We start from the raw sequence: 56,724 nt of genomic DNA on the forward strand, positions 1-56,724 counted from the left end.
TGATCGTCGCGGGCGCGAACCCTGTAGAAGCGGTGCGCTATCAAATTTTGATCATGCTCGCATTCAGCGCATCCGCGGCCATTACAAGCATTTTGCTGAGCATGCTTACGTACCGTTTGTGGTTTTCAAAAGAAATGGCGCTGATCGCCGACCGGAAATGAACTGACCGCCGCGCCGCCGCGCTAAAAAACTTCCGGCTTTGTTAAAGCGATCGGCCGGATTATCAGAGTGGAGGCATCTGTCATGAAAGTGTTGGAAACAGAGCGGCTGATTCTTCGTCACCAAACTATTGAAGATGCTGCTTTTATTTTTGAGCTTGTGAACGATCCTTCCTGGATCCGGAACATAGGCGATAGAGGCGTGAAAACTATCGATGACGCGCGGGATTATATTTTAAGAGCGGCTCTGGACATGTATGCCCGTCTGGGCTTCGGATTTTATTTGACGGAGCTGAAGGATGGAGGCATCCCGATCGGCATCTGCGGATTGGCGAAAAGGGATTTTATGGAAGACGCGGACATTGGATTTGCGTTTCTTCCCAGGTTCTGGGGGAATGGATATGCCTTTGAGGCTGCTTCCGCAGTAATGGGTTATGCACAAGACGAATTAGGCCTAAACCGCATTGTGGCAATTACGTCCGAAGATAATCATGCGTCGGCCAAACTATTGGAAAAGCTGGGGTTGCATTTTGAAGCCGTGATCCCCTATGCAGGTACAGGTGAAAAAGTCTGCTTATTTGCGATTCATGTCTAAAACGGACAGCGGACATCGTACAGCTAAAAAAACGACAAGCCGATTTTGTTAAAAGGGGCTTGTCGTTTTTCATGTTTATAAGAACCTCCGAACGGATTAAATCAGCTTCAATCCGCTGATCAGCACGAGACTGGCGATAATTGTGCGAAGCGCGGTCGTCGGCGCTTTGGCGGAAAGCATGCTGCCGACAATAACTCCCGGAATCGAACCGGCGAGCAGATTAAACACAAGCAAGTAATTGACGTTGCCCATGCTGGCGTGAAGCAGACCGGCAGTCGTCGCCAAAAAAAACGCGTGCGCGATGTCCGTGCCGACCAGAAGGGAAGTGTTCATACGGAAAAAATACAGCATTGCAATAGCATAAAGCGAGCCGGAGCCAATCGAAGTCAGCCCGACGATGAACCCGAACACGGCTCCAAGGGTGATGGTCAGTCCGCGTTTTTCTTCCAGCGGCTTTAGCTGCCAGCGGTTTTCTTTGATTTTATGGCCGAAAAATACTTTGAACAGCGTAGCTACGGCAACGAGAATAAGTACATATCCAAGCGCGTGCTTGATGATGACTTCCTGATTGTGGTAGTAAGACTGAAATACGTGCAAAGACGCTACTGCTACAATGACGCCGGGAATGCTGCCGTAAGCCAAATATTTGACGAGCCGAAAATCGATCGTTTTCTGCCGCCAGTGCTGGATCGTTCCGAAAAGCTTGGTGATGGAATTATAAAGCAGGTCCGTCCCTACCGCAATGGCAGGATTGACGTTGAACATGATCAAAATCGGGGTAAGCAGCGAAGCTCCTCCGACGCCGGTCAAACCAACCAAAAAACCAACCAATAATCCCATCAGTAAGATGCCTATAGTCATGTTATCATGTCCCCATTCGATATCCCACTAATCGCATTGGATTTATTTTATCTATCCACGCGCCGTTTGTAAAGAAAAATTTTATAACTAGTTACAGTATATTGATTATGTTATTATGGGTGAATGTCCATCTTTTGTAGTTATTTTTACAAATTTAAACATGCCGGAGGCTGCACCCAATGAAAAACCGGGTTATGGTTATGGTAAGCATCGTGCTTGCTATGCTCGTATCTTCGATGGATACGACCATTGCCAATACGACGATGCCGATTATCGTCAAAGAAATAGGCGGGGATGAATGGTTTGCATGGGCGTTTACTTCCTATATGATTTTTTCCACGGTGCTGGCCCCTGTCGCAGGCCGTTTGTCGGATTTGTTCGGGCGTAAAAAGATTTTAGCCGTAGGGATCGTCATCTTTTTGGCGGGCTCGGTATTATGCGGTTTCTCGCAGTCGATGCTGCAGCTTGTGCTGTTTCGGGCGATCCAGGGCGTTGGCGCCGGCATTATGACGCCGTTCCCCATGATTATCGCCGGGGATTTGTACACGGTTGAGCAGCGCGGCAAAGTTCAGGCGCTATTTACCGGGATGTGGGGATTGTCGGCCGTGCTTGCGCCGTTATTGGGCACTTTTTTCGTCACCTATATGAGCTGGCGCTGGATATTTTACATCAATGTTCCTATTTGTATCGTCGCTCTGCTCACTCTGCTGCCCTATAAGGAAGTGTACCAGGCCAAACGTTCGCCGGTTGACTACGCCGGAGCGGTTCTGTTTGCGGCCGGCATCAGTCTGCTGCTGCTCACTACCGCCGTTCAGCATTTTGCCATTGTGTACGGCATCACGGGGCTCATTGTCATGGCTGTTTTTTATACATATGAGAAAAGGCAACAATCTCCGATCGTCCCGCTTCACTTGTTTCGCAACCGTCCCGTGGCGGTTATGATCGTCAGTTCGTTTATTTCCTGCGCGGCGTTGTTCGGAACTTCCAGCTACATTCCGCTGTTTTTGCAGAGGGAAGGCTATTCGCTGTTCGTCAGCGGAATCGCGCTGCTGGGCACTTCGATCGGATGGATGGTCATGGCCGTGCCCGCTGGAAAATGGGTGCTGCGCTTCGGTTACAAACGGCTGCTTGTCATCGGCAATTTGCTGCTCGTGGCAACGGGAGCGATGCTGTTTTTGATGAAAGAAGGAACTTCTTTCTACTATGTATTTGCAGCGATGACCTTACTTGGCGCGGGGTACGGCATGTTATTCACGGTATCGACGATCGGCTCCCAGCAGTTGGTCGCCGCGCATGAGAAAGGGATTTCCACCTCTTTGCAGCTTTTTGCGCGAAATATCGGGACGGCGGTCAGCGTTACGATCATGGGCGCGATTCTTGCCAAAGCGGCGGGATTTTACAGCGGCATCCACGGGATGTTCCTTTTCGGCTTTATAGCCATCGTCGTCTCGCTGGCAATTCCTTTCGCCATGCGGACGACGGAGGTCGAAAGCGGCGGCTGATTCCGCGGCTTTTCCGACGCGTGCGCTGCCTCGCTGTACGGCGGCCTGCGCGCATCCCCGGCGAGCGGGAAATGACCGCATCGCTCCATCCGGCCTTGGAGACCATCAGTCGCCAGATGCTTGCTCTCTGGCCATGCGCCTAAAACTGCGGGACCTAGAAGTCCGGCGGACAGACTCCCAGACTGTTGCAAACCCGCATACCGGGAAGCGGCACATCCGCTTGGTTGGGTGGAGATGGGCTGCAGAAGTCAGGCTGCCCAGAGCCCCCACACACCAGAGCCGCTCGCACAATCTGCTTGGTTGGGTGGAGGTGTGGGCTGCAGAAGTCAGGCTGTCCAGAGCCCCCACACGCCAGAGCCGCTCGCACAATCTGCTTGGTTGGGTGGAGATGTGGGCTGCAGAAGTCAGGCTGTCTAGAGCCCCCGCACGCCAGAGCCGTTCGCACAATCTGCCTGGTTGGGTGGAGGTGGGCTGCAGAAGTCAGGCTGCCCAGAGCCCCACACGCCAGAGCTGGTCGCACAATCTGCTTGTTTGCGTGGAGAAAAGTTGCAGAAGTCAGGCTGTCTAGAGCCCCCGCACGCCAGAGCCGTTCGCACAATCTGCCTGGTTGGGTGGAGGTGGGCTGCAGAAGTCAGGCTGCCCAGAGCCCCACACGCCAGAGCTGGTCGCACAATCTGCTTGTTTGCGTGGAGAAAAGTTGCAAAAGTCAGGCTGTCTAGAGCCTCCGCACGCCAGAGCCGTTCGCACAATCTGTCGGTTACGTGATGAAAACCTGCAAAAGTGCAGTTTTTGCTCAATGGATGCGCTGGCCACGACAAATTCCTGCAATTGTACAGGCTTTTCGCCACGAACATGGGCTCAGATGCATTTTCATCGAAAATTCCTGCACAATCGCAGGCTTTTCGCCCAAATGAGCCATTTTCAAAGAAAAAGCCTGCACTTTTGCAGGCTTTTTCTTTGCCACGCCGCCGTGTCCCCCTTCCCACTTGATTTCCGCAACCCATGCAGGAGCGAAGGGGGTTGAGGAAGAGCGGCTGAGCCCTGCTTACGCATGTTTTTCCTCTGCCACGCCGCCGTATCCCCCTTCCCACTTGATTTCCGCAACCCATGCAGGAGCGAAGGGGGCTGAGGAAGCACTGCTGAGCCCCGACTTTCGCAGGTTTTTCGGCTGCCAAGCCGTTTCGCGAGTGGCTCTACCCGTGCATTCCACTGGCTTCCTTTTCGCATCCAAATAATGGTGGATTAAGGGGGCAAAGCTGGCTTGTCTGGACCGGCGATTTTGCAAAAGGACGAGGGGTTCCTGCAAATAAGCGATAGCGGACAAAGCAATTTGTGCCGCTGAAGGGTTTGCGACGGTTTCTTTGGCGCGTTAGCAGGAGTCGCGGAGCAAGCAAAATCCCCCAGTGGCAGCCTCGTCCGCAGGGGGCAGAATAGGCTAAGCGCAAGGAAGGGGGACTATGCCCCCTTTCTTTGCGCTTATTTGGCTGCGCCGGTTAACCGCAGCACGAAATCTTTGACGTTGGCGAGGGCCTCCTTGCGGCTGGCCGGGTGCAGCCATGCATCGCCCTGCCGCTCAATCGCGTCGACGATGGCGCTGCCGACAATGACGCCGTCCGCATAACGGGAGACGGCTTCATACTGCTCGGGGCGGGAAATGCCGAACCCGACGGCGGCGGGCAAGCCGCCGGTCTGCTTGACGAGCTGCACGAACGACTCCAGCTCGGCGTGCAGCTCGGAACGCATTCCGGTGACGCCGATGGATGAGACGCAGTATATGAAACCTTTTGCACGCTCGGCGATTTGCTGCACTCGTTCTTTGGAGGTCAGCGCCGCCAAAGGAATGAGATGAATGCCGTATGATTCCGACACCGCCTGCGCCTGGCCGCTTTCTTCAAAAGGGAGATCGGGTATGATGATCCCGCTGATCCCGTGGTCGCGCATCATTCCAAATGCGGCGTCCAAACCCGTTTGCAGAACCGGGTTATAGTAGGTAAACAGCAAAAGCGGAACGGTCAGCCCCCGTTCCTTGGCCAATGCAGCACAAGCCGCAGCGTCGGCCAGCGTCACGTTGCCTGCGAGTGCCCTCTGCGAAGAGCGCTGAATGACCGGGCCGTCGGCCAACGGATCGGAGTACGGGATGCCGAGCTCGATCATACTGGCTCCGCCATCCTGCAGCGCCAGCAAAATGTCGACCGTTGCGTCCAGACTCGGATCGCCGACCGTGACGAATGGAATAAAAGCGGTGCGCCGTTCCTGGCGCAGCCGGGCAAAAGTCAAATCAATGGGATTCATTCCGGGTGTCCTCCTTGGTACTCAGCTATCGTTTCCACGTCTTTATCGCCTCGGCCGGACAAGCAGACGACCATGATATGGTCCCGGGGCAGCCCGGGCGCCAATTTCACCGCTTGCGCCACGGCGTGCGCGCTCTCCAGGGCGGGAATAATGCCCTCGGTGCGGCAAAGCAGCAACAGCGCCTCCAAAGCCTCCTGATCCGTAATGGAGCAGTACTGCACCCGGCCGCTTTCCTTCAAAAAAGCATGCTCGGGCCCTACTCCCGGGTAATCCAGCCCGGCGCTGATCGAATGCGCCTCTTTTACCTGACCGTGGCGGTCCTGGAGCACGTAGCTGTAAGACCCCTGGAACACGCCGGGAGTTCCTTTGGATAAAGTCGCGGCATGCGCCTCCGTTTCGAGGCCAAGGCCGCCGGCTTCCACACCGACAAGCGCGACGCCCGCATCATTGCGAAAAGGGTGGAACATGCCGATCGCATTGCTGCCGCCGCCGACGCAGGCAATGACGGTGTCCGGGAGCCGGCCCGCTTTTGCGGCAATTTGCGATTTCGTTTCTTCCCCGATGATTTTTTGAAATTCCCGCACCATCAGCGGATACGGATGCGGTCCCGCCGCAGTGCCGAAAAGCATGAACGTGTCCTCCACATTAGCGACCCAGTAACGCATCGTCTCATTGCCTGCATCCTTCAAAGTGCGGGAGCCGGATGTGACGGGCACAACTTCGGCGCCCAGCATTCGCATGCGGTGCACGTTCAGCTTTTGCCGCTTGATGTCCTCTTCCCCCATGAAAATTTTGCATTCGAGGCCGAGCAGCGCGCAGACGGTGGCAGTAGCGACGCCATGCTGGCCGGCACCTGTTTCCGCGACGATTTTTTTCTTGCCCATTTTTTTGGCGAGCAGCCCCTGACCGATCGTGTTGTTGATTTTGTGGGCTCCGGTGTGATTGAGATCCTCCCTTTTCAGGAAAATACGCGCACCTCCAAGCTGCTTGCCAAGGCGCTCAGCCTCATAAAGAGGCGTAGGCCTGCCCGAGTAATCGTGCAGCAAATGCTGCATTTCCCGCACAAAATCCGGCTGCTCCGCGTAACGGTTGAAAGCCTGCTCCAGCTCGGTCAGCGCATGCATCAAAGTTTCCGGAACGTATTTGCCGCCGTATTCCCCGAATTTGCCGGGTGCCGCGATATTGCTTGTAATCGCCATTTTGATTCATCCTTTCTATTGGTTGGGGTGGATTTGTGTTGAGTATAAAACGAACTGAACATTAATTCAATTATGAACATTTGTTCAAGATAGAAAACGGAACCAGCAATGTGATAGCATGGGCGTATACCCTAAATTGCCACAATCGGAAGGAACGGTTCGGACATGGCGGACGAAAAAATGCGGCTTTGGGTCAAAGTCAGCACCTTGTATTACATAGACGGTCTGAATCAGCAGGACATAGCGGAAAGACTGGGCATTTCCCGGCCGCAGATCAGCCGGATGTTGAGCGCTGCGAAGGCGGAAGGAATCGTACAGATTACGATTAAAAACCCTTTTTCCGAAGAACAGCAAGTTGAAAAAGAACTGATCGAAGCTTTCGGCATCCACGATGCGCTTGTCGTTCACGTTCCGGGCGCGGACCGGCAGTTATTGGAGCTTCAATTGGCCAGATCCGGCGCAGTGCTGCTGGAAAACGGGCTGAAGGACGGGGACGTCGTAGGTGTGATGGCAGGCAAAACCATAGCCGCTGTTGCCGCTGAAATGCATTACTCGACGCAAAAGCACCTGCAGTTCGTGCCGATCATCGGCGGATGGGGAGCCGCGGGCGCAGACTGGCATGCGAATTCCAATGCGAGAACTTTGGGCGAAAAGCTGAAATCCCGCTACTGGCAGCTCAACGCGCCCGCAATCGTTGCGTCCGGCCAGACGCGCGATGTGCTGCTTGGCGAGAGCGGGATTTCGCAGGTGCTGGAGCTTGCCGCCCGGGCGGACAGAGCGTTTGTCGGCATCGGGCAGGCGACCGCACAAGCGACGATCGTTCAATCGGGGCATATGGAGCGCAAAGAACTGGAGGAAGTCCGCGCTCTGGGGGCGGTCGCCAATATATGCACCTCCTTTATTAACGAGCGCGGGGAGGCGATCGCCTATCCGGGCGAATCGCGCATGATCGGATTGAGCGCCGCGCTGCTGCGGGGCATCCCGAACATCATCGCCGTGGCGCACGGCGCGGAGAAAGTCCAGGCGATCGCGGCAGCGCTGCGGGGCCGCTGGATCGACACCTTGATAACCGACATGACGACCGCGCAGCAGGTGCTGGACTGGCACCGGTCTCACCCGGTGTGAGAAGCGGCGAGGGGATTCGGCTTATGCTTGACAAGCAGAGAAAACAATTAGAACCGACTTTTAACTTGAGAAAATCGGGACATGCGGGGTAATCTTACTGTAAAATCAGTAGGAAACGAGGAGCAAAATGGTTCACATTAGAACAGAAACCGCGAACGACTACCGGCTGGTACGGGAGTTGAACTATGAGGCTTTTGGACATCGCGATGACGAGTCCGATTTGATCGAAAGAATCAGAAATTCGCCCGGGTTTATTCCGCAGCTGTCCATTGTAGCCGAAATCCGCGAGGAGATTGTCGGACATCTGTTATTAAGCTTGGCGGTGCTGGAGAACGGACAGGAACAAACGGAGGTTATCGTACTGGCGCCCATTGCGGTAAAACCCGGCTGCCAAAAGCAAGGTATCGGCGGAAAGCTGATCCTCGAAGGAAAGAAGCGGTGTCTGGATTTGGGCTATGGCCTCATTTTTTTGATCGGACACCCTACCTATTATCCGCGACACGGTTTTAACCCGGCGCGAAAATTCGGCTTCGAGTTGAAACAATTCGCTGTGCCTGACGATGTATTCATGGTTTGCGAGCTTCGGGAAGGGGCGCTTTCGGGATTGAAGGGAGAACTGCGCTATCCGGCCGCTTTTTTTTGAAAAGTGAGGGACCGGCCGGCTGAAGCAGGTTCCGGAGATTATGGAGGAGAGCGATGAAGATCAAGGGCACATGCAAAGGGATCATTTTCGATATGGACAACACCCTGCTCAAGTCCAGCATTGACTTTGCTGCGATGAAGCGGGAAATTGCCGGCTATTTGACGAGCCGGAACGTGCTTCCTGCGGACTTTCCCGTCGAGCGGCACACTTCATCGACGATCATCGAGCAGGCCGGAGAGCTTGGCATGACGGACGGCATGTACGAGGAAGTGATGCGGATTGCCTCACGTCATGAAACGGCCGGAATGGAGGGCGCCGGGCTTGAAGCGGGAGCCGCCGAGCTGCTTCTAGCGTTGCATGGCGGGTACGTCATGACGATCGTCACGAACAACTCCTTGGCGGCTGCGGTCAAAGCGCTGGAAACTACCGGCATTGCCCATTTGTTCGACCTCATTGTCGGCCGGGAACAGATGAAGGCCATGAAGCCGTCGCCTTCGGGTTTTATTTATGCCATGCGGCAATTTCCGCAGCTGTCGGCGGATGAATGGATAGCGGTCGGCGACTCATGGATTGACGCCAAAGCCGCCATGGATGCGAACGTTCCGTTTATCGGGTACAAGACCGACCGTCGGCAAATGGCAGACAAAGGAGTACGGCCGGCGGCAGAAATTACCGACATCCGGCAGGTGCTGGATTACGTCTAAAAGGAGAAATAACAAATGCTGATAAATATCAAATCAAGATTGCAAGATAGCGAAATTCAGGAGCTCCTCGGTTACAGCACATTTCCGGACCCGGATGCGTTGGAGCAAGCGATAGAGTCTTACAAAACCGATGCGGAGCTGCAACTGTACGGATACGAGTCGGAGGGGTATTTGGTGGGGCTGATCGGCTTCCGCATGAGCGAGGACAACGAGCTGACGATCGTCCACCTTGCCGTTAAACCGGACAGCAGAGGAGCGGGCTTCGGACGCGGACAAATTCTTGAAGTGATTGAGCTTATGAAACCGGACCGAATCATTGCCGAAACGGACGAAGAGGCGGTTGAATTTTACAGAAGCATTGGATTCGTAATTGCCAGCCTTGGCGAAAAGTATTCTGGTGTGGAGCGCTTCATTTGCACGTACGATACGGAGGAAAACGAGGATTGAACTCCCCGCGTTGAAGATGCCCGGCTGCCGCATTGGCAGGCTTAACCGCCTCCAATTGCCCGGCCGGGAATTTTTTGTTTTCGGGCAGGATTTTTCCGTTTTGGTCAGAACGAAATCGGGGATGGCGTCTTCTTACAAGGATGCCGCGACTTAGGAGTCTGTCCGATGAACTCAGTAGACCCGCCAGACTCCAAGACAAGCAAATTTGTTTTTCCAGATCAGGGCAGTCCTCAAAAAGCCTGCAAAAGTACATCTTTTTTTCCCCCAGTACGCTTGCTACGGGAAAAGCCTGCAAATCTGAAGGCTTTTCGCTAAATCGCAGGGTTCAACCCCTTCATGGCGAATAATTCCTGCACAATTGCAGGCTTTTCCCAAAAACGAACCGTTTTCATCGAAAAAGCCTGTACTTTCGCAGGTTTTCCGGCCAGGAGTCTGTCCGATGAACCGCGTTGAAGGTATACATGATGCTGCGTAAGCGGCAGCATGCAGTCATGAGCACAAAAGCATATCCGCCCGCCAGACTCCCAGACCGGAAAAACGTGTGTCATTACTGAAGTAAGCTTGCATATATTGATGAGGAATAGGATTATCGTCATGTATATGTGTAAGCGATATCACTCAATCGTATAAGTGACAAATTTCACAAATGCATCTTGGAGTCTGTCCGGTGAACTCAGTAGAAGGTACATATGCGAAATGACAGGTTGTAGTGCAGCATGGGCGGCATATATGCAGTCATGATTCACCCCGGTATGCGCAAAAGTAACTTTGCCCGCCAGACTCCATGGAGCGATTGCGACTGCGACTGCGTGGAAAAAGCTTCGTTACAGAACAGGAGGATGCAGGATGCTGCATATTGTTGTATGTATCAAGCAGGTGCCCGACAGCCGGGAAATCCGGATTGATCCCAAAAATAACACATTGATCCGCCAAGGGGTCCCGAGTATTGTCAATTTTTATGACATGCACGGTTTGGAAGAGGCGCTGCGCATCAAAGATCAGCATGGCGCCAAAGTAACGGTCGTTACGATGGGGCCGCCTCCGGCGGAAAAGGGACTAAAAGAGTGCATCTCGCTCGGCGCGGATGAAGCGGTTTTGGTTACAGACCGCGGCTTTGCCGGGGCGGACACGCTGGCTACGTCTTATGTGGTCGCGGCGGCGATCCGCAAAATCGAACAAACCTGGGGCAAGGCAGACATCGTTTTTTGTGGAAAGCAGACGCTCGACGGAGATACCGGCCAAGTCGGACCGGGGGTCGCCTGCAGGCTTGATTTGGAGCAGCTGACTTATGTGAACAAAGTGGTGCAGGTAAATGAGCAGCGGCGAAAAGTGACCGTCCACCGGCTGCTGGAGGACGGCGTGGAGGTCGTGGAGACAAGCATGCCGGTTCTGATAACGGCGCTCAAAGAGCTGAATAAGGTGCGCAGAGCTTCGATGCCGGGAATGATTCGCGCTGCCCGCTATAAGCCTGTTGTCTGGACGACGGCGGATTTTCCCGATTTGGAACGGGCCAAAATCGGTCTGAAGGGCTCGCCGACGATTGTCGCCAAAACGTGGGTGCCGGAAGCAAGGGCGGTGAACGCGCAGATGATCGCTTGGGACACGCCGGAAGCTGCGGCCGCCCAATTGGCCGACCGGTTGTGGGAAGCGGATTTGCCGGGCCGTCTGGGCTGGACGTCTTGAGCGCGCACGAATAACGATGAGAAGGAGAGTGAACTCATGGCGAAAGAGCAAGCGGACGGTCAAAGGGAAAGGGACGAAACGATGCCGGACTGGTCGGCCTATCGCGGGGTGCTGATCGTGGTGGAGCAGCGGGACGGCGAAGCGAAAAAGGTGTCCTGGCAGCTGCTCGGCGAAGGCCGCAAGCTGGCTGCCAAGCTGGACGTGCCGCTCATGGCGCTCGTCATCGGCGAGCAGGTGGCGCACCTCGCCGAGGAAGCCGTGCATTACGGCGCGGACCGGGTTTATTTATGCGAAGCCCCCGAGCTTCGCGCGTACAGAACCCGGCCTTACAGCCGGGTATGCCTGAAGCTGATCGAGGAAGCGAAGCCCGAGATCGTGCTGTTCGGCGCGACGGCGACGGGCCGCGACCTGGCGGGCGCGATTGCGACGCACCTGCCGACGGGGCTGACGGCGGACACGACGGAGCTCGACGTCGAGCCGCCGCCGTCAAGGCTGCTGCTGGCGAGCCGCCCGGCTTTTTCCGAGAAGATGATGGCCACCATCCTCTGCAAGCAGTACCGGCCGCAAATGGCTACGGCGCGGGCCGGCGTGTTTCAGGCGCTGCCGAAGGACGCGCAGCGCCAGGGCGAGATCGTGCGCATCGAGTGTGCGATGCGCGAGGAAGAGATTGCCGCGCAGGTGCTCGACTTCCTGCGCGACAGCGGGGGCGTTAATCTCGAGGAAGCCGAGATTATCGTCAGCGGCGGCCGCGGGCTGGGCGGGCCCGAGGCTTTTGCGCTGCTCCGCGAGCTGGCGGATGCGCTCGGCGGCGTCGTCGGAGCATCCCGCGCGGCGGTCGATGCGGGATGGATCAAGCACGAGCATCAGGTCGGCCAGACCGGCGCGACCGTGCGGCCGAAGCTTTATTTTGCCGTCGGGATCTCCGGCGCTGTGCAGCATACGGTCGGCATGGGAAATTCGGAAATCGTCGTGGCGATCAACAAAGACGACAAGGCGCCCATTTTCCAGTTCGCGCATTATGGCATTGTCGGCGATTTGTTCAAAATCGTGCCCGCCATAACGGAAGAGGTCCGCAAGCGGCGAACGTTGTTCGGAGCGCCCCTGGCGGATCGGACGGCGGCCCCGGCCGCATCCAAGCCGTCATCCGGGACGCCTTCCGGGAGTTTTGAGCGTGAAAGGAGCGAATCGCGATGAACGAAAAGTTTGACGCTATCGTCGTCGGCGGAGGGCCGGCCGGTGCGGCGGCGGCGCTGACGATGGCGCGGGCGGGGCTGTCCGTCGTGCTGCTGGAGCGGGGAGAATTTCCCGGAGCCAAAAATATTTTTGGCGGCGTGCTGTACCGCAAGCAGATCGAAGAGCTCGTCCCCGAATTTTGGAAAGAAAAAAATTTCCCGATGGAACGCTACATTGTGGAGCAGCGCATCTGGATGATGGGCAAGGAATCGATGGTCACTTTCGGGCACCGGAACGAGGCGTATAAGGAGCCTTTCAACTGTTTTACGGGGCTGCGCGTCAAGTTCGATCAATGGTTTGCGGAAAAAGCGGTCGCAGCGGGGGCTCTGCCGATCTACGAGACCGTAGCTCTCGATGTCATCCGGGAAGGCGACAAGGTGGTCGGCGTGCGCACGGACCGCGAGGACGGCGATTTGTACGCCGATGTCGTCGTCATCGCCGATGGCGTCAATTCGCTGCTGGGCAAAGCGATGGGCATCCACCGGGAATGGCAGCCTGACGAAGTGTCGCTGGCGGTTAAGGAAGTGATCGCCCTGCCCAAAGAGAAAATCGAGGACCGTTTCGGCCTCGAAGGTGATGAAGGCGTGACGATTGAGTTCATGGGAGAAACTTCGCTCGGGATGGCGGGCATGGGCTTTTTGTACACGAACAAGGAAACGATTTCGCTTGGCGTCGGGGTGATGGTGAACCACCTGCGGGACAAAAAAGTGAAGCCGTACGCGATTCTCGATGCCGTCAAGCAGCACCCGATGATCCGCAAGCTGATCCAGGGCGGGGAGACGAAAGAGTACTCGGGCCATTTGATCCCGGAGGGCGGCTTCCATTCGATTCCACCGCTTTCGGGCAGCGGCTGGTGCGTCTGCGGGGACGCCGCGCAGTTGATCAATTTCGTGCACCGCGAAGGCACGAATCTGGCGATGACGTCCGGGCGTCTGGCCGGCGAGGCCATTATCGAAGCCCGGGCGCGCGGCAATTTCTCGGCCGCTTCGCTTCAGGCGTACGACCGAAAAATCCGCGAATCGTTCATTCACAAAGATTTGAAAAAGTACAGGGGCATGCACCACTTCCTCAAGGAACAGGACCCCGAGCTCCTGTTCGACAAGCTGCCGAGAGCTTTGAACGAGGCCGCTTACAATATGTTTCTCATTGACGGCGTCTCCAAGGCGGATAAGCAGAAAATGGCCGCCGGCCTGATCAAAGGCGCAGCCGGAGGGACGCTGAATTTAATGAAGCTCGGACTTAAGGGATGGAGGGCGATGAACGGATGAGCGGAAGCGACGTTGCGGAGAAGCTTTTTACGATTCGTTACAAATGCGATACCCAGTCCCATTTGATCATCAAGGAAAAACAGACCTGCATCAACTGCACGACCAAAGATTGCAACTATTTTTGCCCGTCCGACGTGTATGAATGGGATAAAAAACAAAAGGTGACGACTGTCGCCTTCGAAAACTGCATCGAATGCGGCACGTGCCGGATTGCCTGCCCCTCGAACAATATCGAATGGGTGTATCCGAAGGGCGGGTACGGGATCACTTACAAATTCGGCTGAACGGCCCGCGAACCGGAGGTGCAAAAAACGCTGAGCGGTCACGAGCCGGAAAGTGCGCCCCGCGCCCCGCGAAAAAACGGCAGAGCAGCCCACGAGCCGGGAGATGCGCCTAGCAATCCACGAGGCTGCGAAAAAAAGGCTGAGGCGCAGCCTTCGGGCAACAACACGCAATTTGCGCAAGGCAAAAGGCGTGTTGTTGTTTGTTTTTGCGGGTTTTGGCATTGGCACGATTCTCTACCGCCCGCCAAAACCTGCAAAAGTGGGAGAAATTCTCTGTGAAACAGCCAGCAATTGTCAGGCTGTTGAGTAAGTCGCGACTCTCTGTGAACGCTAGGGGAAAGAGTGTGACTGATTTGGGGAACAGCCGCTTTATCTGGGCACCCGCCTCTCCCGGTGTAGGTCGTGGGACTGCACGACTGGGCAAAAATCAGCTTGCTAAGGAAAAAAACTGCGAAAGTGCAGTTTTTTTCTCTTAAATTGGCTTGTTTTGGCGAAAAGCCTGCAAAAGCGCAGGAATTTTCGCCGAAAGTGAGTATGAGTCTATGTGTTTGGTGAAAAGCCTGCACTTTTGCAGGAATTGTTCGTGGCTAGCGGATCGCGGGCACAAATTCATGTATTTTTGCAGGTTTTCTTCGTACAGCTTGGCAGATTGTGGCTACCGATTCTGACGCGGGGGGCTTTTCAAGCGTGGTAGCTTCCTGACGGTTCGTTCAGCACCCAATCGAGCAGATCGATCATGTCCGCCAATCGGTCGGTCTGCGTTTGAAGAGACTCCGCTTCAGCGGGCGACGCCGCTTGCTCCAGGCGCGACTGCAGTGATTGCCGCTGCAGCAGCAGCTCGTTTTTTTTGCGTTTCAGTTGGTTTTCGGTTCTCATGTGCGCACCTCGCATCGTTGAATGTATCTTTCCTATCATACTTGCTTTTGCAGTGATCCGCTATCCCGATTATGGTATCGTAGAAGTTAGCCGCTAGGAGTCTGGCGGGCGGAGTTACTTTTGTGCTACCAGGTAAATAATGACTGCATATATTGCCGCTTACGCTGCATAATTGCTGTCATTTTGCAGATACATACCTTCTACGTGGTTCTTCGGACAGACTCCTAGTCGGACTAGCGCTTAGAGAGGGGACCGATAATGAAACTACAGGGAATCAATCACTTGCTTTTTTCCGTATCCGATCTGGATTGCTCCATCCGTTTCTACGAACAGGTATTCGGGGCGAAGCTGCTGGTCAAAGGACGAAAGCTGGCTTATTTTGATTTGGACGGCCTTTGGCTGGCTTTGAACGTCGAGGAAGATATTCCCAGGAATGAAATCCACCAATCTTACACGCACATGGCTTTTACGATCAGCGAAGAAGATTACGAGGCCCATTGGGAACGCTTGACCCGGCTGGGCGTGAACGTGCTGTCCGGAAGAGCGAGAAGCGAGCGGGACCGTTTGTCGATATATTTTACCGACCCTGACGGGCATAAATTTGAGTTTCATACGGGAACTTTGCAGGACAGGCTCAGCTATTACCGCGACGAGAAAAGCCACATGATCTTTTATGAAGATTGAAAAGCTGCCTTTTCGCACCGCGTGCAGCTCCCAGCGCGCGGTGTTACGCTGCATGACGGCGGTCGGTCGACCACACTATTTCCGGTCTGCGGAGCCGTTTTGCCCGGACCACTTGGCGATGAATTGCGTCCTGTTGCGGACGTTCCATTTGCGGTAAATCGCGCTGAGATGCTTCTTCACCGTAATGACACTTACGAACAAACGTTTGGAGATGTCGGCGTTTGCTAACCCGAGCAGCAGCAGTTGGGCGATTTCCGCTTCTTTGCGGGTAAGCTCCTCGTCCTGCGCATCGTACATCGCTGTGCGGGTCACTGGCGGCTCATCGGACGGCGGGACGAGATTATGGACGAAATCGCGCAGCTTTTTTCCGGTGAGATCCAGTTCGTAGTATGGCGCGGGCGTGACGCCGTCGTAAAGAGTATGCTGAACGGGGGCGGCGGTAAAACCGAGGCTGGCCGGTCCGTCCTGATAATAAGCGAGTGGCGGAGGGCTGCTGACCGTAATGCCCCCGATCCGCATATAGCCGAGCCGCATCCGAAACGTATCGTGCCGCAGTTTTTCATCCTCGGCATTCTCGATGTCCACCGTGCGGATGAACCAGCCTCCCGATTTGCATTGCCTCGCCCAATCCTCCTCCGAAAGAGAGGCAAAATACGCGGAAGAGTAACGGTTTTGCAATAAATAGGCTCTGGTGTCCGGTCGTATCGGGATTGTAGCGCTCAAACCGACGATCCGGCCGCTTTCATTCAGCAGCAGCATGTCGGCTCCGTGGCGGAGCAGCGCTTCGGCTTCATTTTCGTCGATGAGCGTATATAAGTTTTCTTGTTTACTGATCTGGTAACGGTAAACATGCCGGTAATCGTTCGCGCCGCATACCACCGTTTGGTCGCGCGCCTCTGTGCGTCCAGGAGCTGGCTATATGCGCTATCCACCGGCTGCCGGTCAAAATCGTCGTCATCAACAATCGGACGCTCGGCATGATCCGACAGTGGCAGGAAGTGATCTACAGCTGCAGATTCAGCCATATCGATCTGTCCGGCAGCCCGGATTTTGTGAAGCTGGCCGAAGCTTACGGCGTGAAGGGGCTGAGAGCGGCCACGAAGGCGGAGGCAAATGCCGCCTGGAAAGAAGCTTTGCAGCACCCGGGGCCTGTGCTGATCGATTTTTGGGTGGACAAAGACGAACTGGTCATGCCGATGATCGAGGCCGGCAAAACGCTGTCGGATATGATTTTGGAGGCGGATCGAAAAGCTCCGGCCGCGGCGGCGGCATCCGGCGTTACTGGTTAGCGGCGTTCGGTTAAACGCGATACGGGCTTACAAAGATGGAAACACCGGCTCTCGCCGAAAAGAAATTGTTCCACCACAGTGGTACACAATCCGAAATTCGGGGGATTATGGGAGAATATGCTCGGTTGATGGATGGCATGGTGATCGGTAAAGTTGGACGTGATGCCTTTATCAATTTCATCAAGTACGAAAGCTGGGTAAGCGCGCGTTTCTCTGTACATGCTATTTTTACCGGCGCCAATACAAATTTCATTGTCGCCACCACGAACTATGCTGCAAAAGTAAACAGCACCACAATCCCTAAGGTTGTGATGCTGCTTTTACTCTTTACTTTTGATCGCCGCCTAAACTGGCGCCTTTGGCAAATAATCGCATGATGTTTTTTTCAACCGTTGGATCCGGTATTAATGGCGGTGCTTGGTGCGGTTTAATTCGGGCATCAATCACAACATTATCGCAAGCCCAATGCTTATTCTCATAATAACTATTCACGCCATAAATATCATGTGAAGGATTGCTGCGCGTAAAGGTAGCCCAAAGAAAATTGTCAATTGCGGCGCTCATAAACTGGCTGTCATCGCAGACGATGATCATTGGACAAGCAGGGAGCGGGCCCTTTGCTCCAATAGCCTCGCATAAATCTTTCATTTCAACCTGCGACTCGCCGTAACTTTTAAATTCAGAAAGCTGAATCGTGACAATTCCCGGCATCACCAAACGCGCATGTTGGACCCCCGGTATTTCGTTGAAAATGCCAGGAACCTCTAAGCATAAATCCCTTTTTTTATCTCCGACTGCTGCGAACACAACCTTACTGCCGCTATTTAAGCCCGGACCTGAGTAATCTAGTGTGTCTATGGTCGTATTGGTATAAAAATGAAGATCCCGATGTAGGTCAATTCGAGCCAAAATATAGGTTAAGAAATGCTCCACATCATGTGAATTGAGTGGCTGGCTCTCTTCTGCTGTGATGAATAAATACTTGGCTAAGCTAACTTGTCCCGTCCCTAAAATTCGGTTAGCTATCGTGAGCAGCTCAGCAGGTTGTTTGACTTGTTGATAGGGCGTGTAACGTTCGCTGCCAATCGCAAAAAGTAAGGGGTGTACGCCCGCAGCATCTACGGCATGAACTTCTTTGACACCTGGAATTTCTTGCTTGATCGCGTCACCTGTCAGTTCGTGAATTAATGCGCCGAATGCCGTATCCTCTTGAGGCGGCCTGCCAACGACAGTAAATGGAAAGATTGCATTCTTCTTGGCATATACTTTGTGCACTCTCACGAGGGGAAAAGGATGCGTAAGGCTGTAATAGCCCAAATGATCGCCGAAAGGGCCCTCCGGCTTGGTTTCGCCAGGATATATTTCTCCTGTGATAACAAAATCAGCATCATGACTAATACAATAGCCATCGATATAGCTGTAGCGGAAGCGGCGCCCTGAGAGCAAGCCTGCAAAGGTAATCTCACTCATGCCTTCGGGCAAGGGCATAACCGCTGACAACGTATGCGCCGGCGGCCCGCCAATAAAACAGCTTACTTTTAAAGGGGCTCCTAGCTTGGTTGCCTTTGCCTGGTGGACTCCGATGCCGCGATGAATCTGATAATGCATGCCGATCTCTTTATTTAATTCATACTCGTTCCCTGTTAATTGAATCCGATACATCCCCAGATTGGAATTCATAATTCCGGGTTTCTCTGGATCTTCCGAATACACTTGAGGCAGGGTGACGAATGCACCGCCGTCCTCTGGCCAGTGCTTGATGAGAGGGAGGTCGGCAATGCTGATTTCCTCAAAATCAGCCGGCAGGCCACCGGATATTTTGATTGGCAGGGCTTTCCATGCAGCGAGTCCCGTACCGATATGTTTAAGGGGGCTTTTCATTGCTTTCATGGGATCGCTTCGCAAAGAGATTACGTTTTGCACGCCTTCCCAAGTATCTCGAAATATATATTTGCTGCGCTCCACTGTACCAAAAATGTTGGATACCGCCCTAAACTTCGAACCTTTTACATTCTCGAATAATAAGGCCGGACCACCCGCTTCATGTACTTTCATATGTATGGCAGCCATTTCAAGCTCAGGATCAACTTCTTCATGAATGCGAATCAAATGTCCGTTCTTTTCTAAATCAACTAAGCATGCTTCTAAATTTTGATAGATCATTATTTTGCTCCAATCGGATAGCTATTCCCCAAAAGGCCTATGTAATAATGTCATTCTACAACAAATATCGCCAAATACAAAAACACGTCACATCGACGTGTTGTATTATGCATTCCTTTAATGAGCCTGCATCCCGTATCCCCCATCATCTTGAACGTAAAAATTCCACAAAATCCTCTGGGACTCTATTGAAAATGTCATCCCTTAACAGCCCCACCCGTCAGACCTCGAACCAAGGTTTTTGATCCAAACAAATACAGAATGATGAGTAATAAGGTCCCCAAAAAAGACACCAAACGCGTTATTTAGTGCAGCTATCAGAAGAGGGACATGTCAGGTTGTTGAAAAACTCGCACGTCGGGGCCGGCCGCACAATCTGCTTGCCTGCACGAAGAAAACCTGCAAAAATACATGAATTTGCGTCCTTGATCGCCTGGCCACGAACAATTCCTGCAAAAGTGCAGGCTTTTCACCGAACACATACCCTCATACTCACTTTCAACGAAAATTCCTGCACTTTTTGCAGGTTTTTCGCCAAAACAGGCCAATTTCAGAGGGAAAACCTGCACTTTCGCAGGTTTTTTCCCTATAAGGCTGCCTTGCGCCCCCACTTCAGCTACGCAATCTGTACAGGAGAGGTATGGACTGGGGAAGAGTGGCAGAGCAGGTTTTCTCTCTGCCAAGCGACGATGCCTTCCTGCTTCAGCTACGCAATCTGTACAGGAGAGGCGTGGGTTGAGGAAAAACTACATTTGTCCATATGAATGCGGATTTTGTCCATAGTATTGAGTCCCGGGAAATAGGATAATGAATCCATATGTCCCGGAAAGGTGAGAAAAGCATGAGCATTACGTATGAACCGTCGCAGCAGTTGTTTCATTTGCAAAGCAAAGATATGAGCTACGTCATTCAGCTTGTTAAATCCGCTTACCCCGCGCACGTATACTGGGGGCGCAAGATCAGGGCCGGCCGGCTCGCTTCGATTTTGCAATTCACCGAGCGCAGCTCGTTCTCGCCGAACCCGGTCCGCGAAGACCGCAGCATCTCGTTTGACACGCTGCCGCAGGAATACCCGGCTTACGGCACCAGCGATTACCGCGAGCCCGCCTATCAGGTGGCGCAGCCTAACGGGTCGACGATAACGGAGCTGGTCTATGACCGGCACCGCATTTATAAAGGAAAGCCGAAGCTGGAAGGGCTTCCGGCAACGTATACCGAGAGCGAAGCGGAAGCGGAGACGCTGGAGCTGGAGCTGGTTGACTCCGCGATTGGCCTGCGCGCCGTGCTCGTATATACGGTTTTCGCGGGGCATTCGGCGATTGCCAGGTCGGTGCGATTGACGAACGAAGGCTCCGCCGATCTCAAGCTGCTTCGCGCGCTCAGCGCGAGTGTGGATTTTAAGCACGGCGATTACGATCTTCTTCACTTGTCGGGGAATTGGGCGAGAGAAAGGCATCTGGGGAAAAGATCGCTTGGGCCCGGCAAGCTGACCGTAGAGAGCAGGCGGGGTTCGAGCAGCCACCAGCACAATCCGTTCATTGCGGTGATGGCGAAGGATGCCGGCGAGGAGCACGGGGAAGTGTACGGTTTCAGCCTCGTGTACAGCGGCAATTTTGCCGCACATGCCGAGGTCGATCCTTACGGCAGCGCAAGGGTATCGATGGGCATCAACCCTTTTGATTTCAGCTGGCTGCTTCAGCCGGGCGAGTCGTTCCAGACGCCGGAAGCCGTCATGGTGTATGCGGGCGGCGGACTCGGGGAGATGTCCCGGACGTATCACAAGCTGTACCGGACCCGGCTGTGCCGCGGGGAATTCCGCGACAAGGCCCGGCCCGTGCTCGTCAACAACTGGGAAGCGACTTACTTTCAATTCGATGCGGACAAAATCGAGCGCATTGCCCGCGCCGGTAAGGAGCTCGGCATCGAGCTGTTCGTGCTTGACGACGGCTGGTTCGGTAAACGCGAGAGCGACAACAGCTCGCTCGGGGACTGGTTTGTCAACGAGGCGAAGCTGCCGAAAGGGCTGGAGGATTTGGCGTCCAGGGTTAACAGCCTGGGCCTTGAGTTCGGCCTGTGGTTCGAGCCGGAAATGGTTTCCCCGGACAGCGAGCTGTACCGGAGCCATCCCGATTGGTGCCTGCACGTGCCGGACCGGAGAAGAACGGAAGGCCGCCAGCAGCTCATCCTCGATTTCTCGCGTCAGGACGTTTGCGACGAAATCGCCAAGCAAGTCGGCGATATTTTGCGCAGCGCCCCGATTACGTATGTCAAATGGGATATGAACCGCAATATGACGGAAATCGGCTCGGCCGCGCTGCCTCCCGAGCGCCAAAGAGAGACGGCGCACCGCTACATGCTCGGCCTGTACCGGGTTTTGGAGCAAATCACGGCGGAATTCCCGCATGTTCTTTTCGAAAGCTGTTCCGGCGGCGGCGGCCGCTTCGATCCCGGCATGCTGTACTATATGCCTCAGACGTGGACAAGCGATAATACGGACGCGGTCAGCCGGCTGAAAATCCAATACGGCACGAGCATCGTGTATCCGATCAGCTCCATGGGGGCTCACATATCGGAAGTGCCGAACCATCAGGTTCACCGCGTGACATCGCTCGAAATGCGGGGGCACGTTGCGATGTCGGGTAATTTTGGCTACGAGTTGGATTTGGCCAAGTTCGGCGAGCAGGAACAAGCGGAGGTTAAGCGGCAGATCGAGACGTACAAGCAGATCCGTCCGCTCGTTCAGTTCGGCGAGCTGTACAGGCTGCTCAGCCCGTTCGAGGGCGGCGAGACGGCCTGGATGGTCGTCTCGGAGGATCGCTCGGAAGCAATGGTTGCTTACTTCCGCGAGCTTGCAGAAGCGAATTCGCCGCTGCAATGGCTGCGGCTGAAAGGGCTCGATCCCGACGCCGACTATGAAATCGACGGCAGCGTGTACCCCGGCGATCATCTGATGTACGCCGGGCTCCCTGTCCCCAGGCTGCGTGGGGACTTCCAGAGCAAGCTCTGGCTGCTGCGCCGCAGCGTGTAAGCAAAGATTTGGAACTCGGCTCATCTTGCGCTAAAATGAGAGATAAACGCTATTATTCCATTTTCCGAGAGGAGCTTAGATCTTATGCTGAAACGCCCTGAAAGCAGTGAATATTACTCTTATGTCGCCGATTATATCCAACTGGTGCCGGACGGAGATTACGTGCAGTTTCTTCGCCGCCAAGGGGAAGAAATAGAAGCGCTCTTGGCCCCTGTCTCCGAGGAGCAGGGGAACACCGCGTACGCCGCGGGCAAGTGGAGCGTGAAGGAAGTGCTCGGACATATAACGGATACGGAGCGGATCATGAGCTACCGGCTGCTGCGGATCGCCCGCGGGGACTCCGACATATCGCTGCCGGGCTTCGATCAGGATACGTTCATGCAAGCGGCCTCGTTTGCGAAGCTGACGCTTGCCGAGCTGCTGGCCGATTTCAAAGCTGTGCGCCAAGCCTCGCTGACACTATTCCCGACGATTTCGGACGAAGCCTGGGTGCGGACAGGTCTGGTTATCGGCAACCGGATATCGGCCCGGTCGGTCGCTTATACGTTTGCCGGTCATGCCCAGCACCATTTGCACGTTTTGAAAGAAAAGTATCTCGTCTAACAGCCGAAATAAAGCGCAAAAAGGAACGAAGCCCGAAAAGCTCCGTTCCTTTTTTTGCCGCAAGCAACTATGTACCAGAAAAATCTTGCATCGCCTAATAGAGAGACAATGCAAGAGAATCTCTTTCGTTAAAAGAATGAAGAATCGCTTCACAGCCGATAATCTCGATGCTGATGATGGAATCGAGACATTTTTTGATCGCTCTGCGTCCTTTTACGACTTTAGCTTCCAGGGCGGATTTAAGCAAATTGAATTTCTTTTTATTTTTTTCATCTGAGTATACGGGCACTGTTTTGTTTTGAATTGTAATAAACATTTTCATGACTTTCACCATCCTAACAATTGGATATGACACTAGCATAAAGGACAATTATTAATCTAACATTAAAATAGTTTTACAGTTTTAAAACAATACCCCGGTTCACTTACCTTATACGAGGAAAAACGATGAAATGTTCCAGTTCGCAGAGAAATATTTGCCATTTTGGATGGAGCGGTATGCGGTCAGGAGCTTTTGTGGTATTTTTAGTTGAAACAGCGAGAGGGAATGGGGAGAGAATAGCATGTTTGGGATCGACAATTTTGCGGTTTTTATCATTTCCGGGCTTGTTTTGAATATGGTTCCGGGCAGCGATACGCTCTATATTCTCGGGAGAAGTATGGCGCAAGGCAGGTCTGCGGGGATGATGTCCGTGTTCGGCATAGTTTCGGGGGCTTTGATACATACGGTGCTCGCCGCTTTCGGATTGTCGCTCATTTTGATGAAATCGGTGATTGCGTTCCAGGTGATCAAATGGCTGGGAGCGGCCTATTTGATTTATATGGGGATTAAAACGTTCAGGTCAAAATCGCTGGAGAACGGATCGGGTCAAATCGGACATGCGGCGCAGCGGAAAATATATGCGCAGGGCTTGTTTACGAACCTGCTCAACCCGAAGGTAGCACTCTTTTATTTGGCGTTTTTGCCGCAGTTCGTTTCGGCGGACAATTCGTACGGAGCGCTGCCTTTTCTCATTCTGGGTCTGACTTTTATTGCAACGGGGACGCTCTGGTGCACCTTCATCGTGCTCGCCGCGGAATGGGCGTCGCGGCGGCTGCGGACAGGCTCGTTGTCCAATTACATGAACAAGCTGTCCGGCATTCTGTTTATCGGCCTGGGCATCCATCTGCTCAGAATGACGAAGCCTTAAGAATTCGGCTTTCCGGGCCTACTGCGGGGCCTGCTGCCTGAACAGCTTCGGCGAAATTCCGTACTTTTGCTTGAAGGCGCGGTGAAAGTACGGGTAGCTGCCGAATCCGCAAGTTTCCGCTACCTGCTCCAGCGACATGGAGCTGTCGTGCATCCGTTCGACTGCGCTGGACAGGCGAACCTCCAGGGCGTACTGGATCATCGTTTTGCCGAAGCATTCTTTGAACAGGTGAACGGCGCGGGAGACGCTGAGCTCGACGTGGTCGGCGACATCTTCGATTTTGAACGTCGATGTCGCATGCGCTTCGATAAACCGCTTCATCCTCGTCCCGGTAAAAGGTCTGCCCTGCAGCGTGATCGTCTCGCCGGCGGCTCTCTCGACATACAGGCAAAGCGCGCGCAGCAAATAGCCGCTGAGCTCCTTGTTTTCCTCTTCCATCCGCCGTTTTTCCAAAATGAGCTGGCGCCACAAGGAAATCAGCCTCGCATCCAAATCGATGCGGCTGCAGGTCGCCTTGGGCTTGCCCGCCCACCATGCCTCAATCCAGGAGCCTTTGCAAAACAAGTAATAGTCGCCGCTGGATATTTTGGCATCAGGCTGATCCGGCTGTCGATCGATTTTCAGCTCATACGGGTCGTCGGGCTGAAAAAGCAGCAGATCGCCGGCCTCCACCTTCCGCATGCGCCCATCCACAAGAGCTTCGCAGCGGCCTTCCGTCTGCAGGCGGAACAGGTAGGAGCTAAGTCCGCTTTTGCTGCTGACCTCGAATTTCTCCATATGATAGGAATAGCCGCAAGTTAAAATCTCCGTCTCCATTCGCTTCACCTTTCGTAGCCAAATAGGATATGTTCTGATTATATCGTGAATGTACAATATCCGCCACAATCCGTTATAATGATAATCAAATAGGTTCATTGTTTTTTAACAAAAATACGCATGATGGAAAAGAGGAAATCGAATGGAGCGCTTAGGAATCGGTCTTCAGCTGTACACGCTCAGAGATGATATGCAAAAAGATATGGAAGGAACGCTCCGCCATGTAGCCAAACTCGGTTACGAAGGCGTAGAATTTGCCGGCTACTACGGCAAGCCTGCCGGAGAGCTGAAGCAGCTTCTTGACGAGCTCGGCCTGAAAGCTATCGGCAGCCACGTAAGCCTGGATAATCTGCGCAACAATCTGCAAGGCGAAATCGATTATTTGAAAACATTGGATGCGAAATATATCATTTGCCCTTACGTTTTGCCGGAACAGCGCCAAAATGCGGACGATTGGAAAGAAATCATCAGCTTCTGCGAAAGCGCCGCCGCGGAGTCCAAAAAGCAAGGCCTGCAATTTTTGTATCATAACCATGATTTTGAATTTCATGAAAAGCTGGGCGGCGAGTTTGTTTTTGACGCCATGTATGCCAATACAGGCGACAGCGCGATCAATGTGGAGATGGACGTTTGCTGGGTTCAGTTTGCCGGCCAGGATCCGCTTGCCTATATCGCCAAGTATGCGGGACGTCTGCCGCTCGTTCACTTCAAGGATTTCACGAAAAATGAAGAGGGCAAAATCGTTACGCTGGAGCTCGGACTGGGCGATGTGCAGCTGGATAAAGTCATTGAAGCCGCAGAAAAAGCAGGCGCTCAGTGGCTCGTCGTCGAGCAGGACCACTGCCAAAAAGCGCCGCTTACGAGCGTTGAAAACAGCCTGAACTGGATTAAAGAACACTACACCGGAGTTCGCAGCTAATTATTCTAACAGACTTTGCTAAACAAAAGGAGACCACGAAACTATGAGCAAAATTAGAGTAGCCGTCATTGGATGCGGCTCGATTTCCAAGCATCGCCATATTCCCGAGTATGGCTGGAATCCAAATGTAGAACTCGTTGCATTTGCAGATCCGGTTGTAGAAAGAGCCGAGGAATACGCGCAAACTTACGGCGGCAAAGCATACAGCAGCTACCAAGAGCTGCTGAAGCAGGAAAAAGTGGACGCGGTCAGCGTGTGCACACCGAACTATTTGCACGCGGAAGTTTCCATCGCCGCAGCAAACGCCGGAGCGCACGTACTGGTTGAGAAGCCGATGGCTTCTACGGAAGAAGAAGCGAAAGCGATGATCGATGCGGCGAAGAAGAACGGCGTATTTTTGATGGTCGGACACAACCAAAGATTGATGCCTCCGCACGTCAAAGCGAAAGAAATCCTCGATACGGGCAGGCTGGGTAAAGTGCTGACTTTCCGCACGTCCTTCGGCCATCCCGGTCCTGAGCGCTGGAGCATTGACGGCCGCGGCAGCTGGTTTTTCCGCAAGGAAGAGGCGATCATGGGCGCCATGGGCGATCTCGGCGTGCACAAATCGGACTTGATTCGTTGGCTGCTGAGCGACGAAGTAGCGGAAGTTGCCGCATTCGTAAACACGCTTCACAAAGAAGGAACGGCGGTCGACGACAACGCGACTTGCCTGCTGCGCATGAAAAGCGGAACGATCGGCACGCTCGTTGCGAGCTGGACTTACTACAAAGGCGAAGACAACAGCACCGTCCTCTGGTGCGAGAACGGCGTCATGAAAATCGGCACGCATCCCGAAGATCAGGTGATCGTCGAACTGCTTGACGGCACTGTGGAGCGTTACAAAGTGGGTGCGATCGCGACCAACGAGAAGCAAACCTCCAGCGGTGTCATCGATGAGTTTATCGATTGCGTCAAACAAGGCAAAGCGCCTAGAATTTCGGGAGAAGAAGGCATGCGTTCCCTGAACGTCATTCTTGCGGCTTTCGAATCTCAAGCTACCGGCAAAATCGTGCCTGTTTCCTAATCAATTCGAACTTTAGCAAAAATCCCCTTGCGGCCTCCGTGCCGCAAGGGGATTTGTTCGTGCTGCGTCTATCTGCCGCCGATCTCGATCGGCCACGAGTTCGAGCGGCCGATGACGGCTTCCTTGGAATCTTTCACGGTAACTTGAATGTCCCAAATTCCGGGCTTTAACAGATCGCCTTCGACTTTGGCTGTAAGGGACTGCTCATTTTGCCACGTCGTCGGCAGAGGCTTGCCGTTGAGCGTGGCGCAGCCGAGCGGAGGGAAGTTCGTTCCGGTCAGGCTGATCGTCACCGAGGACCGCCCTGAAAGGTCCTGAGTATCGGCTTCAACTTTCTCGATCGTAATCGGCCCGAAGCCAAGCATATACTTCGGATCGATAATCGGGGCCGTGTATTCTTTGTACGCATGGCGGCCGCCGAAAAGGATGTCGTACTGCAGCGTTTCGTAATCTTTCAAATCGGCTTCATCGATGTTCATCGCTGCGAACTTGTCTTTTGGAGGAATAATTGGTATTTTTTTTGACAGCTCATGTAAAAAATCGGTATAATAATTACCCCGCTGTCTTGAAAGTTCAATTAAGTAAGGCCCAAGAAATGAAGGGCTGAAATTCAGCCGGTCTTTCCGCTCCTTGTCGAAGTTGTTCCAGACGACCAGTGGAACGCTGTACATTTTTTTCAGGAAATCCGGATCGTCTTTGCCGCTAATATATTTGGTGTCGATATATGTAGCGTAGTCGTCTCCAAGCGACGGCAGATGGTCCCCCCAAAACGCGATAATGGTCGGTTCGCCGCTTTTCTCATAATGCTCGACAAGCGATTTCAGCATGTTGTCTGCGGCGCTGATGCCCTGTGCCAGCGTTTCCAGCATGCCCTGCGAGGAAGGCGCCATATTGCCCGACACATCGATCGTATTTTTCGGAAACTTGCCCGGGAAGTAGTGAAAATGATTTTCCATCGTATTGGCGAACACAAAATCGGGCCCTTCGCTTGAACGGGTGGCGCGGAATATATTTTCCGCCACTTCGCTGTCGGCGATGTACGGTCCGGAATAATTCGGCTTGAAGTATTCGATTGGAATATATTTCCCGAAACCGAAATCCTGGTAAACTTTGTTGCTGTTGAAATACCAGTTGTGAAAAGGGCCTATGGCCGTCGACGTGTACCCTTGACGCGCATAGATGGCGGCCAAAGAATCGACTTCATGCATAATAAACTGGTTGTAGGCGATCGAGCCTTGCGGCAGAAAACGCATGGAATTGCCGGTTAACACCTCAAATTCCACATTCGCCGTACCTCCGCCGTATTGCGGAGACAACATCCAGCCGCTGGTCGCTTCTTTTTGAAGCTTATGGAAGAACGGGATTGGGTCGCGGCTGAACTGTACGCCTTTAATCAGCGTAGGGTCCCAGAACGATTCGCTGAGCACGACAATGACATTGGGCTTGATGTCGCTTGGCACAGCGCCGGCTTTGTCCGGTTTGGCGGTCTGGCTGACAATGGCCTCAACCGCTTTGTCGTTGTAGCCGTCGCGCTGATCGCCCCACATCGTCTTGGCGTTAAGCAGGGCAGCAAGCGCGAAGCCGTTGTCTTTCGTATTTTCCGCCTGGTTCCACATGTTGGTTTGGATACCGAGCCACTTTTGCACGGGCAGCGGCGAGTCGGTATAGACCGCAGCAAGCATCAGGATGCCCGCAAGGGCGAGCACACCCCGTTCCCGCAAAGGCACCTTTTTCATAAACAACCGGGTTCTGTAGAGCAAAAAATAGCTGGCGCCGATAAAAAGCACCAGGCCTGCCAACACGTGCACGTTGAAAATGTTGGTCACATATTGGACCATATCCGAAGTTTCTCCGGTCAATACAAAATCCCACGGCAGCAGAGGCATTCCAAGTATTTTCAGCTTGACGCCGCTGACCAGCGCCAAAATTAACAGGACGGCGCTGATCGCCCAATAGGCGACTTTCGTACGGCCGATGGCGGCCATAAACAGAAGCAGGAAGGCGAGGACGATCCAGACATTAAAGATGAGCTGCAGCATATGCCGGGCGCCCCAGGAGACGGTCTCGAAATAATGCCCCCGGCTTAATACTTCCATAATCGCTACCGGAACGAAAGCAGTCAGAAGCAGCGGCAGCCTTGCCTTGAGCACGCTCCAGATTCGGTTAAGATGTGTGTTCATGCCATTCTCCCATGAGATTTGATTAAGAAATTGTAAACAATATATGAAATTATAACATGGGAGTTTGGAATATTCGATGGGACATTTACTAAAATGTAAAGGAATATGAAAGGAATTTCATTCTTTGGCAGGAAAATAGCGGCTGCGGGGAGAAAGTAGTGAAAGCAGACACCATATACAGAGAAGGAGGAGATCATTCTGGCTAATCAGCAGGTGAAATTTCAAAATAAGGCGGCAATCCCTCTGCAGCACAAGAAGATGACCAAGCTTAATTTTATTAGGCGCACGGTCTTTCTAATATTCGGTGCAGCATTAATGGCGGTCGGTCTGGAAATTTTTCTGGTTCCCAACAAAATCATCGACGGGGGAATCACGGGCATTTCCATTATTTTCTCGTATTTGTTCGACTTACCCGTAGGTATCTTTCTTACCATTCTCAACCTTCCGTTCATTTACTTGGGATACAAGATGATCGGCAAAACGTTTGCCCTCTCCACCTTGTTCGCCATCCTCGTTATGTCCATCGGTACGGCATTGCTTCATCCCGTTCAACCTCTAACAATCGATCCGCTGCTTGCCACTGTCTTCGGGGGAATTATTCTCGGCGTCGGCGTCGGCATGGTCATCAGGTTCGGCGGTTCCCTTGACGGCTCCGAAATCGTCGCGATTCTCGTAACCAAAAAAATGCCTTTCTCCGTAGGCGAAATCGTCATGTTCATCAACGTCTTTATTCTCGGCAGCGCAGGGTTCGTATTCGGTTGGGACCGGGCGATGTATTCCTTGATCGCGTATTATATTGCTTACAAAATGATCGATATTACGATCGAAGGCTTTGACGAGTCCAAATCGGTGTGGATTATTAGCGACCGGTTCCGGGAAATCGGCGAAGCGCTGGTTGACCGGCTTGGACGCGGGGTTACTTATTTGGAAGGCGAAGGCGGGTTTTCCGGTGAGAACAAAAAAGTCATTTTCTGCGTAATCACCCGTCTGGAGGAAGCCAAGCTGAAATCCATCGTGGAAGAGCTCGATGCGAGCGCGTTTCTGGCCGTCGGCAATATCCACGATGTCAAAGGCGGACGGTTCAAGAAGAAGGACATCCATTAAGAGTCCGTTTACTTATTATCCCGCTCGAACAACCCGAGGTCGCGCACTTTTTGCGCGGCTTCTTTGCTGCTGGAACTGCCGAGCTTTTTTAAAATATGGCCGACGTGAATTTTTACCGTTCTTAGGGAAATGACGAACCGGTTTGCGATTTCCGTCTGGGTGTGGCCCTGATCGATCATTTCCAGCACCTGAAGCTCTGTCGGCGTAATCAGGTCGCTTACTTCCTTTATTTTGAACTGATGCTCGATTCGTTTCAGCCTGCGGAATTCTTCCCGCATCTGCTCGGCTACGGCCGCATTGATCGGCGCTTGCCGCCTGTGCGCGGCACGAATCGCTTCAGGCAGCTCCTCGAAGCCGGATTTGATCTGATAATCGATGGCTCCCGCCTGAAAAGAACGGAAGATCAAATCTTTTTCCTCCATGGAAGTCAGCATAATCACTTTGATTCCCCATGCGTTCAGCGCTTGCTCCGCGAGGCGGACCCCATCCGGCTTGTCGTCCAGCATAATGTCCATCAGCGCGATGTCGGCAAGCGGCTCTGAATCGTTCAAAAGCACCTGCGCTTCTTCGACCGTGGAAGCGGTCGCCACCACGTCCAAATCCGGCTGGCGGTTCAGGTAAGCGGTCAATCCCCGCAGCCAGTCCCGGTCGTCCTCGACAATCCAAATTTTAATCGTTTCCATGGCAAGTCCTCCTGAGCGTTATACGTTGGCAGCTATGTTGATTCGACCAGGCACGTTTCCGGAAAAGAGAGAAATACGCTGGTGCCTTTGCCGGGTTCGCTCGCAAGCTGCAATGAACCACCGTGCTTCTTCATCACGCTGTAGCAATAGGCGAGCCCGAGTCCGAAATTGTTGCGGCTCCCGCTTTTGGTCGTATAAAATGGTTCCAAAACTTGTTTGATGGCCGATTTGTCAATGCCGATGCCGGTATCTCTCACTTCGAGCACCCAATGTTTCTTGGTCGGAAACAGCTTGACGGTAAGCTCTCCGCCGCCGGGCATCGCTTCGACCGCGTTCATCAGCACATTGGTCAGCGTCTCCGCGATCTGAATGCGGTCGAGCCGCAGCGTCAGCGCCGCGGGAACGCTGTGCTGCACCTGAACGCCGCTGAGGTGCGGCTGCAGCGAGAGCAGCGTGTCCTGCACCAGCTGCTGCAGGTTGACGGGAGAGACGGAGAGCGGGAGCTCCTGCGTCTGCTCGTGCACCCGGCTGATCATGTCGCGGATGTGCAGCGAAGCGTTCATGACGACTTCGATATCCTGCAGCAGCTCGGTTTGATTCGTCTCTTCGGCGTGCTGCTTCATTTTATCGAGAAACAGCCGCATTTTGCCCACATCGTTCTTGATGGCGTGGTTGAGAATCGCCGTTCCCGAAGTGATGGCGCGCAGCGTCGAGTCCAGCTTTCGCCGCTCGATCAGCAGTCTGATGCCGAGGAAGCCGTATTTGAAAAACGTATACACAAAGAACGGCACGACGAACGCCAAAATCCACTGATGATAAATCCACATCCTGTAATAGCCGAGGCTGGGCATCAAGTAATTGAGCACGGCAAAGCAAAGAATCGGCGGCAGCAGGGCGAGACAAGTGAACAAATGCGTCTGCCGCATGGCCGGAAGGCGCTCTTTTTTGACGATAATAAGCATGGAACCCGCAATAATATAAGGGATGGCCCAGCTTGCAACGATCGGAAACGAGATCGGAATTTCTTCGTTATAGCCGGGCGTGAACAGCACGCAAGCTAGCGGCGGCAGAAGCAGCAGGTACGGTAAATAGCGGCGGATGGCCCCCTTCGGCCAGATCGGATTGTACTGCAGCGCCAGCATGGCGAAGGAATAAGGAAGCCCGTAGTAGGAAAGCAGCGAGCTTGCCGCTTGAATGCGAAACAAGAGCAGGGCGATCGATTCGTTGGGAACGACTTGCTTTATATAAGGAACAAAGTCGCTGGACATGACGGCCGCAAGCGCGCCGATACCGCCGGTGAACGAAACCGCGCTCATCCAGCGCATCGTGCCTGACCGCGGGTCCACGAACAGCAATAGCAGGGCGATAATCCATAAAGCGAACAAAACGAAAAGCATGAAGCGGGAATCCTCCGTCATCAGATGTTTCCTTATATTGTGTCATGGAGCTTACTTTTGCACAAGAGTGAAGTTTGAAAAAGGCATCAAGCAGGAAATCGCCTCCAATTCTCGAATCTCCTTTTGGTAGGATTCGGAGAGGAGGAGACATAATAGACGAACGCAAAAGCCCGCTGGCTTCCTGTTTCGCCATTTTGGGGAAATTGCTGCTCACGCTGCTTTTTGCTACGATCATCACAGTGCTGCTAGCTTTCGCGCTTGGCGCAGTTGTCCTTGGCAGGCGGCCCGATTTGATGGGCGGCTCCGAATCGTCTTGGCAAATCGCCCAGTTGATTATGCAGGATCCTTTGTTTGCGCAAGGATCGATGTGGGCGCAATTCGTCGGTTTTGCAGGCGGCGTCTTTGCTGCGTACGCCTTATTCGAAAGGCGCAAAGGCTGGCCGCTGGGATTCGCCACGATCCGGTTCTGGACGAGGATCGGAGAGGGCTTTGCCGCAGGCTTTATTTTCATCACCGCGAGCTGTGCGCTCATCTGGCTGTTCCGGGGAGTGAGGCTCGCCTCGTTCGAATGGAGTTATTTCCTGGGAAAAGAATGGCTGTGGGGATTTCTGCTATTCATCGGCGTGGCATTGAACGAGGAGCTGTTTGCAAGAGGGTACTTGCAGGGGCTCGTTAAGAACCGTTTCGGCTCCGCGCCGGGCGTAGCGGTATCCGCACTCGTATTCGCTTTGCTGCACTCCTTTAACCCGGGAATGTGGAGCACGCCGCTGCCGATACTGAACCTGCTGCTGGCCGGCTTGCTGTTCGGCGTCAGCCGGGAAGCGTCCGGAGGATTGTGGATGCCGGTCGGCATGCATGTGTCATGGAATTTTTTTCAGGGAAACATTTACGGTTTCCTCGTTTCGGGTACGCCGACGGGATCGGCCATCCGGCTCGAACGAACCGGCAGCCCCCTGATTTCCGGCGGATCGTTTGGCGCGGAAGGCAGCCTTGTGACGACTTTCGTGCTGATTGCGGGAACGTATCTCGTCTATGCGTATTATCAAAAGAAGTCGCGATTTGCCGCTGTGGTTGGCAAAAGCGGCATATAAACATAAATACAAGGAGGCATTTTAACGATGAATCGCTATGAATACCATACGTCCAGCTGGGACGGCGAGCCGACGATCCGGCTCGTCGACCGAACTGCCGGGGCCGAGGCCGAAATCGTCCCGGCCGTCGGCTTTCACCTGTTTCGCTTCGATGTGCGAAACGAGGCTTACATCGCGAAGACGGCCACTTTGGCAGAGCTTCGCACCCAGTCTTCGCGCTACGGCGTGCCCATCCTGTTCCCGCCGGGGCGCGTCAAGCATGCGGCCTTCACATTCGAAGGCCGCGAATACCGGCTCCCGCGGAACCGGGAGCCGCACCATGCCCACGGCGAGCTGCGCGAGCGGCCGTGGAAAGTCGTCGCCGGCGGCGCGGACGCGGCCGGCGGGGCGTACGTCTCCGCGGAGATGGACTTCGCGGAGCATCCGGACATGCTGGCGTACTTTCCGCACGCCGCCAGCTTTCGGTTCACGTACCGGCTGCTGGACGGTACGCTGTCGCTCAGCGGTGAAGTCGTGAACCGCAGCGACCGGGCGATGCCGCTCTCGCTCGGCTTCCACCCCTACTTCGCGTTCGCGAAGGGGGAGGCCGCGCGAGTGCGCGTCTTGATCCCCGCCGCGGCGGAGTGGCCGCTGAGCGAGGACGGCTACGCGACGGGGCTGCCGGAGCCGTCGCCGCTGTGCGAAGCGCTCCGGCGCGGCATCGCGGTCGCGGAGCTGCCGGAGTACCCCGGCGGCTCGCAGATGCTCGCGATAGCGCCGGGCCCGCAGACGTGCGAGCTTCACTATGAAGCGCGGGGCACGAAGCTTGTGTTCGACATGGGCGACAAGTTCCCGATCCATGTGCTGTATTCGGCGCCATGGACGGACGCAGTGTCGCTGGAGCCGTACACCAGCATCATGAACGTATTCAATGAGCCGTATCCGGCGCAAACGTCCGGGGCTCAAGGCCTAGCAGCAGGCGGCAGCTTTGCGTTTGCATGGTCAATTCGCGTAGAAGCATTGTCGTAAGCAGAAGAAATAAAAAAACCGAGGGCAGAGTGGTATGACCAAAGCCTCGGTTTTTTTATTTGAGAACATAGCCCGACTTCCACCGTCCACCGCACGCTGACCGCGCACCCGCGCGCTGGGGACCGCCCATGCGTGCAGAAAGCTGCACCATGTGTGGAGAGTCCGTACCGTGTATGCTGAGCTGAGGTCCCACCACCGCCCCACCGCACGCTGACGGTGCATCCGCGCGATGGGAACCGTAAACGTGTGCAAACCTCATCTGTATGGGCAGCCCCTTTGGTAACCCGCATCCCCGTTTTTCAGCAGTGGAAGCATGATCGCATAGTCACTACAGCCCGCTAACGCGCCTTAAATCGGTATAACAGCAGGTGGATGATATATCCTTCCGTCCATGCTGATCTGTGGCATGAACCGAAAAACCTGCGAAAGTGCAGGTTTTTTCCATAAAAATGGTTCATTTTGGCGAAAAGCCTGCAATTGTGCAGGAATGTTCGATAAAAACGAGCCCGAGCCTATTTTCGCGGCGGAAAGCCTGCACAATTGCAGGAATTTTTCATAGCCTGCGTATCAACGAGCAAAAAACTGCACTTTTGCAGGTTTTCTTCGTGCAACCAGGCAGTTGGTGCAACCGGTCTTGGCGTGTGGGTTCAATAGCCTGCGATAGTGCAGAAGTTTTCGATAAAAACGAGCCCGAGCCCATTTTCGCGGCGGAAAGCCTGCACAATTGCAGGAATTTTCGAACCAAGGTCATCGAGGAGCAAAAGGATGTGCGATTGCAGGTTTTTTTGCGCATTTGAGCTTCCCCTCGACCTGCGAGGGACTCCCAAGCTCAATTGCCGGCTAGCCTGCCGGTTTCCCGGCACTCAGGCGCGGTTTGTGCCCAGCACCGCTCGCCCCTTGTGCCCGTCTAGCTTGCCGGTTTCCCGGCACTCAGGCTCTGGTTGTGCCCAGCAATGCTCGCCCCTTGTGCCCGGCAAGCCTGCCGTTCTCGGCACTCGGGTTCGGCCCGTGACCTGCGGCGCGCACCCATGTGCCCTTGCGCCCGGGCTGGCCGCTCCTATTCGCGGGAGCACCGGACGTCCATGCGCAGCACTTTTCAGGCTACGGCAAAATCGAGCCCTCATAGCCGAATCCTTTTGCGGAAACCCCGGAATACGAATGGCGGTGGGGCGTATTGATGAGCCCTTCTTTTTGGGCGGATATTTGGAGATCTCCACGTCTGGGTGTGTTATACAGGTTGGGTTCGACGATGCCTTCCATCCTGTGAACGTGGTTTCCTCCCGGCAGCGGGATGGCGGGACCGGTTATGCCGGAATATTGGTGATAATGTCCGTATTTAATCCCGGAAATGCCTTTGTATTGGTGCACATGACCGTCGTCGTCGGTACCGTTGACGCTGAATGTGTAGAGGCGCAGCAGATGGTGATGACTCAGGTCCGTCGACGTAATGGCGATAAAAAAATGCGCGTGAGCCGGAGCGAATATCGTTTGCGGAAGCGGGAGAAAGCACTTCACGGCAAAAGCCCCCTTGTATCAGGATGTTTACATCCTATTCCAAGGGGGCTTACGGCATTACTGCCCGATCCGATAAAGATTGGATTGGCCGATTTTCATCTTTTTGTCGTCGATGATGCGGACTTCGACCTGATGCGTGCCGCCGCTTTCCGGATGCAGGCTGTCGGGCATGTCCGCAAACAGCGTATTCGTGCCGTTGAAGCTTGATTTCAGCTCGATTCCGTCCACATAGACGCTGCATGAAGGGAAGAAATTCGTGCCCTCGATTTGCAGCTCTTTGCCCTTCACCGTAACGTTCGTGATCGACGGATCGCCATATCCGAGCGTGTAACCCGGCTGGACGATGGTATCCTTAATGCCTGCAGACTGATAGGCGTAGCGCTCACCGAACAAATTGTCATACTGCAGCTTCGCGTAATCGCTTAGATCGCCGGCTTTGATTTTATAGGCGTCCCACTGTTCCTTCGGCGGAATGACGGGGATTTTTTGCGATAGGCCGTACAAATAGTCGGTATAAAAGCTGCCCTGCACGCCGGCCATATGCAGCACGAGCGGACCGAGAAAAGAAGGGCTAAGCCTGAGACCCGGCTTCTCCTGATCGGCCGGGAGAAAGTTGTTCCAGATCACGAATGGCGTGTAATGCGTTTTTGTATACAGCTCAGGATCGTCCGGCAGCACATATTTGGCGTCGCGGTATACTTTATAGTTGTCCTCCAGAAACGGCATATGGTCGCCGAAGAACAGCAGGATGGTCGGCTCCGGCTTTTTCGAATAATAGTCGACCAGCGTTTGCAGGCATTTGTCCGCATCCGTGATGCCCTGCGCATACGTCTCCAGCAAGCCTTTGGACTCCGGTGTAATGTCGCCGCTGACTTCGATCGTATTTTTGCTGAACTTTCCGGGGTTGTAAGGATGATGGTTTTCCATCGTGTTGGCAAAAATGAAATCGGGCCCAGGGCTCTTCTCGGTCTCTTCGATTATTTTTTGGGCGACAGCCCGGTCGGCGTAGTTCGGTCCCTCGAAATCGTTCGGAAAAAACTCGCTGCTGATAAAACGGGAAAACCCGAAATGCTTATACACCTTCCTGCTGTCGAAAAACCAGCTGAAAAAAGGATTGATCGCGGTAGCGTGATAGCCTTGCCTGGTCGCGATGCTGGCCAAAGAATCGACGCCGTGGTTCATGTACTCAATATACGGCAAAATTTTATCCGGTGATTGGCCGAAAAAGCGCATGGAGTTGCCGGAAAGCACTTCAAACTCCACGTTGGCGGTGCTGCCGCCGAATTGCGGAGACAGCATCCAGCCGCTCGTATACGTTTTTTGCAGACTGTGCAGGAAAGGGATCGGGTCCCGGCTGAAGCTGACGTTTTTCATCACGGTAGGATCCCAGAACGACTCGCTCAGCATGACGATAATATTAGGCTGCTTGCCGCCGCTTGCCTTATTTTCCGGAATTTGCCGCAGTATCGTTTCGATCGCATCTTGATTGTAGCCGGAAGGCTTGTCCACTTTCAGAAAAGGGAGCATCTGCACGGTGGAAAGCAGAAATCCGTTCTCGTCATACGTGATCGTCTGATCCCACGGAACCGTATAGATGCCGTACAGCTTCGAAAAAGGAATAGGTCCGTCCGCATAAATGCTGGTCATTAGCGCGGCAGCGGTCAAAGCGTACACCATTTGCTCCGGCCAACGGAACCGGATCGCCCGTTTGCGCAAAATCACATGAAAAAGCAGCGCGACCAGAGCCAGAAAACAAAGCACGGACCCGACAATCGGATAAGTCAAATAGCCGCTTAAAAATGCGCGGTAGTCCACAATCTCATTGTGAAACACGAGATCCCACGGATAGTAGGGCGCCCCGATCGCATGCAGCTTGCTTCCGCTTACGGCTGCAAGAGGAAGCAGGACGGCGCACAGCAGCCAAAAGGAAAGCCGGCTCCTGCCCGTAACGGCAATCAAAAACAAATAAAGCGCCGCTGTAATAAAATAGGCGAGAGCCATGGCCAGCGGGTAATGCACCGCCCATTTGTAAAGGTTTTCAAACGTCCCGCGTTCGAGGTATTCGACCATCGCCATCAGGACAAATGGCAGAACGATAATCATCATCCGGGAAAGGGCCAACTTGAGAAACTTCAACAGCTTTTGCATGAAAAATCTCCTGTTCATTTCTATCTGATATCATTTGTTCATTATGCGATAAATTGCCCGTCTTAGGAAGACGGCTATTGACACATTAAACTATAACATTTATTATTACAGTTGTGTTGCTGGTAAACTTTGCAGATTAGACTGCATGCAATTGCTGTCCCGGCAATTTATTAAAATTATTTTTTCCTTCGTTTTTGCTCGTCTTTTTATGATAAGATGGCGGAGGACTAAAAGTCGGAGGTGGAACCATGCAGCAAGCTGCAGCTGTTTCCATGGAGCACCAAGCCATATCGGTAGATACAAAGAAAACGGTGCCCTGGATTATTTACTTGATTTTTTTCGCAGTATTGAATGAGACGGTGTTCAACGTATCGACGCCGGAGATCGCCAAGCAGTACGCCGTCTCGCCGACAGGTGTCAGTTGGGTGCTGACGAGCTTCATTATTTTCTTCGCTCTAGGCTCGGTCATCTACGGCAAATTGTCGGATATTTACAGCTTGAAAAAGCTGATCGTGACAGGAGTTGTCATCTATAACGCCGGATCGATTATCGGCTTCGCGCTAAACTTCTGGTATCCCACAGTCATTCTGGGGAGAGCGATTCAAGGGGCGGGAGCTTCGGCTATTCCGGCGCTCGTTATGGTGCTTGTGGCCCGCTATTTCGCGCCTTCGGACCGGGGAAAAGTGTTCGGTTTGCTGACATCGACCGTATCTTTCGCCGTCGGCGTCGGCCCGGTACTCGGCGGATTCATTGCCGGTACGTATCATTGGACGTTTTTATTCCTGATTCCGCTGTTCACCCTCGTATCGATCCCTTTCTTCCGCCGCATTTTGCCTGACGAGGAGTCGAAGACAGGCAAGGTAGACATACTCGGAGCCGTAATGGTTGCCGTGATCGTCGCGAGTTTGATGCTGTTTCTAACCTACTCGGGGTGGTACTATCTAGCGCTCAGCGTGCTTGTGCTGGTCTGGTTCATATTTCACATCAGACGTTCGGCAAATCCGTTCATCGAGCCTGCGCTGTTTGCCAACAAACTGCTTCGCAACGGCCTCGTTATCGGTTTTATTATTTTCAACGTCGTCATGGGCGTTATGTTCGTCATGCCGCTTATGCTCACTGAGCTAAACGGGCTGAGCACCGGCACAATCGGTCTCGTGCTGTTTCCGGGGGCGATCAGCGCCGTCATTTTTGGCACGATAGGCGGAAATTTGGCGGACCGCAAAGGCAACAATTATGTGATCTACATCGGACTGACGCTGCTTTTTGTCAGCTTGCTTGCGATCGCCTTTGTCGCCGGGCTTTCACCGTGGCTCATCTCGGCCGCTATGCTGCCGAATTATATCGGTTTTTCTTTCATTCAAACAGCGTTGGCCAACCGGGTTTCCTTAACGCTCAAAGTTGAAGAAACAGGGGTAGGGATGGGCCTGTTCAATCTGGTCAGCTTTATTTCCGGCGCAGTCGGCACCGCGCTTGTAGCGAAGCTGCTGGACGGGTTCCTGCACCGTTTCCGGATCAATCCGTTTCAAGGTCTGGACATAGCCGTTCCTTACAGCAACCTGCTGTTTATTTTCCTCGCCGTCATTATCATTGTTTTTCTATTATACTACGGGGCTTTTGGCCGGAAAAAAGCCTAACATCGCCTCCACGATCTGTGTTATAATCAACAACGCTGCCGCAAAGCGGAGCCGCGGTTCGAAAACTCCCGCGTTATCAAAACTAGGAGGAATGAAAGATGTTTAATTTTGCTTGGGGCGTGCTTTTTGTCCTGGTCAACTTCGGGCTGTTTTTGGTGTGCTACCGATTGTTCGGCAAACAGGGCTTGTACGCCTGGGTCGGCGTTGCGACCGTTCTGGCCAACATCCAGGTGGTCAAAACGATCGAAATGTTCGGCTTCGTCATGACATTAGGCAACACGATGTATGGAACCATCTATTTGACAACAGACCTGCTGAATGAAAAGTACGGCGATAAGGATGCCGAAAAAGCGGTCTGGTTCGGCTTCTTCACTTTGATCATGTCGATGATCATCATGCAGATGGCGATGGTGTTCACCCCGCAGGCAGGGGACGTCGGCCAGCCTTCGCTGGAAACGATATTCGGCCTGCTTCCGCGAATCGCGCTCGGGAGTTTGACGGCTTATTTTGTAAGCCAGTTTCTTGATGTCAGAATTTATACGTTTCTGAAAAAAGTGTTTCCCGGCCGGAATCAGCTTTGGATCCGCAACAACGGCAGTACGGGAATCAGCCAGCTTGTCGATTCGCTCGTATTTTGCAGCATCGCTTTCAGCGGTTTGTACGATTGGGGCGTCTGGCTGCAAATTTTTGCAACTACGTATGTCATCAAATTTATCATCTCGGCGGCTTCGACCCCGGTTTTATATATAGCCAGAAATTTCAAAACCCGACAGCTTCCCTCGTAGGAAGGTCGGTTTTTTTTTATTGAATAATACGAAACAATAAAATATAATAAAATTAAATAACAAAAGATAAAATGTGATAAAGGATGGTAACCGCATGACCGAACAAGTTCAGCATTCCCTGTTCAGCGAGGAGCGCCGCAACCAAATCATAGCGCTGCTGGAGCAGGAAGGGAGAGTCGAGGTCAAACGGCTGGCGGCGCACTTTCATGTGACGGAAGACTCGATCCGCAAAGACCTGCGGGCTTTGGAGAAAAGAGGGCTGCTGCAAAAAGCGCATGGAGGAGCCGTGCCGGTAGCCCGGGTTTCGGGGTTTGTTCCTTATCAGGACAGGGGAGAGCCGGAGCGGAAAAAGCCGATCGCCAAAGCGGCGGCGGCGCTCATCGAGCCTGGCGACACCGTTTTTATCGAATCGTCCAGCTACACCCATTTCATGTTTTACGAGCTGGCGGAAATGCCGGACGTCACCATCGTTACGAACAGTGTGAACGCCCTTTCCGCACTGGTTCAGCGGGTGAACCTGATTACGCTGGGCGGGGCTGTGCACAAGCAGGACGAAGCATGCTACGGACCGTTTACGCTGCAGGCTTTGGAGCAAATCAATTTTGACAAATGCTTTCTCAAGCCGGCGGGCATTACGGAGGACGGCAAGCTGACGACGGCGCTGCAGGAGAGCCTGGCGGTCAAGCAGACAGCCATTCGGCAGTCGAACCGCGCCATTGTACTAATGGACGAGAGCGATTGGGGACGGCGCGACGTCTACAACGTTTGCGGCATCGATTCGATTCATACGATCGTGACGAACGGGCTGGCCGAATCGCTGGAAGCTAGGTGGGCCAAGAAAGGGATTCGCATCGTAAAGTGCGAGGCGCAGCAGAGCTAAATCTGTTGCGACGAACGTGAAATGGAATGCTCACAAGCAGGAGGTCGTCCAAATGGAATTTGTTTGCGCGGAATGCGGCGCTGTTTTGCCTGAAAGGAAATTTGCATATTTGTGCGCTTGCGGCGGGTTATTTGAAGTGCGGCATAACTTTGCCAGGGTCGATGCGGAGCGCTTGAAACGGCTGTTTGCGGAGCGGCTCGCCGAGCGGATGTCGCCTTACGCATCGGGTGTTTGGCGCTACAAGGAGCTTATAGCGCCCGATTTGCCGGAGCCGATGATCTGCACGAAGTTTGAAGGCAACACGGGTTTGTACCCGGCCTCCGAAGGGCTGCGCGCCTATGCGGGGGTCAGAGGGCTGATGTTCAAAGCCCAGAGCGAGAATCCGAGCGGCTCGTTCAAAGATAACGGCATGACCGTCGCGGTGTCGCACGGTCGTTCGCTGGGCTACTCCCGGTTTACGTGCACATCGACCGGAAACACATCCTCTTCGCTGGCGATGTACGCCGCTTTCGGCGGAGGCAGTTCCGTCGTGTTTGTGCCGGACAAGGACATCTCGCACAATAAAGTGCTGCAAACGTTAGCGTATGGAGCCGACGTAGTCAGTTTCACGGGCACGTACGACGATGGCATACGCTTTTTGGAAAAGCATGCCGAGGCGTTAGGGCTATATGTGTGCAACTCCGTGAACCCGCTGCGGATCGAGGGGCAAAAAAGCATCGTCTACGAGATTGCCCAATCCCTTGACTGGCAGCTGCCGGACTGGATCGTGCTGCCGGGCGGAGCGCTGAGCAACGCGTCGGCGCTCGGCAAAGGGCTCCGCGATCTCAAGGAGCTCGGCTTCATCCCGCGGCTGCCGCGCGTCGCGGTCGTACAGGCGGAAGGGGCGTCGCCCTTCCACCGCCTGATGGCAGAGGCCATGGAGGAGCTCGCGCCCGAGCGCGAGCCGCATACCCGCGCCTCTGCGCTGAACATCGGCAGCCCGCCAAGCTGGCGCAAAGCGCGGCGGGTGCTGGAAGAGACCGGCGGCGTCACGGCCAGCGTCAGCGACGCCGAAATCCTCGATGCCAAAGCGGTCATCGACCGCAGCGGCATCGGCTGTGAGCCGGCCTCGGCGGCTGCGCTCGCCGGGCTGCGCAAGCTGGTCCGCGAAGGCGTCGCGGACCGTGACGAAACGGCCGTCTGCGTGCTGACGGGCCATCTGCTCAAAGACACCGATGCGCTGCAGGAGTACCACTTGGACGCCAAGTGGCCCTCCGCTCCGCATCGGAATACGATCCGCACGTCGACGCTGGCGGTCGATGACGTGCGGCGCAGCCTCTCCCGCACGGCCACCTGACGCGCGCGGTTCAATTCANTGCAGGAGTACCACTTGGACGCCAAGTGGCCCTCCGCTCCGCATCGGAATACGATCCGCACGTCGACGCTGGCGGTCGATGACGTGCGGCGCAGCCTCTCCCGCACGGCCACCTGACGCGCGCGGTTCAATTCAGCTGACGGAACTTTTCCGGCGTCAGCCCGACATGCTTGCGGAAGCTCGCGACAAAATGGCTCGCATCCCGAAACCCGGCCAGCTCCGCAACGGTTTTTACCGTCAAGCTCTGCCTGTTCAGCAGCAGCTCCTTGGATTTGCGGAGCCGCAGCAAAATTAAATACGAATATGGCGATGAGCCGAAGGCGTGTTGAAACAGCGTGCTCATGCGCCGGGGAGTGACGCCCAGCACCCCGGCCATTTCTTCAAGCCCGGTGTCGGGATTGGCATAGTTCAGCTCCAGCCAGTCGAGCAGCGGCTGAAGACTGAGGAGCTGGCTGCTCAAAGAAGCGCGGTTATTGACTTGACCGTGCTTTTTGAGCAGGATGAGAAACCGGTACAAATCAGCGGAAGCGTCATACCCGGTATACTCCGTACCGGCCTCCGCGTAGGACAAAATCGTTCCCACCGCAGTTTCCAGCGGCGACGCCGCTTCCCAACGAAAAAAAGCGGCTTGATGCAGCTCCAGCATATTCAACATGCTCTCGGCCAAATGTCCTCCGAAAGTCACATACTCCGTACACCACGTATCCGAAACCGCCCAGTAGGCATGACCGACGCCCGGTGGGAGCAGAAACCCGCATCCTTTGCTCAGACGAAACGATTTTCCTCCCGTCCAGATCTCACCCTCTCCCGAGAACGTTTGCAGCCAGTGGAAGCAAGAGTAGCCATCGTCCCTGACCATCTTTTCCTGATCCTCGTGATGCCCGATGCTTTCAATAAAAAGCGGATAAGCCTGATCCGCCGAAGGCGTCAAAACGAACCTTTTATGCATACATGCAGCATCCTGTTCCATTTTTTTATATATACACGTAAAAATATTATATTTTAAGCGCGTGAATAATCCAATACAATGGTTATATTCTTATATTTCATGCATTCAAGCGGTTAAGGAGCGTGCAGGATGATTAACGAAAAACTGCCGAAAATTTGGTATGGCGGAGACTACAATCCGGAGCAGTGGGAACCGTCCGTGATGGACGAAGATTTGCGTATGTTTAAGCTGGCGGGAATAGATGTAGCCACTATTAACGTATTTTCGTGGGCGCTTTCGCAGCCTAATGAGGATACGTACGATTTTGCTTGGCTGGATGAAATCATGGATCGGCTGCACCAAAACGGTACGTACGTTTGCCTTGCTACAAGCACGGGGGCCCATCCCGCATGGATGGCCAAAAAATATCCCGATGTGCTGCGGGTAGATTTTGAAGGCCGCAAACGGAAATTCGGCGGACGCCATAATTCTTGCCCCAGCAGTCCGACGTACCGCAAGTACGCTGCAGCCATTGCTTCAAAGTTGGCCGAACGCTACAAAGATCACCCGGCCTTGTTGATCTGGCACGTATCGAACGAATATGGCGGCTACTGCTACTGCGATAACTGCGCTCGGGAATTCAGGAATTGGCTGCAGGCGCGTTACGGAAACTTGGCAAAGCTGAACAAAGTCTGGAACACGCGTTTTTGGGGCCATACCTTTTATGAGTGGGATGAGATCGTTTCTCCGAATGCGCTTTCAGAAGAGTGGGCCGGAGACCGCACTTACTTCCAGGGCATTTCACTGGATTACCGCCGCTTTATGTCGGACAGCCTGCTGGATTGCTACAAATTGGAGTACGACGCCATTAAAAAACATACCCCGAACATTCCCGTCACAACCAATTTGATGGGCACGTACAAAGAATTGGATTACTTTAAATGGGCGAAGCACATAGACATTGTTTCCTGGGACAATTACCCGTCACTGGATACGCCGTTCAGCTTGACCGCCATGGTTCACGATTTAATGAGAGGGCTCAAAAACGGCCAACCGTTTATGTTAATGGAGCAAACGCCAAGCCAGCAAAATTGGCAGCCCTACAACTCGCTGAAACGGCCGGGCGTTATGAAGCTCTGGAGTTATCAAGCCGTGGCGCGGGGAGCGGATACCGTATTGTTTTTCCAGCTTCGCAGATCAATCGGAGCCTGCGAGAAATATCATGGGGCCGTAATCGAACATGTAGGCCACGAAAACACCCGCGTTTTCCGCGAATGCTCCGAACTGGGCAAAGAACTGCAAAATTTGTCCGGCAATCTGCTCGATTCAAGAGTAAATGCGCGCGTCGCGATCGTATACGATTGGGAAAATCGGTGGGCCGTAGAGCTTTCCAGCGGGCCGACCGTCGCCTTGAAATATGTGGATGAAGTGCACAAATACTACGACGCTTTGTTTCGGCAAAACATCCAGACCGACCTCATTGGCATCGACGCTGACCTAACCAAATACGATATCGTCATCGCCCCTGTACTGTACATGGTGAAGCCCGGATACGCAAAACGGATCGAGGAGTTTGTAAAAGCCGGCGGTACCTTCGTCACGACCTTCTTCAGCGGCATCGTCAACGAGAACGATATCGTCACAACCGGCGGATACCCCGGGGAACTGCGCAGCGTGCTGGGCATATGGGCTGAAGAAATCGATGCGCTATTCCCGGATCAAAGCAATCAAATCGTCATGAAGCAGGAATGGGGCGCGTTGAACGGCACTTACACCTGCACCACCTTGTGCGACCTGATCCATTCCGAAGGAGCGGAAGTGAAAGCAGTCTACGGAAGCGACTTCTATAAGGGAATGCCCGTCCTGACAGTCAATAAATTCGGCCAAGGGCAAGCATGGTACGTGGCGACCAGTCCGGATGCGGCATTCCTGCAAGGGCTGATGGCGAACCTGTGCAGCGCCAAAAACATCAAAGCACCGATCGCTCCTGTCCCTGGAGTCGAGATTTCCCAAAGAGACAAAGACGGTAAATCATATCTGTTTGTCATGAACCATAACAGCGGTGAAGTCGAGGTGGAACTGGGCGCCATGCAGGCCGTTGATCTATTGTCCGGCAACGAAGTTTCAAGCACCGTGTCACTTGCGGCAAAAGCCGTGCTTATCCTGCAATATTAAGCTGCCTCAAACCTTTGTCTGGTTATTTCAAGACGAAGGTTTTTTGCTTTCCAGGTAAATATTTACTATAGTAAGTTCATAGAGATAGATAAAAGCACAATTGGAAAAGCAGAGGAGGTCATTATGTACGAACAGCAGCATTTATTTGTTTGCTCCGACTCCATCGGTGAAACAGCAGATGCCGTAGCCAAAGCAACCATACGCCAATTTAACGCAGAACAGGTCAAAATAAAAAGGTTCAGCCACGTCAGTCAGGAAACCGAGATCCGCCAAATGCTCAACGAAGCTGCCGCGGCAGGAGGTTTTGTCGCCTACACGCTCGTGCAGCCGGAACTGAGGGAATTAATGAAAGCCGAAGCATACCGCCTGGGCGTTCGCGCTGTCGACATCATGGGACCGATGCTGCAGGCGTTCATAGACACTTACGGCGATTCGCCCAAACGAAAACCGGGGCTGCTGCACGAAATGGACGCCGATTATTTCCGCAGAGTGGAGGCCATTGAATTCGCCGTCAAATATGACGACGGCAAAGATACGAGGGGCATGCTGGAAGCCGAAGTCGTGCTCATCGGAGTATCACGAACGTCCAAAACACCGCTCAGCATATACTTGGCCCACAAAGGCATCAAATCCGCAAACCTGCCGCTAGTACCCGAAGTCAAACCGCCCGCGGAACTGTTCAAAATTCCAAGCCACCGCATCATCGGCCTCACCATGGATGCCGAATACATACTGCAAATCCGTCAGGAACGCCTCAAAACCGTCGGCCTGCCCGGCAGCTCGCAATACGCCACCTTACAAAGAATCAACGAAGAACTCGGTTTTGCCGCCAGTTTGATGAAACAACTAAACTGCGAAATCATCGACGTAACCAACAAAGCCATCGAAGAAACAGCCGGACTCATCAGCCAACTTATTAACGGCAGAACGTACTAACCCCCTATCATCCCAAAAAATAAGTCCAAGGCCATATCAATCGATCATTCAGCCTTGGACTCACCATACTTCTAAATCCACCCGCCCGACATCATCAAACAAACCCTCCACTTAGAACCGCAGCCTCCTAGGCAGCCTAAAACCAACCCCACACGCATGCGTCCGAAACCGTCCTTTAATTTCACGCATTCTACGAAAAACTATGTACAGCGGGATATCACCACGAGCGCAGGCCCAAATACCACTTTCCTTAGCAGACCGCCATCGCAACTGGCAAGTCCAAAAGATGGCCATGGCCTCCCAATTAGAGGGTCACACATTTGATTTTTCATGCATTCTGAGATATGTGCAAAAAATTCTGCATGACGCAGCGGAGTACTACCACAGACGAAAATCACACCATGATCGGCCCTCCCCGAGGGTCCGTGTATTTTAGATCTCGTGCATTCTGTGATATGTGCAAATTTAAATTTCATATATTCTGGAATAAGTACAAAGTAAGCTCTAATCCCCAAGCTGGGCCTTACCATGAGTACAACCTCAAGAGGACCTCCTTCCGAAAGGGTCGTATAATGTGATTTTATCCATTCTGAGATAAGTGCAAAATACTACCCCTCTTTGCAGGGAATCACGACAAGGGTGGTCAGAAAATGCAACATCCCAAAGCGCAATTGTTGAGGTCAACATCACAATTGCATCATCAGAGAGGTTCAATAAGAGGTAAACATTGCGAGTAGAACATCTCGAGAGGGCAATCAGAAAGAGTATCAGTAGTGCAGTAACGTAGTGGAACAATTAGGCAGGTAAACCAAGGCAATTGCAATAACACATGAGGCAATTGAGCATTAAGAATACAGTATCGCAATGGAGTAACAGGAAAGCAACAATGCCAGTGCAATAACACATGAGGCAATTGAGCGTTAAGAAAACAGTATCACAATGGAGCATCAGAAAAGCAACAACACATGAGGCAATTGATCATTGAGAATGCATTATCGCAATGGAGTAATCAGGAAGCCAACATTGTGAGTACAATAACACATGAGGCAATTAAGCATTGAGAATGCAGTAACACAATGAAGCAAGAGGAAGGTAACATTGTAAGTACAATATCGCATGGGGAAATCAGAGGAAGTAAATGGGAATCAAGTATCACAGAAGAGTAATCGGGAAGGCAATATTGCGAGTGTAATAACACATGAGGCAATTGATCATTGAGAATGCAGTAATTACAATGGAGTATTCAGAAGGCAACATTGTAAGTGGCAATGTCGCAAGAGGCAAGCATACGAAGCAATGGGAATGCAATATCGCAGAGGAGCAACCAGAAAGACAACATTGTAAGTGCAATATTGCAAGAGGCAATCAGAAGGAGTAATGGTATGTAGTTATTACAGAGGAGCAATCAGAAAGGCAACATAGTGATTACAGTAACACGTGCGGCATCTAGAAGAAGCACCGGGAGTGCGGTATAGCAACGGATTAACTAGGCAGGCAACAAGCAAATGTGACATTTACAAGAGGGCAATCCAAAGATATCAACAGGAGTAGCCCTTTAAGGCATTTGGGTTTTAGTTTTTTCGCTTAATAACGCACTATGTTCATACGACATTGAAAATAGGAGGATGGTTTGAGTTTTCAAAGTACAATAATCTTTTGTAGTTACGACAGAAGAGCTATCATCAAGATAGGACGTCTTCAAATGATGAGGGAGGAGTGGTTAACAACGTCGTGCCGCAAAAAAATTCAAAAAAAGCTTTAAATGCGAACGTATGTGTGCTATAATAAATGGGAACAAATGTTTGTATTCAGGGCGGTGAAGCAGATGAATCTTTATGATATTCAATCCTGTCATTTTGATACGGAAGAGGAATGCGAAAATTTTTTGATGAAGATTCGTTGGTCGTCTGGTTTTTGCTGCCCGCGGTGCGATTTCGATAACGCTTATACGGTTCGGACCCGCAGTTTGCTTGAATGTTCCGACTGCAGGATGCAAGTTTCGCTGACAGCGGGGACGATCATGCACAAGTCTAAGCTCCCTCTACTAACTTGGTTTCGCGCTATACAATTGCTCATTCACGATCAGAAGGAATATTCCGCAAGTTCGCTTGCTGAAATATTGGGAATCAATTATCGAAGCGCCCGGCTGCTGTTGCAAAAGATTTATTTTGCGCTCAACAAGCAGTCTGTTTGGGAAAGCCGGCTTCAAGAGAGAAACCGGATGGAAAGAAGTCATAAGGAGAGCATCGAGTCGGAGATAGATAATCTTGAAGAAAGCGACCTGGAGGTGATCGTCCCCGCTGATCAGGTTCCACATAAAGCCGGCGTACAGCCGGATGCTCGAACGGCACACATATTGCAGAGGATCAACAGGAAGTATAGCGCGGCTGTTCGCAATAACAAGGTACATGCCCAGTTACCGACAAAGTATAAACAATTTTTGGAAAGCGGCAATGCTGCTGAAGGGACTTACTCTGCGTCTTTTGCATTCAGGGATTGGCTGAAGGCTTTTATAACTGCGGCTCTTTATCCCGTTTTCTTAAAGTGCTATCAATGTCCTTCATAGAACGTATGCTGCGATCGGCGAATTAGGCGGTACGTTGACGAACTGTTCTTTTTCAGTCATGATAGAGCGAGAGGTCAATCATGATTGTTTTGAGAAGGGAGGGTCGCCCAATGAGAAAGGCGCTGCAGCTTCCGGTTCGGTTTTATCGCAAATTTATTTCGCCTTTGACGCCGCCTTCCTGCCGGTTTTATCCGACCTGTTCGGAGTATGCCCTTGAGGCTCTTGAAGTTCACGGCGCGTTGAAAGGGTCCTGGTTGACGGTTAAGCGGCTCTGCAAATGCCATCCTTTTCATCCTGGCGGAATCGACCATGTACCTCCTGCACCTAATTCTCAGCAATCGGCTTGACATGGGGCTTTACTTTTCGATATATTTTCCTTAAGGATAACATATGGAATTCGATGAACGGATAAGTACAGGCGGATGCCTATGAACAGAGAGCCGGGTCAGGTGAAAGCCGGTATAGGACGATGTTTGGAAGATGGTCCCGGAGAATAAGCCTTCGAGCTGCCTTTACGGAATGTGTAGAGGAGTGAGCTGGCTTCGTGTCCCAGCGTTAATGGGCAAGTCGCATTGACTTACTGAGCCCCGCTCTTGTGAAAGACGGGGGAAACTGGGTGGTACCGCGTGAGTGCAGCTCTCGTCCCAAGAAGGATGAGGGTTTTTTGTCATGTTTTGAATATTTTCCAGGAGGTTTTTTGTTATGTCGAATTCACGACCGACTTTTTACATCACGACGCCGATCTATTATCCGAGCGACAAGCTGCATATCGGACATGCGTATTCAACGGTGGCTGGGGATGTCATGGCCCGTTACAAAAGACTGCGGGGTTTTGACGTCATGTATTTAACGGGTACGGACGAGCACGGTCAAAAGATTGAGCGCAAGGCGCAGGAAAAGGGCATTACTCCGCAGCTTTTCGTCGATCAGATCGTTAAGGGCATTAAGGAACTTTGGGCCAAGCTGGACATTTCGTATGATGATTTTATCCGGACAACGGAGGAGCGGCATACGAAGGCGGTTGGCAAAATTTTTTCAAGGCTGCTGGAACAGGGCGACATTTATTTAGGCGAATATGAAGGCTGGTATTGTGTGCCTTGTGAAACTTTTTTCCCGGAGAGCAAGCTGGTGGATGGGAAGTGCCCGGATTGCGGCCGTCCTGTGGAGAAAATGAAGGAAGAAACGTATTTTTTCCGGATGAGCAAGTACGCGGACCGCTTGGTTCAATATTATGAAGAGAATCCTGATTTCATTCAGCCTGAGTCGCGCAAGAATGAAATGCTGAACAATTTTATTAAGCCGGGGTTAGAGGATCTGGCTGTTTCCCGGACGACTTTTGACTGGGGCATTAAGGTGCCCGGCGATCCTAAGCATGTTATTTATGTTTGGATCGATGCGTTGTCCAATTACATTACTGCGCTTGGGTACGGTTCGGAGGACGAAAGCAAATTTCAACATTACTGGCCTGCGGATGTTCATCTAATGAGCAAGGAGATTGTGCGTTTCCATACGATTTATTGGCCGATTATGTTGATGGCGCTTGATTTGCCGCTGCCGAAAAAGGTTTTTGCGCACGGGTGGCTGTTGATGAAGGACGGCAAAATGTCCAAATCCAAGGGCAATGTGGTCGATCCGGTTACGCTGATCGACCGCTACGGTCTTGATGCGCTGCGCTATTATTTGATGCGCGAGGTTCCTTTTGGGGCGGACGGCACGTTTACGCCGGAGAGCTTTGTCGAGCGGGTCAATCATGACCTCGCCAATGATCTGGGGAATCTGCTGAACCGTACGATCGCGATGATCGATAAGTATTTTGAGGGCAAGATTCCCGCGTATGTGCCTGGCGCTACCGAGTTTGATGAAAGTCTCCTTGAGACTGTCAAGGCAACGGTAGCGAAGTACGAGGACGCAATGGAGAAAATGGAGTTCTCCATTGCGCTGTCGGTCGTGTGGCAGCTGATCGGCCGCACGAACAAGTACATCGACGAGACGCAGCCGTGGTCGATGGCCAAAAGCGAGGAGAGCCGTGAGAAGCTCGGCTCGGTTATGTATGTGCTGGCTGAGTCCCAGCGCATTTCGTCCGTGCTGCTGCGCCCCTTCCTGACGAAGGCGCCGCAGCTTATCTGGCAGCAGCTGGGCATCGCTGCGGAAGACCTGCCGCGTCTCACTTCGTGGGAGAGCGTGCAGAGCTTTGGGCTTCTCCCTTCCGGCACGCAGGTGCAGAAGGGAGAGCCGATGTTCCCTCGGCTGGACGTGGAGCCGGAAATCGGCTATATCGTCCAGGCCATGGGAGGCGGCGCCGCAGCCAGCACCGCCCAGCCTGAAGAGGCAGCGCCTGCAGCCGCTGCCGCGGTTCAGCCCGCGCTGGAGCCGAAGGAGGAAATCGGCATCGACGATTTCGCCAAGGTCGAGCTGCGCGTCGCGCAGGTGATTGCGGCCGAGCCTGTGAAGGGCGCGGATAAGCTCTTGAAGCTGCAGCTCGATCTCGGGTACGAGCAGCGGCAAGTCGTCTCGGGCATTGCGAAGTTTTACTCGCCCGAGGATCTGGTTGGACGCAAAGTGATTTGCGTCACGAATTTGAAGCCCGCCAAGCTGCGCGGCGAGCTGTCGCAAGGGATGATTCTCGCCGCTTCGCAAGGCGATCAACTGACGCTGGCAACCGTTCCGGACAGCATGCCGAACGGCGCCATCGTCAAATAGCAAAGCGCACCCCCATGCCGGATTTCAAGCGGCATGGGGTTTTTTGCTTTAACTTTGGGCATGTTAAAGGAAAAAGACTGACGGAGTGACCTCTTATGAAAGCTCGAACTGTGGCAAAAATCGCATGGACTGCCGCGTGCTTGCTTTTGTTCACGGCCTGCGGCATGGGCAACTCGCAAGGCGGCAACAAGCAGCAGGACCAAGGCCAGCAAAAGGAGCAAAGCTCAGGTAAGGGAAGCGTCATTGATCAGGAATTAAAGAGGCAGTACGACATGTACAAAGAGATGAAGCAGTATCAGACGGAGCAGGACAAAAAGGTCCAGCAGCAAGCCGAAGAACGGTACAAGAAGCTGAAGGAACAAAGCGAAAAACCATCCAAAAAAGAAGGGGAAGGCAAGGGCGCATCGAAGAAAAAAGGCGGAGGAGGCCAGTCGAAGAGCGGGGACGGCGATTCCCAAAGCGGCGGAGGCCAATCCGGCAGCGGCTAGCGAAGCGTTTTATTGTTCCCAGCGCGGTGCGTATGCGGTCGACCGACCGCCGTCATGCAGCGCAGCACCGCGTCATGATCTGTACCACGCTGCGACGGCAGGGTGGTTTTTTTGCTCTGTTTGATATTGACAACCGAAAAGCCTGCTCGTATAATCAAGTTCGTTAATAAAAAAAATTACGATTTAGACGAGCGGTCTTGAAGGGAGTTTCATCATGCGCAGGCGCACTATTTTTTACATGACGATTTTCGCTTTGTTTACTATTTTATTGGCAGGCTGCGGCAACGCGACGGACAAAGCCGGGTTGGTGGAAGGCAAGGTTAACGTGGTCACCAGCTTTTATCCGTTGTACGATTTTACGCGCAATATCGGCGGGGACTACGTCAATGTGATAAATCTCGTTCCGGCAGGGGTAGAGCCGCACGATTGGTCTCCCAAGAGCCGCGATTTGCAAAATATGACGAAGGCGCAAGTTTTTGTTTATCAAGGCGCAGGCTTTGAGGGCTGGGTGAAGGATTTCTTGGAGAGCCTTCCTGCAAATTCATCTTTGAAGGTTGTCGAAGCCAGCCAAGGAGCCGATTTGATTCAAACGTCCGATAGCAAGGAACAATTCGACCCGCACGTCTGGCTGAGCCCGTTGAATGCAGGCAAAATGGCCGAGCATATAAAAGAAGCGCTTATCGCGGCCGATCCGGCACACAAGACGGAGTACGAGCAAAATTACGCCAAATATGCCGCCAAGCTCGCGGACCTGGATGCCAGATACAAAAAAGAGCTTTCCCAGGTTCCGAAAAAGGAGATCGCGGTGTCGCACCAGGCTTTTGCTTATTTATGCCGCGACTACGGGCTGACGCAAATGGCGATTATGGGGCTATCGCCGGATTCCGAGCCGACCGCCCAGGATTTGAAAAAAATGAACGAGTATTTAAAAGCGCACAACCTGAAATATATATTTTTTGAAGAGCTTGTTTCCGATAAATTGGCGAAAACGTTGGCCAAAGATGCAGGCATCGGCACGATGGTGCTGAACCCGCTGGAAGGATTGACCGAGGAGCAGGCTAAAGCGGGCAAGGACTATATTTCGGTGATGGACGAAAATTTGAAAAATCTTGTGAAAGCTTTACAATAGGTATATAGCATGCTTTCATTCAAGTGAAGATAGGGGTAAAAAGGATGGAGAACAGCGGAATTCAGCCTTGCCACCGCAGTATCGTAGCAATGGATCAGATCGCTTTTTCTTATGAGCATAAAAAGGTTATCCAAGAGCTCCGGTTTGACGTTCTGGAGCGGGATTTCGTTGGGGTTATCGGCTCCAACGGCGCGGGCAAAACGACGCTCCTCAAGATGCTGGTCGGCCTGCTGAAGCCGACGCAGGGGGAGATCCGGCTGTTCGGCGAGCCGCTCGGCCGGTTTACCGACTGGGACCGGATCGGCTACGTCCCGCAAAAAAACGCGTTCAACCCGTTGTTCCCGGCAACAGTCCGGGAAATTGTTTTGTCCGGGTTGTACAACAAAAAGCGGATCTACCGCCGTCTGACGAAAGCGGACGCGCAAAAAGCCGAAGATGCCATGCTCGCCCTGCGCATCGAGGATTTGGCGGACCGCCGCATCGGCCAGCTGTCCGGCGGACAGCAGCAGCGCGCTTTCCTCGCGCGCGCGATCGTGAACAATCCCGAGCTGCTCATCCTGGATGAGCCGACGGTCGGGATCGATGCGGAAACGCAGGCCGGCTTTTTCCGCATGATCCGCCACATGCACCAGCATCACCATATGACATTCATAATGGTGTCGCACGATATGGAGATGATGCAGTCTTACCTGGGCTCCGAGCCGCAGCAGGTGAGCGGTGGCATCAAATTTTACGTAAAGCATACCCATGATCCCGAGGATTGCCGCGAGACGAACCTGACTCACTCCATCGGCCAAATCCGCGAGATGATCGGAGCCCAGTAAGGAGCGAACGGTTTGGATATTTTTTCGGAATATTTTTTTCAAAGAGCTTTGATCGGAGGCATTTTGATCGGGCTTACTGCGCCTCTGATGGGCGTTTTTCTTGTGCTACGCAGGCTTTCCATGATCGGCGACACGCTCGCGCACGTGTCCATCGCCGGGGTCGCGCTCGGCTTTTTAATCAACATATATCCGCTTGGGGTCGGGTTGGTTTTTGCGCTTATCGCCTCCTTTGCCATTGAGCGGCTCCGCAAAGCGTACAAAACGTACGCCGAGCTGTCGATCGCGATCATCATGTCGGGCGGAGTCGCGCTGGCGACGCTGTTGTTTACGCTCGGCAAAGGGTTTAATATGAATGTGATGAGCTATTTGTTCGGAAGCATTTATACGCTCGATTCAACGGACATGTGGGTTGTTTTTATCGTATGCCTGATCGTCGTCGGGGTCATTGCGTTCCACTTCAAGGAGCTGTTTTTGATGTTTTTTGACGAGGATGCGGCCAGTGTCAGCGGGCTGCCGCTGCGCTTTTACAATATGATGATCACTATGCTGACAGCGCTTGTTATTTCCGTTGCGATTAAAATCGTCGGCGCGCTGCTCGTGTCGTCGCTGCTGACGATTCCGGTCGCCTGCAGCTTACTGATCGCCCGCAGCTTCAAGCATTCAGTCGTGCTCGCGGTCATTTTTTCGGAAATTGCCGTCATTATCGGCCTTGTCGTCGCCGGGGTGTGGGATCTTGCTCCAGGGGGCACGGTTGTACTGACTTTGATCGTTCTGCTTATCGGAACTATTTTGCGAAGGGGGTTAAGGAGCTGACATGGATTCCGTTAATCTGTGGATCGCCCTGTGGGCCGGCATCGCCTCTTTTATTTCGCCCTGCTGTTTGCCGCTGTATCCGTCCTATCTTTCATACATAACAGGCATTTCGGTCAGCGAGCTGAAAGCAGGCCAATCCTCGGCCGCCGCCAGGCGTCAGACGATGCTTCATACGTTAAGTTTTATCGTCGGTTTTTCGATTATTTTTTATGCGCTCGGTTTGACGGCCGGATTTTTGGGCAATTTTTTTCTCGATTACCGCGATTTGCTGCGGCAAATTGCCGCCATTCTCATTTTTGTCATGGGCCTGTTCCTGCTCGGTATTTTTCAGCCGCAGTGGCTGCTTAAAGAGCGCAAGCTGCAAATCCGCTTTCGTCCGGCAGGCTATGCGGGCTCCGTCCTTATTGGAATGGGCTTTGCAGCCGGGTGGTCCCCGTGTGTAGGGCCGATTCTTTCGGCCATTCTTGCCTTGGCGACGACGGAACCGGGGGCCTGGTTCCAAATGACGACGGCTTATTCGCTCGGCTTCGCCATCCCGTTCTTCGTGCTGTCGTTTTTCATCGGCTCTACGCGATGGATTTTGCGGTACTCCAATACGATTATGAAAATCGGCGGGGGGATCATGATTGTGATCGCCGTTCTGCTCTACACGGGCAAAATGACGCAGATCACGCTGTGGCTCAACCAAATTACCCCGGACTGGCTGAAATTTTAAGTGAATTTTTCAACCATGGCAGATTTGACCGCATCCGGGTTCATGCATTATGATAGGTAAAGCTATAAAAAGGAAATTGAGTAAGCAGGGGGAACTAAGCTAATGGCTACACCAAGCATGGAGGACTATTTGGAGAGAATATACAAGCTCATCGACGAGAAGGGCTACGCTCGCGTCTCCGACATTGCTGAAGGGCTTGAGGTGCATCCCTCATCCGTTACCAAAATGATTCAGAAGCTCGACAAAGACAACTATCTGGTATATGAAAAATACCGCGGTCTCATGCTTACCTCCAAAGGCAAAAAAATGGGCAAACGTCTGGTGGACCGGCATCAGCTGTTGGAAGACTTTTTGACCACGATCGGCGTACAGGAAGACAACATATATAAAGATGTCGAAGGGATCGAGCATCATTTAAGCTGGGATTCGATCACCTGCATCGAGACGCTTCTCGAATATTTCCGCCGCGACCCCGGCCGGATGAATGAGCTGCAGCAAGTTCGCAAGGAATTGGAAGCCGATACTTAAGAAGGACAGATACTCTCGAAATAGCGAGGGTACTGTCTTTTTTTCTGCCCGCCGAGCGATGCAAGCGGCATAGTGACAAACTGTCCCCGCATACATAACAATGGAGCGCTTGGCGTCCGTTAACTGCGCTTCGGGGAGAGTGTGGGATGAAGATCAACGGCGTGTTTGAGGGCGGGGGCGTAAAAGGCATTGCTCTGGCGGGCGCAGTGAGCGCCGCGAATGATCGGGGATATGTGTTTCATGAGGTGGCCGGCACAAGCTCGGGCTCGATCGTCGCGGCTTTTCTGGCTGCCGGATATACGGGCGAAGAGATGAAGAAATTGATTTTGCAATCGCCGTTTAAATCGTTTTTGCAAAGGTCGGCGCTGTTCAATGCGAACATTATCGGCCCGGCGGCGAGGCTGTTTATTAAAAAAGGGTTGTATTCCGGAGAGGCGTTGGAAAACTGGGTGTACCAAATTTTGCTGGCCAAAGGCATCCGCACCTTCGGCGACTTGAAGCCGAATCAGCTGCGG

The 56,724-nt window shown here is 53.1% G+C and carries 54 protein-coding genes and 1 pseudogene (2 of these 55 cut by a window edge); 40 read left to right on the forward strand and 15 right to left on the reverse strand.

Annotation, left to right across the window (positions count from 1 at the left end; all coding sequences use genetic code 11):
• Window positions 1-161, forward strand: partial view of an ABC transporter permease gene (locus AC6RNO_RS06365; RefSeq protein ID WP_474681644.1) — the end only. Its footprint begins 595 nt before the window's first position; only the last 161 of its 756 coding nucleotides appear in the window; its start codon lies off the left edge, out of view; its stop codon occupies window positions 159-161.
• A gap of 82 nt (window positions 162-243) precedes the next feature.
• Window positions 244-753, forward strand: coding sequence for a GNAT family N-acetyltransferase (locus AC6RNO_RS06370; RefSeq protein ID WP_497104976.1), 510 nt, complete (start codon window positions 244-246; stop codon window positions 751-753).
• A gap of 96 nt (window positions 754-849) precedes the next feature.
• Here AC6RNO_RS06370 and AC6RNO_RS06375 read toward each other — a convergent pair whose 3' ends face one another.
• Entirely contained in the window at window positions 850-1,614 is a 765-nt protein-coding gene (locus AC6RNO_RS06375; RefSeq protein ID WP_474681642.1) for a sulfite exporter TauE/SafE family protein, read from the reverse strand.
• 179 nt (window positions 1,615-1,793) lie between these two features.
• Between AC6RNO_RS06375 and AC6RNO_RS06380 the strand changes: the two genes are divergently transcribed.
• Window positions 1,794-3,116: an MFS transporter gene (locus AC6RNO_RS06380; protein ID WP_474681641.1), complete on the forward strand. Its 1,323-nt coding sequence runs from the start codon at window positions 1,794-1,796 to the stop codon at window positions 3,114-3,116.
• 793 nt (window positions 3,117-3,909) lie between these two features.
• On the opposite strand, the gene AC6RNO_RS06385 is transcribed toward AC6RNO_RS06380, so the two are convergent.
• From AC6RNO_RS06385 to trpB, 3 genes are all read right to left on the reverse strand, one after another.
• Complete coding sequence (locus AC6RNO_RS06385) at window positions 3,910-4,080, reverse strand: hypothetical protein (RefSeq protein WP_497104977.1); 171 nt, start codon at window positions 4,078-4,080, stop codon at window positions 3,910-3,912.
• Between the two features lie 512 nt (window positions 4,081-4,592).
• Window positions 4,593-5,408 (reverse strand): tryptophan synthase subunit alpha, encoded by an 816-nt coding sequence (trpA, locus tag AC6RNO_RS06390; protein WP_488436603.1) that lies wholly within the window; start codon window positions 5,406-5,408, stop codon window positions 4,593-4,595.
• Window positions 5,405-6,607: a tryptophan synthase subunit beta gene (trpB, locus tag AC6RNO_RS06395; RefSeq protein ID WP_497104978.1), complete on the reverse strand. Its 1,203-nt coding sequence runs from the start codon at window positions 6,605-6,607 to the stop codon at window positions 5,405-5,407. The genes trpA and trpB overlap by 4 nt, the downstream gene beginning before the upstream one ends.
• Window positions 6,608-6,772: 165 nt before the next feature.
• Between trpB and AC6RNO_RS06400 the strand changes: the two genes are divergently transcribed.
• The 9 genes from AC6RNO_RS06400 to AC6RNO_RS06440 all read left to right on the forward strand — a co-directional run bounded on the left by AC6RNO_RS06400 (window position 6,773) and on the right by AC6RNO_RS06440 (window position 14,304).
• Window positions 6,773-7,732 (forward strand): sugar-binding domain-containing protein, encoded by a 960-nt coding sequence (locus tag AC6RNO_RS06400; protein WP_497104979.1) that lies wholly within the window; start codon window positions 6,773-6,775, stop codon window positions 7,730-7,732.
• A 127-nt stretch (window positions 7,733-7,859) separates the two neighbouring features.
• Window positions 7,860-8,375 (forward strand): GNAT family N-acetyltransferase, encoded by a 516-nt coding sequence (locus AC6RNO_RS06405; protein ID WP_497104980.1) that lies wholly within the window; start codon window positions 7,860-7,862, stop codon window positions 8,373-8,375.
• A 53-nt stretch (window positions 8,376-8,428) separates the two neighbouring features.
• Window positions 8,429-9,079 carry an HAD-IA family hydrolase gene (locus AC6RNO_RS06410; protein WP_497104981.1) on the forward strand — a complete coding sequence of 217 codons (651 nt, stop codon included), beginning with the start codon at window positions 8,429-8,431 and terminating at the stop codon, window positions 9,077-9,079.
• 15 nt (window positions 9,080-9,094) lie between these two features.
• Window positions 9,095-9,526 carry a GNAT family N-acetyltransferase gene (locus tag AC6RNO_RS06415; protein ID WP_497104982.1) on the forward strand — a complete coding sequence of 144 codons (432 nt, stop codon included), beginning with the start codon at window positions 9,095-9,097 and terminating at the stop codon, window positions 9,524-9,526.
• Window positions 9,527-10,372: 846 nt separating this feature from the next.
• Window positions 10,373-11,209 (forward strand): electron transfer flavoprotein subunit beta/FixA family protein, encoded by an 837-nt coding sequence (locus AC6RNO_RS06420; RefSeq protein ID WP_497104983.1) that lies wholly within the window; start codon window positions 10,373-10,375, stop codon window positions 11,207-11,209.
• A 36-nt stretch (window positions 11,210-11,245) separates the two neighbouring features.
• On the forward strand, window positions 11,246-12,403 hold the full coding sequence (locus AC6RNO_RS06425; protein WP_497104984.1) for an FAD-binding protein: 1,158 nt from the start codon (window positions 11,246-11,248) through the stop codon (window positions 12,401-12,403).
• The gene (locus AC6RNO_RS06430) at window positions 12,400-13,710 is read left to right on the forward strand and encodes an FAD-dependent oxidoreductase (RefSeq protein ID WP_474681632.1); all 1,311 of its coding nucleotides are present in this window, start codon (window positions 12,400-12,402) and stop codon (window positions 13,708-13,710) included. Before AC6RNO_RS06425 ends, AC6RNO_RS06430 begins: the two co-directional genes overlap by 4 nt.
• Window positions 13,707-13,994 (forward strand): 4Fe-4S dicluster domain-containing protein, encoded by a 288-nt coding sequence (locus AC6RNO_RS06435; protein ID WP_497104985.1) that lies wholly within the window; start codon window positions 13,707-13,709, stop codon window positions 13,992-13,994. Before AC6RNO_RS06430 ends, AC6RNO_RS06435 begins: the two co-directional genes overlap by 4 nt.
• A 103-nt stretch (window positions 13,995-14,097) precedes the next feature.
• Complete coding sequence (locus tag AC6RNO_RS06440) at window positions 14,098-14,304, forward strand: hypothetical protein (RefSeq protein ID WP_497104986.1); 207 nt, start codon at window positions 14,098-14,100, stop codon at window positions 14,302-14,304.
• A gap of 371 nt (window positions 14,305-14,675) precedes the next feature.
• Here the strand turns inward: AC6RNO_RS06440 and AC6RNO_RS06445 are convergent, their stop codons facing one another.
• Window positions 14,676-14,870: a hypothetical protein gene (locus AC6RNO_RS06445; RefSeq protein WP_474681630.1), complete on the reverse strand. Its 195-nt coding sequence runs from the start codon at window positions 14,868-14,870 to the stop codon at window positions 14,676-14,678.
• A 258-nt stretch (window positions 14,871-15,128) separates the two neighbouring features.
• Here AC6RNO_RS06445 and fosB point away from each other — a divergent pair, with 258 nt between their 5' ends.
• Complete coding sequence (gene fosB, locus AC6RNO_RS06450; RefSeq protein ID WP_474681629.1) at window positions 15,129-15,554, forward strand: metallothiol transferase FosB; 426 nt, start codon at window positions 15,129-15,131, stop codon at window positions 15,552-15,554.
• 75 nt (window positions 15,555-15,629) lie between these two features.
• On the opposite strand, the gene AC6RNO_RS06455 is transcribed toward fosB, so the two are convergent.
• Entirely contained in the window at window positions 15,630-16,433 is an 804-nt protein-coding gene (locus AC6RNO_RS06455; protein ID WP_497104987.1) for a LuxR C-terminal-related transcriptional regulator, read from the reverse strand.
• Between the two features lie 5 nt (window positions 16,434-16,438).
• Here AC6RNO_RS06455 and AC6RNO_RS06460 point away from each other — a divergent pair.
• Window positions 16,439-16,843, forward strand: a pseudogene (locus tag AC6RNO_RS06460) (thiamine pyrophosphate-dependent enzyme); the annotation flags it as partial.
• 35 nt (window positions 16,844-16,878) lie between these two features.
• Window positions 16,879-17,220, forward strand: a complete 342-nt coding sequence (locus AC6RNO_RS06465) for a hypothetical protein (protein WP_497104988.1) — start codon at window positions 16,879-16,881, stop codon at window positions 17,218-17,220.
• On the opposite strand, the gene AC6RNO_RS06470 is transcribed toward AC6RNO_RS06465, so the two are convergent.
• Complete coding sequence (locus tag AC6RNO_RS06470; RefSeq protein WP_497104989.1) at window positions 17,171-19,006, reverse strand: UbiD family decarboxylase; 1,836 nt, start codon at window positions 19,004-19,006, stop codon at window positions 17,171-17,173. The two genes, AC6RNO_RS06465 and AC6RNO_RS06470, sit on opposite strands and share 50 nt — an antisense overlap.
• A gap of 841 nt (window positions 19,007-19,847) precedes the next feature.
• Between AC6RNO_RS06470 and AC6RNO_RS06475 the strand changes: the two genes are divergently transcribed.
• Complete coding sequence (locus tag AC6RNO_RS06475; RefSeq protein ID WP_497104990.1) at window positions 19,848-22,034, forward strand: alpha-galactosidase; 2,187 nt, start codon at window positions 19,848-19,850, stop codon at window positions 22,032-22,034.
• A gap of 84 nt (window positions 22,035-22,118) precedes the next feature.
• Window positions 22,119-22,637, forward strand: a complete 519-nt coding sequence (locus AC6RNO_RS06480) for a DinB family protein (protein ID WP_488436613.1) — start codon at window positions 22,119-22,121, stop codon at window positions 22,635-22,637.
• 94 nt (window positions 22,638-22,731) lie between these two features.
• On the opposite strand, the gene AC6RNO_RS06485 is transcribed toward AC6RNO_RS06480, so the two are convergent.
• A complete protein-coding gene (locus AC6RNO_RS06485; protein WP_474681624.1) occupies window positions 22,732-22,959 on the reverse strand; it encodes a 3-dehydroquinate dehydratase in 228 nt (75 codons plus the stop codon).
• Between the two features lie 241 nt (window positions 22,960-23,200).
• Here AC6RNO_RS06485 and AC6RNO_RS06490 point away from each other — a divergent pair, with 241 nt between their 5' ends.
• The gene (locus AC6RNO_RS06490; protein ID WP_497104991.1) at window positions 23,201-23,827 is read left to right on the forward strand and encodes a LysE family transporter; all 627 of its coding nucleotides are present in this window, start codon (window positions 23,201-23,203) and stop codon (window positions 23,825-23,827) included.
• An 18-nt stretch (window positions 23,828-23,845) separates the two neighbouring features.
• Here AC6RNO_RS06490 and AC6RNO_RS06495 read toward each other — a convergent pair whose 3' ends face one another.
• Entirely contained in the window at window positions 23,846-24,643 is a 798-nt protein-coding gene (locus AC6RNO_RS06495) for an AraC family transcriptional regulator (RefSeq protein WP_474681622.1), read from the reverse strand.
• Window positions 24,644-24,785: 142 nt separating this feature from the next.
• On the opposite strand from AC6RNO_RS06495, the gene AC6RNO_RS06500 reads away from it, so the two are divergent.
• Window positions 24,786-25,562, forward strand: coding sequence for a sugar phosphate isomerase/epimerase family protein (locus AC6RNO_RS06500; protein WP_474681621.1), 777 nt, complete (start codon window positions 24,786-24,788; stop codon window positions 25,560-25,562).
• 43 nt (window positions 25,563-25,605) lie between these two features.
• On the forward strand, window positions 25,606-26,628 hold the full coding sequence (locus AC6RNO_RS06505) for a Gfo/Idh/MocA family oxidoreductase (protein WP_497104992.1): 1,023 nt from the start codon (window positions 25,606-25,608) through the stop codon (window positions 26,626-26,628).
• Between the two features lie 68 nt (window positions 26,629-26,696).
• Here the strand turns inward: AC6RNO_RS06505 and AC6RNO_RS06510 are convergent, their stop codons facing one another.
• The gene (locus AC6RNO_RS06510; RefSeq protein WP_497104993.1) at window positions 26,697-28,808 is read right to left on the reverse strand and encodes a sulfatase-like hydrolase/transferase; all 2,112 of its coding nucleotides are present in this window, start codon (window positions 28,806-28,808) and stop codon (window positions 26,697-26,699) included.
• Window positions 28,809-29,066: 258 nt separating this feature from the next.
• Between AC6RNO_RS06510 and AC6RNO_RS06515 the strand changes: the two genes are divergently transcribed.
• On the forward strand, window positions 29,067-29,912 hold the full coding sequence (locus AC6RNO_RS06515) for a YitT family protein (RefSeq protein ID WP_497104994.1): 846 nt from the start codon (window positions 29,067-29,069) through the stop codon (window positions 29,910-29,912).
• A gap of 8 nt (window positions 29,913-29,920) precedes the next feature.
• On the opposite strand, the gene AC6RNO_RS06520 is transcribed toward AC6RNO_RS06515, so the two are convergent.
• Together AC6RNO_RS06520 and AC6RNO_RS06525 are read right to left on the reverse strand one after the other, a co-directional pair.
• Complete coding sequence (locus AC6RNO_RS06520) at window positions 29,921-30,595, reverse strand: response regulator (RefSeq protein ID WP_474681617.1); 675 nt, start codon at window positions 30,593-30,595, stop codon at window positions 29,921-29,923.
• A gap of 32 nt (window positions 30,596-30,627) precedes the next feature.
• Window positions 30,628-31,992 carry an ATP-binding protein gene (locus AC6RNO_RS06525; protein ID WP_497104995.1) on the reverse strand — a complete coding sequence of 455 codons (1,365 nt, stop codon included), beginning with the start codon at window positions 31,990-31,992 and terminating at the stop codon, window positions 30,628-30,630.
• 74 nt (window positions 31,993-32,066) lie between these two features.
• On the opposite strand from AC6RNO_RS06525, the gene AC6RNO_RS06530 reads away from it, so the two are divergent.
• The 3 genes from AC6RNO_RS06530 (at window position 32,067) to AC6RNO_RS06540 (ending at window position 34,888) form a co-directional block, all read left to right on the forward strand.
• Window positions 32,067-33,083 carry a CPBP family intramembrane glutamic endopeptidase gene (locus AC6RNO_RS06530; RefSeq protein WP_474681615.1) on the forward strand — a complete coding sequence of 339 codons (1,017 nt, stop codon included), beginning with the start codon at window positions 32,067-32,069 and terminating at the stop codon, window positions 33,081-33,083.
• A 27-nt stretch (window positions 33,084-33,110) separates the two neighbouring features.
• Window positions 33,111-34,091, forward strand: a complete 981-nt coding sequence (locus AC6RNO_RS06535; RefSeq protein WP_497104996.1) for an aldose epimerase family protein — start codon at window positions 33,111-33,113, stop codon at window positions 34,089-34,091.
• A gap of 449 nt (window positions 34,092-34,540) precedes the next feature.
• Window positions 34,541-34,888: a hypothetical protein gene (locus AC6RNO_RS06540; RefSeq protein WP_497104997.1), complete on the forward strand. Its 348-nt coding sequence runs from the start codon at window positions 34,541-34,543 to the stop codon at window positions 34,886-34,888.
• Window positions 34,889-35,192: 304 nt separating this feature from the next.
• Here the strand turns inward: AC6RNO_RS06540 and AC6RNO_RS06545 are convergent, their stop codons facing one another.
• Both AC6RNO_RS06545 and AC6RNO_RS06550 read right to left on the reverse strand, forming a co-directional pair.
• Complete coding sequence (locus AC6RNO_RS06545) at window positions 35,193-35,606, reverse strand: YmaF family protein (RefSeq protein WP_474681613.1); 414 nt, start codon at window positions 35,604-35,606, stop codon at window positions 35,193-35,195.
• 57 nt (window positions 35,607-35,663) lie between these two features.
• Window positions 35,664-37,754, reverse strand: coding sequence for a sulfatase-like hydrolase/transferase (locus AC6RNO_RS06550; RefSeq protein ID WP_497104998.1), 2,091 nt, complete (start codon window positions 37,752-37,754; stop codon window positions 35,664-35,666).
• A 248-nt stretch (window positions 37,755-38,002) separates the two neighbouring features.
• On the opposite strand from AC6RNO_RS06550, the gene AC6RNO_RS06555 reads away from it, so the two are divergent.
• From AC6RNO_RS06555 to thrC, 4 genes are all read left to right on the forward strand, one after another.
• Window positions 38,003-39,388: an MFS transporter gene (locus tag AC6RNO_RS06555; RefSeq protein ID WP_497104999.1), complete on the forward strand. Its 1,386-nt coding sequence runs from the start codon at window positions 38,003-38,005 to the stop codon at window positions 39,386-39,388.
• 98 nt (window positions 39,389-39,486) lie between these two features.
• Window positions 39,487-40,173 (forward strand): queuosine precursor transporter, encoded by a 687-nt coding sequence (locus AC6RNO_RS06560; RefSeq protein ID WP_497105000.1) that lies wholly within the window; start codon window positions 39,487-39,489, stop codon window positions 40,171-40,173.
• A gap of 94 nt (window positions 40,174-40,267) precedes the next feature.
• Window positions 40,268-41,053 carry a DeoR family transcriptional regulator gene (locus AC6RNO_RS06565; protein ID WP_497105001.1) on the forward strand — a complete coding sequence of 262 codons (786 nt, stop codon included), beginning with the start codon at window positions 40,268-40,270 and terminating at the stop codon, window positions 41,051-41,053.
• Window positions 41,054-41,105: 52 nt separating this feature from the next.
• Window positions 41,106-42,389 carry a threonine synthase gene (gene thrC / locus AC6RNO_RS06570; protein ID WP_497105002.1) on the forward strand — a complete coding sequence of 428 codons (1,284 nt, stop codon included), beginning with the start codon at window positions 41,106-41,108 and terminating at the stop codon, window positions 42,387-42,389.
• 145 nt (window positions 42,390-42,534) lie between these two features.
• Here thrC and AC6RNO_RS06575 read toward each other — a convergent pair whose 3' ends face one another.
• The gene (locus AC6RNO_RS06575; protein WP_488436624.1) at window positions 42,535-43,356 is read right to left on the reverse strand and encodes a helix-turn-helix domain-containing protein; all 822 of its coding nucleotides are present in this window, start codon (window positions 43,354-43,356) and stop codon (window positions 42,535-42,537) included.
• Window positions 43,357-43,485: 129 nt separating this feature from the next.
• On the opposite strand from AC6RNO_RS06575, the gene AC6RNO_RS06580 reads away from it, so the two are divergent.
• The 12 genes from AC6RNO_RS06580 to AC6RNO_RS06635 all read left to right on the forward strand — a co-directional run.
• Entirely contained in the window at window positions 43,486-45,510 is a 2,025-nt protein-coding gene (locus AC6RNO_RS06580; protein ID WP_497105003.1) for a beta-galactosidase, read from the forward strand.
• Window positions 45,511-45,633: 123 nt separating this feature from the next.
• Entirely contained in the window at window positions 45,634-46,446 is an 813-nt protein-coding gene (locus tag AC6RNO_RS06585; protein WP_497105004.1) for a pyruvate, phosphate dikinase/phosphoenolpyruvate synthase regulator, read from the forward strand.
• A gap of 1,825 nt (window positions 46,447-48,271) precedes the next feature.
• Entirely contained in the window at window positions 48,272-49,012 is a 741-nt protein-coding gene (locus AC6RNO_RS06590) for a transposase (protein ID WP_497105005.1), read from the forward strand.
• Window positions 49,013-49,122: 110 nt separating this feature from the next.
• Complete coding sequence (yidD, locus tag AC6RNO_RS06595; protein WP_474681603.1) at window positions 49,123-49,359, forward strand: membrane protein insertion efficiency factor YidD; 237 nt, start codon at window positions 49,123-49,125, stop codon at window positions 49,357-49,359.
• Window positions 49,360-49,714: 355 nt separating this feature from the next.
• Window positions 49,715-51,712 (forward strand): methionine--tRNA ligase, encoded by a 1,998-nt coding sequence (gene metG, locus AC6RNO_RS06600; protein WP_497105006.1) that lies wholly within the window; start codon window positions 49,715-49,717, stop codon window positions 51,710-51,712.
• 95 nt (window positions 51,713-51,807) lie between these two features.
• Window positions 51,808-52,200 (forward strand): hypothetical protein, encoded by a 393-nt coding sequence (locus tag AC6RNO_RS06605; protein WP_474681601.1) that lies wholly within the window; start codon window positions 51,808-51,810, stop codon window positions 52,198-52,200.
• Window positions 52,201-52,414: 214 nt separating this feature from the next.
• Complete coding sequence (locus AC6RNO_RS06610; RefSeq protein ID WP_497105007.1) at window positions 52,415-53,329, forward strand: metal ABC transporter solute-binding protein, Zn/Mn family; 915 nt, start codon at window positions 52,415-52,417, stop codon at window positions 53,327-53,329.
• 44 nt (window positions 53,330-53,373) lie between these two features.
• Window positions 53,374-54,153, forward strand: a complete 780-nt coding sequence (locus AC6RNO_RS06615; RefSeq protein ID WP_474681599.1) for a metal ABC transporter ATP-binding protein — start codon at window positions 53,374-53,376, stop codon at window positions 54,151-54,153.
• Between the two features lie 12 nt (window positions 54,154-54,165).
• On the forward strand, window positions 54,166-54,966 hold the full coding sequence (locus tag AC6RNO_RS06620; RefSeq protein ID WP_497105008.1) for a metal ABC transporter permease: 801 nt from the start codon (window positions 54,166-54,168) through the stop codon (window positions 54,964-54,966).
• A 1-nt stretch (window position 54,967) separates the two neighbouring features.
• Window positions 54,968-55,681, forward strand: a complete 714-nt coding sequence (locus AC6RNO_RS06625) for a cytochrome c biogenesis protein CcdA (protein ID WP_497105009.1) — start codon at window positions 54,968-54,970, stop codon at window positions 55,679-55,681.
• A gap of 102 nt (window positions 55,682-55,783) precedes the next feature.
• Window positions 55,784-56,209, forward strand: a complete 426-nt coding sequence (gene mntR / locus AC6RNO_RS06630; RefSeq protein WP_488436632.1) for a transcriptional regulator MntR — start codon at window positions 55,784-55,786, stop codon at window positions 56,207-56,209.
• 146 nt (window positions 56,210-56,355) lie between these two features.
• Window positions 56,356-56,724, forward strand: the 5' portion of a protein-coding gene (locus tag AC6RNO_RS06635) for a patatin-like phospholipase family protein (RefSeq protein ID WP_497105010.1). The gene runs 606 nt beyond the window's last position; 369 of the gene's 975 nt are visible here — the first part of the coding sequence; its start codon is at window positions 56,356-56,358; its stop codon lies beyond the right edge, outside the window.

The sequence above is a fragment of the Paenibacillus sp. sgz302190 genome (genome assembly GCF_059820445.1).

Bases quoted from the DNA above. Each gene is read 5' to 3' on its own strand.
- AC6RNO_RS06370 (WP_497104976.1), top strand. From the start codon at position 244: ATGAAAGTGTTGGAAACAGAGCGGCTGATTCTTCGTCACCAAACTATT.
- AC6RNO_RS06375 (WP_474681642.1), bottom strand. From the start codon at position 1,614: ATGACTATAGGCATCTTACTGATGGGATTATTGGTTGGTTTTTTGGTT.
- AC6RNO_RS06380 (WP_474681641.1), top strand. From the start codon at position 1,794: ATGAAAAACCGGGTTATGGTTATGGTAAGCATCGTGCTTGCTATGCTC.
- trpA (WP_488436603.1), bottom strand. From the start codon at position 5,408: ATGAATCCCATTGATTTGACTTTTGCCCGGCTGCGCCAGGAACGGCGC.
- trpB (WP_497104978.1), bottom strand. From the start codon at position 6,607: ATGGCGATTACAAGCAATATCGCGGCACCCGGCAAATTCGGGGAATAC.
- AC6RNO_RS06400 (WP_497104979.1), top strand. From the start codon at position 6,773: ATGGCGGACGAAAAAATGCGGCTTTGGGTCAAAGTCAGCACCTTGTAT.
- AC6RNO_RS06405 (WP_497104980.1), top strand. From the start codon at position 7,860: ATGGTTCACATTAGAACAGAAACCGCGAACGACTACCGGCTGGTACGG.
- AC6RNO_RS06410 (WP_497104981.1), top strand. From the start codon at position 8,429: ATGAAGATCAAGGGCACATGCAAAGGGATCATTTTCGATATGGACAAC.
- AC6RNO_RS06415 (WP_497104982.1), top strand. From the start codon at position 9,095: ATGCTGATAAATATCAAATCAAGATTGCAAGATAGCGAAATTCAGGAG.
- AC6RNO_RS06420 (WP_497104983.1), top strand. From the start codon at position 10,373: ATGCTGCATATTGTTGTATGTATCAAGCAGGTGCCCGACAGCCGGGAA.
- AC6RNO_RS06425 (WP_497104984.1), top strand. From the start codon at position 11,246: ATGGCGAAAGAGCAAGCGGACGGTCAAAGGGAAAGGGACGAAACGATG.
- AC6RNO_RS06430 (WP_474681632.1), top strand. From the start codon at position 12,400: ATGAACGAAAAGTTTGACGCTATCGTCGTCGGCGGAGGGCCGGCCGGT.
- AC6RNO_RS06435 (WP_497104985.1), top strand. From the start codon at position 13,707: ATGAGCGGAAGCGACGTTGCGGAGAAGCTTTTTACGATTCGTTACAAA.
- AC6RNO_RS06440 (WP_497104986.1), top strand. From the start codon at position 14,098: ATGCGCCTAGCAATCCACGAGGCTGCGAAAAAAAGGCTGAGGCGCAGC.
- AC6RNO_RS06445 (WP_474681630.1), bottom strand. From the start codon at position 14,870: ATGAGAACCGAAAACCAACTGAAACGCAAAAAAAACGAGCTGCTGCTG.
- fosB (WP_474681629.1), top strand. From the start codon at position 15,129: ATGAAACTACAGGGAATCAATCACTTGCTTTTTTCCGTATCCGATCTG.
- AC6RNO_RS06465 (WP_497104988.1), top strand. From the start codon at position 16,879: ATGGAAACACCGGCTCTCGCCGAAAAGAAATTGTTCCACCACAGTGGT.
- AC6RNO_RS06470 (WP_497104989.1), bottom strand. From the start codon at position 19,006: ATGATCTATCAAAATTTAGAAGCATGCTTAGTTGATTTAGAAAAGAAC.
- AC6RNO_RS06475 (WP_497104990.1), top strand. From the start codon at position 19,848: ATGAGCATTACGTATGAACCGTCGCAGCAGTTGTTTCATTTGCAAAGC.
- AC6RNO_RS06480 (WP_488436613.1), top strand. From the start codon at position 22,119: ATGCTGAAACGCCCTGAAAGCAGTGAATATTACTCTTATGTCGCCGAT.
- AC6RNO_RS06485 (WP_474681624.1), bottom strand. From the start codon at position 22,959: ATGAAAATGTTTATTACAATTCAAAACAAAACAGTGCCCGTATACTCA.
- AC6RNO_RS06490 (WP_497104991.1), top strand. From the start codon at position 23,201: ATGTTTGGGATCGACAATTTTGCGGTTTTTATCATTTCCGGGCTTGTT.
- AC6RNO_RS06495 (WP_474681622.1), bottom strand. From the start codon at position 24,643: ATGGAGACGGAGATTTTAACTTGCGGCTATTCCTATCATATGGAGAAA.
- AC6RNO_RS06500 (WP_474681621.1), top strand. From the start codon at position 24,786: ATGGAGCGCTTAGGAATCGGTCTTCAGCTGTACACGCTCAGAGATGAT.
- AC6RNO_RS06505 (WP_497104992.1), top strand. From the start codon at position 25,606: ATGAGCAAAATTAGAGTAGCCGTCATTGGATGCGGCTCGATTTCCAAG.
- AC6RNO_RS06510 (WP_497104993.1), bottom strand. From the start codon at position 28,808: ATGAACACACATCTTAACCGAATCTGGAGCGTGCTCAAGGCAAGGCTG.
- AC6RNO_RS06515 (WP_497104994.1), top strand. From the start codon at position 29,067: ATGACCAAGCTTAATTTTATTAGGCGCACGGTCTTTCTAATATTCGGT.
- AC6RNO_RS06520 (WP_474681617.1), bottom strand. From the start codon at position 30,595: ATGGAAACGATTAAAATTTGGATTGTCGAGGACGACCGGGACTGGCTG.
- AC6RNO_RS06525 (WP_497104995.1), bottom strand. From the start codon at position 31,992: ATGCTTTTCGTTTTGTTCGCTTTATGGATTATCGCCCTGCTATTGCTG.
- AC6RNO_RS06535 (WP_497104996.1), top strand. From the start codon at position 33,111: ATGAATCGCTATGAATACCATACGTCCAGCTGGGACGGCGAGCCGACG.
- AC6RNO_RS06540 (WP_497104997.1), top strand. From the start codon at position 34,541: ATGGTTCATTTTGGCGAAAAGCCTGCAATTGTGCAGGAATGTTCGATA.
- AC6RNO_RS06550 (WP_497104998.1), bottom strand. From the start codon at position 37,754: ATGCAAAAGCTGTTGAAGTTTCTCAAGTTGGCCCTTTCCCGGATGATG.
- AC6RNO_RS06555 (WP_497104999.1), top strand. From the start codon at position 38,003: ATGCAGCAAGCTGCAGCTGTTTCCATGGAGCACCAAGCCATATCGGTA.
- AC6RNO_RS06560 (WP_497105000.1), top strand. From the start codon at position 39,487: ATGTTTAATTTTGCTTGGGGCGTGCTTTTTGTCCTGGTCAACTTCGGG.
- AC6RNO_RS06565 (WP_497105001.1), top strand. From the start codon at position 40,268: ATGACCGAACAAGTTCAGCATTCCCTGTTCAGCGAGGAGCGCCGCAAC.
- thrC (WP_497105002.1), top strand. From the start codon at position 41,106: ATGGAATTTGTTTGCGCGGAATGCGGCGCTGTTTTGCCTGAAAGGAAA.
- AC6RNO_RS06575 (WP_488436624.1), bottom strand. From the start codon at position 43,356: ATGCATAAAAGGTTCGTTTTGACGCCTTCGGCGGATCAGGCTTATCCG.
- AC6RNO_RS06580 (WP_497105003.1), top strand. From the start codon at position 43,486: ATGATTAACGAAAAACTGCCGAAAATTTGGTATGGCGGAGACTACAAT.
- AC6RNO_RS06585 (WP_497105004.1), top strand. From the start codon at position 45,634: ATGTACGAACAGCAGCATTTATTTGTTTGCTCCGACTCCATCGGTGAA.
- AC6RNO_RS06590 (WP_497105005.1), top strand. From the start codon at position 48,272: ATGAATCTTTATGATATTCAATCCTGTCATTTTGATACGGAAGAGGAA.
- yidD (WP_474681603.1), top strand. From the start codon at position 49,123: ATGAGAAAGGCGCTGCAGCTTCCGGTTCGGTTTTATCGCAAATTTATT.
- metG (WP_497105006.1), top strand. From the start codon at position 49,715: ATGTCGAATTCACGACCGACTTTTTACATCACGACGCCGATCTATTAT.
- AC6RNO_RS06605 (WP_474681601.1), top strand. From the start codon at position 51,808: ATGAAAGCTCGAACTGTGGCAAAAATCGCATGGACTGCCGCGTGCTTG.
- AC6RNO_RS06610 (WP_497105007.1), top strand. From the start codon at position 52,415: ATGCGCAGGCGCACTATTTTTTACATGACGATTTTCGCTTTGTTTACT.
- AC6RNO_RS06615 (WP_474681599.1), top strand. From the start codon at position 53,374: ATGGAGAACAGCGGAATTCAGCCTTGCCACCGCAGTATCGTAGCAATG.
- AC6RNO_RS06625 (WP_497105009.1), top strand. From the start codon at position 54,968: ATGGATTCCGTTAATCTGTGGATCGCCCTGTGGGCCGGCATCGCCTCT.
- mntR (WP_488436632.1), top strand. From the start codon at position 55,784: ATGGCTACACCAAGCATGGAGGACTATTTGGAGAGAATATACAAGCTC.